Source organism: Bacillus manliponensis (assembly GCF_000712595.1).
GTDB lineage: Bacteria > Bacillota > Bacilli > Bacillales > Bacillaceae_G > Bacillus_A > Bacillus_A manliponensis.
Map to the genome: position 1 here is coordinate 115,343 of NZ_JOTN01000010.1, position 46,258 is coordinate 161,600.

General features: G+C 36.4%; 44 protein-coding genes and 1 other annotated feature (1 of these 45 only partly in view). Of the genes, 35 read left to right on the forward strand and 9 right to left on the reverse strand.

The genetic code is table 11. From position 1 onward, the window contains the following. Window positions 1-485: the 5' portion of a ribonuclease HIII gene (gene rnhC / locus BAMA_RS13300; protein WP_034639814.1), read on the reverse strand. The gene continues 454 nt to the left of window position 1, outside the view; 485 of the gene's 939 nt are visible here — the first part of the coding sequence; it begins with the start codon at window positions 483-485; its stop codon lies off the left edge, out of view. Window positions 486-751: 266 nt separating this feature from the next. Here rnhC and zapA point away from each other — a divergent pair, with 266 nt between their 5' ends. From zapA to BAMA_RS13325, 5 genes are all read left to right on the forward strand, one after another. Further along, entirely contained in the window at window positions 752-1,021 is a 270-nt protein-coding gene (gene zapA / locus BAMA_RS13305) for a cell division protein ZapA (protein ID WP_034639816.1), read from the forward strand. 1 nt (window position 1,022) lies between these two features. After that, window positions 1,023-1,562, forward strand: coding sequence for a CvpA family protein (locus tag BAMA_RS13310; protein ID WP_034639818.1), 540 nt, complete (start codon window positions 1,023-1,025; stop codon window positions 1,560-1,562). A gap of 55 nt (window positions 1,563-1,617) precedes the next feature. Continuing rightward, window positions 1,618-3,333: a DNA polymerase/3'-5' exonuclease PolX gene (polX, locus tag BAMA_RS13315; RefSeq protein WP_034639820.1), complete on the forward strand. Its 1,716-nt coding sequence runs from the start codon at window positions 1,618-1,620 to the stop codon at window positions 3,331-3,333. A 155-nt stretch (window positions 3,334-3,488) separates the two neighbouring features. Further along, on the forward strand, window positions 3,489-5,849 hold the full coding sequence (locus BAMA_RS13320) for an endonuclease MutS2 (RefSeq protein WP_034639822.1): 2,361 nt from the start codon (window positions 3,489-3,491) through the stop codon (window positions 5,847-5,849). Between the two features lie 260 nt (window positions 5,850-6,109). Further along, the gene (locus BAMA_RS13325; RefSeq protein ID WP_034639824.1) at window positions 6,110-6,805 is read left to right on the forward strand and encodes a 23S rRNA pseudouridine(2604) synthase RluF; all 696 of its coding nucleotides are present in this window, start codon (window positions 6,110-6,112) and stop codon (window positions 6,803-6,805) included. Between the two features lie 15 nt (window positions 6,806-6,820). Here the strand turns inward: BAMA_RS13325 and BAMA_RS13330 are convergent, their stop codons facing one another. Further along, entirely contained in the window at window positions 6,821-7,405 is a 585-nt protein-coding gene (locus BAMA_RS13330) for a histidine phosphatase family protein (RefSeq protein WP_034639826.1), read from the reverse strand. A gap of 166 nt (window positions 7,406-7,571) precedes the next feature. Next, window positions 7,572-7,820 (forward strand) — a binding site (T-box leader). A 111-nt stretch (window positions 7,821-7,931) separates the two neighbouring features. Between BAMA_RS13330 and brnQ6 the strand changes: the two genes are divergently transcribed. From brnQ6 to srtB, 8 genes are all read left to right on the forward strand, one after another. Continuing rightward, window positions 7,932-9,257, forward strand: coding sequence for a branched-chain amino acid transport system II carrier protein BrnQ6 (gene brnQ6 / locus BAMA_RS13335; RefSeq protein WP_034639828.1), 1,326 nt, complete (start codon window positions 7,932-7,934; stop codon window positions 9,255-9,257). Between the two features lie 540 nt (window positions 9,258-9,797). Further along, window positions 9,798-10,472 (forward strand): heme uptake protein IsdC, encoded by a 675-nt coding sequence (gene isdC / locus BAMA_RS13340; RefSeq protein ID WP_034639829.1) that lies wholly within the window; start codon window positions 9,798-9,800, stop codon window positions 10,470-10,472. 27 nt (window positions 10,473-10,499) lie between these two features. Continuing rightward, window positions 10,500-10,967: an NEAT domain-containing protein gene (locus BAMA_RS13345; protein ID WP_034639832.1), complete on the forward strand. Its 468-nt coding sequence runs from the start codon at window positions 10,500-10,502 to the stop codon at window positions 10,965-10,967. 56 nt (window positions 10,968-11,023) lie between these two features. Further along, window positions 11,024-15,328, forward strand: coding sequence for an NEAT domain-containing protein (locus BAMA_RS25170; RefSeq protein WP_476727061.1), 4,305 nt, complete (start codon window positions 11,024-11,026; stop codon window positions 15,326-15,328). A 76-nt stretch (window positions 15,329-15,404) separates the two neighbouring features. Further along, complete coding sequence (isdE, locus tag BAMA_RS13355) at window positions 15,405-16,286, forward strand: heme ABC transporter substrate-binding protein IsdE (protein WP_084157996.1); 882 nt, start codon at window positions 15,405-15,407, stop codon at window positions 16,284-16,286. A 51-nt stretch (window positions 16,287-16,337) separates the two neighbouring features. Further along, the gene (locus BAMA_RS13360) at window positions 16,338-17,321 is read left to right on the forward strand and encodes a FecCD family ABC transporter permease (protein WP_034639834.1); all 984 of its coding nucleotides are present in this window, start codon (window positions 16,338-16,340) and stop codon (window positions 17,319-17,321) included. Continuing rightward, window positions 17,311-18,081: an ABC transporter ATP-binding protein gene (locus tag BAMA_RS13365; protein WP_034639836.1), complete on the forward strand. Its 771-nt coding sequence runs from the start codon at window positions 17,311-17,313 to the stop codon at window positions 18,079-18,081. The genes BAMA_RS13360 and BAMA_RS13365 overlap by 11 nt, the downstream gene beginning before the upstream one ends. A gap of 31 nt (window positions 18,082-18,112) precedes the next feature. Continuing rightward, a complete protein-coding gene (gene srtB, locus BAMA_RS13370) occupies window positions 18,113-18,874 on the forward strand; it encodes a class B sortase (RefSeq protein ID WP_051758949.1) in 762 nt (253 codons plus the stop codon). A gap of 77 nt (window positions 18,875-18,951) precedes the next feature. Here the strand turns inward: srtB and isdG are convergent, their stop codons facing one another. Continuing rightward, on the reverse strand, window positions 18,952-19,275 hold the full coding sequence (gene isdG / locus BAMA_RS13375) for a heme oxygenase (protein WP_034639840.1): 324 nt from the start codon (window positions 19,273-19,275) through the stop codon (window positions 18,952-18,954). A gap of 713 nt (window positions 19,276-19,988) precedes the next feature. Here isdG and BAMA_RS13380 point away from each other — a divergent pair. After that, a complete protein-coding gene (locus BAMA_RS13380) occupies window positions 19,989-20,570 on the forward strand; it encodes an SMI1/KNR4 family protein (protein WP_034639842.1) in 582 nt (193 codons plus the stop codon). Window positions 20,571-20,842: 272 nt separating this feature from the next. On the opposite strand, the gene BAMA_RS13385 is transcribed toward BAMA_RS13380, so the two are convergent. Next, the gene (locus BAMA_RS13385; RefSeq protein WP_034639844.1) at window positions 20,843-21,055 is read right to left on the reverse strand and encodes a YwbE family protein; all 213 of its coding nucleotides are present in this window, start codon (window positions 21,053-21,055) and stop codon (window positions 20,843-20,845) included. Continuing rightward, complete coding sequence (locus BAMA_RS24950; RefSeq protein ID WP_200874687.1) at window positions 21,056-21,229, reverse strand: hypothetical protein; 174 nt, start codon at window positions 21,227-21,229, stop codon at window positions 21,056-21,058. A 166-nt stretch (window positions 21,230-21,395) separates the two neighbouring features. Between BAMA_RS24950 and BAMA_RS13390 the strand changes: the two genes are divergently transcribed. The 6 genes from BAMA_RS13390 to BAMA_RS13415 all read left to right on the forward strand — a co-directional run bounded on the left by BAMA_RS13390 (window position 21,396) and on the right by BAMA_RS13415 (window position 26,470). Continuing rightward, window positions 21,396-22,088 carry a response regulator transcription factor gene (locus tag BAMA_RS13390; protein WP_034639846.1) on the forward strand — a complete coding sequence of 231 codons (693 nt, stop codon included), beginning with the start codon at window positions 21,396-21,398 and terminating at the stop codon, window positions 22,086-22,088. A 1-nt stretch (window position 22,089) separates the two neighbouring features. After that, window positions 22,090-23,025, forward strand: a complete 936-nt coding sequence (locus tag BAMA_RS13395; RefSeq protein ID WP_034639848.1) for a sensor histidine kinase — start codon at window positions 22,090-22,092, stop codon at window positions 23,023-23,025. A 125-nt stretch (window positions 23,026-23,150) separates the two neighbouring features. Continuing rightward, window positions 23,151-24,074 carry an ABC transporter ATP-binding protein gene (locus BAMA_RS13400; protein WP_034639850.1) on the forward strand — a complete coding sequence of 308 codons (924 nt, stop codon included), beginning with the start codon at window positions 23,151-23,153 and terminating at the stop codon, window positions 24,072-24,074. After that, the gene (locus BAMA_RS13405) at window positions 24,067-24,771 is read left to right on the forward strand and encodes an ABC transporter permease (RefSeq protein WP_034639851.1); all 705 of its coding nucleotides are present in this window, start codon (window positions 24,067-24,069) and stop codon (window positions 24,769-24,771) included. The genes BAMA_RS13400 and BAMA_RS13405 overlap by 8 nt, the downstream gene beginning before the upstream one ends. 26 nt (window positions 24,772-24,797) lie before the next feature. Then, complete coding sequence (locus BAMA_RS13410; protein ID WP_034639853.1) at window positions 24,798-25,667, forward strand: DUF4097 family beta strand repeat-containing protein; 870 nt, start codon at window positions 24,798-24,800, stop codon at window positions 25,665-25,667. A gap of 110 nt (window positions 25,668-25,777) precedes the next feature. Next, a complete protein-coding gene (locus tag BAMA_RS13415; protein WP_034639855.1) occupies window positions 25,778-26,470 on the forward strand; it encodes an ABC transporter permease in 693 nt (230 codons plus the stop codon). A 124-nt stretch (window positions 26,471-26,594) separates the two neighbouring features. Here the strand turns inward: BAMA_RS13415 and BAMA_RS13420 are convergent, their stop codons facing one another. Further along, window positions 26,595-27,089: a DinB family protein gene (locus BAMA_RS13420; protein ID WP_034639857.1), complete on the reverse strand. Its 495-nt coding sequence runs from the start codon at window positions 27,087-27,089 to the stop codon at window positions 26,595-26,597. A gap of 188 nt (window positions 27,090-27,277) precedes the next feature. Between BAMA_RS13420 and BAMA_RS13425 the strand changes: the two genes are divergently transcribed. Then, complete coding sequence (locus BAMA_RS13425) at window positions 27,278-27,463, forward strand: hypothetical protein (protein WP_034639859.1); 186 nt, start codon at window positions 27,278-27,280, stop codon at window positions 27,461-27,463. Between the two features lie 55 nt (window positions 27,464-27,518). On the opposite strand, the gene BAMA_RS13430 is transcribed toward BAMA_RS13425, so the two are convergent. After that, a complete protein-coding gene (locus tag BAMA_RS13430) occupies window positions 27,519-29,549 on the reverse strand; it encodes an iron ABC transporter permease (RefSeq protein ID WP_034639861.1) in 2,031 nt (676 codons plus the stop codon). A gap of 7 nt (window positions 29,550-29,556) precedes the next feature. Next, window positions 29,557-30,531: an ABC transporter substrate-binding protein gene (locus BAMA_RS13435; protein ID WP_034639863.1), complete on the reverse strand. Its 975-nt coding sequence runs from the start codon at window positions 30,529-30,531 to the stop codon at window positions 29,557-29,559. A 414-nt stretch (window positions 30,532-30,945) separates the two neighbouring features. Here BAMA_RS13435 and BAMA_RS13440 point away from each other — a divergent pair, with 414 nt between their 5' ends. From BAMA_RS13440 to uvrC, 8 genes are all read left to right on the forward strand, one after another. Further along, the gene (locus BAMA_RS13440; RefSeq protein ID WP_034639865.1) at window positions 30,946-31,665 is read left to right on the forward strand and encodes a BclA C-terminal domain-containing protein; all 720 of its coding nucleotides are present in this window, start codon (window positions 30,946-30,948) and stop codon (window positions 31,663-31,665) included. Between the two features lie 225 nt (window positions 31,666-31,890). Then, entirely contained in the window at window positions 31,891-33,576 is a 1,686-nt protein-coding gene (locus tag BAMA_RS13445) for a long-chain-fatty-acid--CoA ligase (RefSeq protein ID WP_034639867.1), read from the forward strand. A 106-nt stretch (window positions 33,577-33,682) separates the two neighbouring features. Beyond that, window positions 33,683-34,270, forward strand: coding sequence for a TetR/AcrR family transcriptional regulator (locus BAMA_RS13450; protein WP_034639869.1), 588 nt, complete (start codon window positions 33,683-33,685; stop codon window positions 34,268-34,270). An 11-nt stretch (window positions 34,271-34,281) separates the two neighbouring features. Further along, window positions 34,282-35,058 carry an enoyl-CoA hydratase gene (locus BAMA_RS13455; RefSeq protein WP_034639871.1) on the forward strand — a complete coding sequence of 259 codons (777 nt, stop codon included), beginning with the start codon at window positions 34,282-34,284 and terminating at the stop codon, window positions 35,056-35,058. Window positions 35,059-35,136: 78 nt separating this feature from the next. Then, window positions 35,137-35,910, forward strand: a complete 774-nt coding sequence (gene etfB, locus BAMA_RS13460; RefSeq protein ID WP_034639873.1) for an electron transfer flavoprotein subunit beta — start codon at window positions 35,137-35,139, stop codon at window positions 35,908-35,910. Window positions 35,911-35,941: 31 nt separating this feature from the next. Further along, complete coding sequence (locus BAMA_RS13465) at window positions 35,942-36,919, forward strand: electron transfer flavoprotein subunit alpha/FixB family protein (protein ID WP_034639875.1); 978 nt, start codon at window positions 35,942-35,944, stop codon at window positions 36,917-36,919. A gap of 361 nt (window positions 36,920-37,280) precedes the next feature. Further along, window positions 37,281-37,595 carry a thioredoxin gene (gene trxA, locus BAMA_RS13470; protein ID WP_034639876.1) on the forward strand — a complete coding sequence of 105 codons (315 nt, stop codon included), beginning with the start codon at window positions 37,281-37,283 and terminating at the stop codon, window positions 37,593-37,595. Between the two features lie 123 nt (window positions 37,596-37,718). Beyond that, entirely contained in the window at window positions 37,719-39,497 is a 1,779-nt protein-coding gene (gene uvrC, locus BAMA_RS13475) for an excinuclease ABC subunit UvrC (protein WP_034639900.1), read from the forward strand. Window positions 39,498-39,651: 154 nt separating this feature from the next. Here the strand turns inward: uvrC and BAMA_RS13480 are convergent, their stop codons facing one another. Continuing rightward, on the reverse strand, window positions 39,652-40,101 hold the full coding sequence (locus BAMA_RS13480) for a YslB family protein (RefSeq protein WP_034639878.1): 450 nt from the start codon (window positions 40,099-40,101) through the stop codon (window positions 39,652-39,654). A gap of 453 nt (window positions 40,102-40,554) precedes the next feature. On the opposite strand from BAMA_RS13480, the gene BAMA_RS13485 reads away from it, so the two are divergent. The 6 genes from BAMA_RS13485 (at window position 40,555) to motB (ending at window position 46,204) form a co-directional block, all read left to right on the forward strand. After that, complete coding sequence (locus tag BAMA_RS13485) at window positions 40,555-41,181, forward strand: succinate dehydrogenase cytochrome b558 subunit (protein ID WP_034639880.1); 627 nt, start codon at window positions 40,555-40,557, stop codon at window positions 41,179-41,181. A 13-nt stretch (window positions 41,182-41,194) separates the two neighbouring features. Beyond that, complete coding sequence (gene sdhA, locus BAMA_RS13490; RefSeq protein WP_034639882.1) at window positions 41,195-42,988, forward strand: succinate dehydrogenase flavoprotein subunit; 1,794 nt, start codon at window positions 41,195-41,197, stop codon at window positions 42,986-42,988. Beyond that, window positions 42,981-43,742 carry a succinate dehydrogenase iron-sulfur subunit gene (gene sdhB, locus BAMA_RS13495; RefSeq protein ID WP_034639884.1) on the forward strand — a complete coding sequence of 254 codons (762 nt, stop codon included), beginning with the start codon at window positions 42,981-42,983 and terminating at the stop codon, window positions 43,740-43,742. The genes sdhA and sdhB overlap by 8 nt, the downstream gene beginning before the upstream one ends. Window positions 43,743-43,953: 211 nt before the next feature. Next, window positions 43,954-44,400, forward strand: a complete 447-nt coding sequence (locus BAMA_RS13500; RefSeq protein WP_034639886.1) for an acyl-CoA thioesterase — start codon at window positions 43,954-43,956, stop codon at window positions 44,398-44,400. Window positions 44,401-44,643: 243 nt separating this feature from the next. Continuing rightward, complete coding sequence (motA, locus tag BAMA_RS13505; RefSeq protein WP_034639888.1) at window positions 44,644-45,438, forward strand: flagellar motor stator protein MotA; 795 nt, start codon at window positions 44,644-44,646, stop codon at window positions 45,436-45,438. Next, the gene (gene motB, locus BAMA_RS13510; RefSeq protein ID WP_034639890.1) at window positions 45,428-46,204 is read left to right on the forward strand and encodes a flagellar motor protein MotB; all 777 of its coding nucleotides are present in this window, start codon (window positions 45,428-45,430) and stop codon (window positions 46,202-46,204) included. The genes motA and motB overlap by 11 nt, the downstream gene beginning before the upstream one ends. The last annotated feature ends 54 nt before the right edge of the window (window positions 46,205-46,258 follow it).

The window sequence follows — 46,258 nt, forward strand, 5'->3', positions numbered from 1 at the left end:
TGTAACACAAGTGAGCTGTAAGGAATAACGGTAAGAATTTGCTTTGCGATTTCTGTAATTTGCGCGTCGTTTAAGTTTTTGGAGTCTTTCACGCCAAGTTCTTTTAATAATGGAATTTGCTCGGCAGATACGTACGCAGCAACAACTGTCATCGGTCCGAAGTAATCGCCTGTTCCAACCTCATCTGAGCCGACAATCGACATCGCTGCAATAGAAGCTGGCGGTGCAAAGCCGTGTGCGTTCACTGTTTTTTTACGAGGCGCAGCAGTTACTTCAGCGCTATTTTGCCAGCGTGCTGCTTCTTCTGAGGCACGTCCCCCTTGAAACATTACTTTTCCTGATTTATAAGCGGTAACTGTGCATGAAGGTACTTTCGCCATAAAAATACCACCTTGTGGAACTTTAGGTGCAATGGAATGTTTATAAGCTTCTTTCATTTTTTCAATTGCAGAAGGATTTGTTTGAATTACGATAGAATTTGACAAAACAGTCGCTCCTTTTTTATATAATCCTGCTCTAACAGAGGCTGTAAACCTCTCATATTACATTTCGGAGATTTGGGTGGGAGGTTTACAGTCCGTAAGAGTCAGGTTCGTTCGACTAACAATCATAGGGAGATAGAAGAACTCTCCCTGTAACTGAAGTTTCCCTATATATTTTATCATATCGAATTGTCGTTTCTGTTTCCATATTATGATGGTTCATGGTATGATAAACTTTAGGATTCTGTACGTGATTGGAGGCCAGTAAGTTGTCACAACAAAATGGAAATCGAAGTCGAATTAATGTAGAAATATACGGCCAACAATATTCGGTTGTTGGCGATGAAAGTACAAGTCATATCCGCATGGTCGCAGCGATTGTGGATGATAAAATGCGTGAACTCAATGCTAAGAATCCTTCGCTTGATACAAGTAGACTAGCGGTATTGACAGCAGTGAATGTCATACACGATTACATAAAATTAAAAGATGAACATGAAAAGTTGAAAGAAAGTATGAAACAAGAAGGAATGGAATAGTATGATTGATATTCTTATCATTTTGTTGCTTATTATGGGCTTTTTTCTCGGATTGAGAAGAGGCTTTATATTGCAACTCGTAAAGTTAACGGGCTTTATTATTGCATACCTTGTCGCATACTGGTACTGTAAAGATTTTGCGCCAGTACTTCAAAAAATTGTCCCATATCCGTTTGAACAAAATGCGTCTGTTCCAGAGTGGATTGATGCAAGTGATATGGAAACGGTTTTCTATCAAGCGATTGCGTTTATTGCACTATTCATCATAGCAAAAATTGCACTCACATTACTTGGACATTTGCTAAATATGTTTACAGAAATTCCAGTATTAAAGCAAGTAAATGCACTTGCAGGTGCGCTATTAGGATTCGTAGAAGTATATGTTATTTTGTTTGTACTAATTATTGTCGGATCATTACTTCCGGTAGAACCGGTACAAACATCGCTTGAACAATCAGCAATTAGTAAAATAATAGTAGACGATACACCGATTCTTTCTGAAAAGGTTAAGGAATTATGGCAGACAGGTAGCAAAGTATAACTTCTCTTTTTTAGAAAGAGAAGTTTTTTTTCTAGAGCGGAAAGGCGGGAGAAGAATGAAAGTAAATAAAAAACAAGTAATTAAACTACTTGAAACAATTGGTTTGTTTATGGAGCTAAAAGGAGAAAATCCTTTTAAAATATCAGCATTTCGTAAAGCGGCGGCTGCGCTTGAAAGTGATGATCGCAGTCTTTCAGAAATTGAAGATTTCACAAAAATTCCAGGTATCGGGAAAGGAACTGCAGCTGTTATTACAGAATATATCGAGCTTGGCACTTCGGAAGTGTTAGCAGAGCTCGAAAAAGAAGTGCCGAGCAGTTTGTTACCATTATTAAAGCTTCCAGGGCTTGGAGGTAAAAAGGTCGCAAAATTATATAAAGAGCTTGGCGTTACAGATATGGAAACGTTAAAAACAGCTTGTGAAGAAAATAAGGTACAGGCACTTGCTGGATTTGGGAAGAAAACAGAAGAAAAAATATTAGAGGCAATTGCACAAGTTGGTTCTCGCCCAGAGCGTTTACCAATCGCGATGGTCCTTCCTATTGCCAGGGAAATAGAAGAGAAATTGTCACAAGTACAAGAAATTAGTCGTTTCTCTAGAGCGGGTAGTTTACGACGCGTTCGTGAAACAGTAAAAGATTTAGATTTCATTATTGCGACGACAGAGTCAGAAAAAGTACGCGAACATTTATTACAGTTTGATAATATGATTGAAGTTATTGCAAGTGGCGATACAAAAGTATCTATTCGTCTTCAGTATGAATATGATATTTCGATTGATTTCCGCCTTGTGCAGCCAGAAGAGTTTGTCACAACACTTCACCACTTTACTGGCTCAAAGGATCATAATGTAAGAATGCGTCAAATTGCGAAAGATAAAGGGGAAAAAATTAGTGAGTATGGCGTGGGAAACTTAGAAACGGGTGAAGTGAAAACGTTTGAAACAGAAGAAGAGTTTTTCGCTCATTTCGGTTTACCATTTATCCCGCCAGAAGTACGTGAAGATGGAAAAGAAATTGAGATGATTACAGAATATCCAAGCTTCATTCAGTTTTCCGATATTCAAGGTGATTTGCATATGCATACAACGTGGAGTGACGGTGCCTTTTCGATTGAAGAGATGGTACAAGCTTGTCGTGCGCGTGGGTATAAATATATGGCAATTACGGACCACTCACAATATTTAAAAGTCGCGAACGGGTTAACGAAAGAACGTCTTCATGAACAGGGAAAAGAAATTGTTCGTATGAATGAAAAGTATCCAGACATTACAATTTTACGTGGAATTGAAATGGACATTTTACCAGATGCAACGCTTGATTTTGATGATGAAGTGTTAGCAGAACTAGATTATGTAATTGGAGCGATTCACTCTAGTTTCTCACAAGATCGTGAAACAATTATGAAACGTCTTCGCGCGGCGATTGAAAATAAACATGTAACAATGATTGCGCATCCGACAGGGCGTTTATTAGGACGTCGCGAAGGATACGATGTGGATCCAGAATTGCTGATTGAACTTGCGAAAGAAACAAATACTGTACTTGAATTAAACGCAAATCCAAATCGTTTAGATTTAAGTGCCAAATTATTAAAGCAAGCGCAAGATGCTGGTGTGAAAGTAGCAATTAATACAGATGCTCATACACTTGAAATGTTAGAAGATATGGAAACAGGTGTTGCTGCAGCACGCAAAGGTTGGATTCAAAAAGATACAGTGATTAACACTTGGGATATAGAACGTTTATTAGACTTTATTAAAAAGAAATAAAAAATTTTCTTTTTTTGGTTGGAAGGAAGCATCCATCCATGTTTGGTAACGATGAGGGCTTTGTGCTCCATGTTATGGAAAAAGAAAGTAGATATATAGTGTAATGAGTTCAATTGAGATTTTATGAAATAAGTAATAAGGGGGAACTGCAACTTATGTTAGAACGAACGTTGCGAGTATTAGAATACAATAAAGTAAAAGAACAGTTATTAGAACACGTTGCCTCTTCGCTTGGACGCGATAAAGTAAAAGGGCTTATGCCAAGCACAAATTATGAAGAGATTGTAACGATGCAAGACACGACGGATGAAGGAGCGAAAGTAATCCGTTTAAAAGGACATGCGCCACTTGGTGGGATTACCGATATTCGTCCGAATGTAAAGCGTGCGAAAATTGGAAGTATGTTAAGCCCGAATGAATTGCTTGATGTAGCGAATACGATGTATGGAAGCCGCCAAATGAAACGATTTATTGAAGATATGGTTGATAATGGCGTGGAGCTTCCAATTCTTGAATCGTATGTAGCTCGTATTGTATCTTTATATGATTTAGAAAAGAAGATTACGAATGCAATTAGTGATGGCGGTGAAGTTGTCGATAGCGCGAGTGAAAAGCTACGTGGTATTCGCCAGCAAATTCGCGGTGCAGAAGGGCGTATTCGTGAGAAACTTGAACATATGACGCGCTCTTCTAACGCGCAAAAAATGTTGTCAGATGCGATTGTAACAATTCGTAACGACCGTTATGTAATTCCGGTGAAACAAGAGTACCGAGGTGTATATGGTGGTATCGTTCATGACCAATCAGCATCTGGACAAACGTTATTTATTGAACCACAAGTTATTGTTGAACTAAATAATACATTGCAAGAAGCACGTGTGAAAGAGAAACAAGAAATTGAACGCATTTTATTTATGTTAACAGAAGAAGTTGCGTTAGAAGCAGACATCGTGTTAGAAAACGTTGAAGTTGTTGCTGAGCTTGATTTCATCTTTGCTAAAGCATTATATGCGAAACGATTAAAAGCCACAAAGCCGCTTATGAACAATGAGCGCTATATGAATTTAAAGAAAGCGCGCCATCCGTTAATTGATCCAAAAGTTGTTGTTCCAAATGATATTATACTTGGGAAAGAGTTTACGACAATCGTTATTACAGGACCGAATACAGGTGGTAAAACCGTAACGTTAAAAACAGTAGGTCTTTGTGTATTAATGGCGCAGTCTGGGTTACACATTCCAGTAATGGATGAATCAGAAATGTGCGTGTTTAAAAATATTTTTGCTGATATTGGTGACGAGCAATCAATTGAACAAAGTTTAAGTACGTTCTCATCTCATATGGTTAATATCGTTGAGATTTTAGAGAAAGCAGACTTTGAAAGTTTAGTACTATTTGATGAATTAGGTGCAGGAACAGATCCGCAAGAAGGGGCTGCGTTAGCGATCTCTATCTTAGATGAAGTGTATAATCGCGGTGCACGAGTTGTAGCGACGACGCACTACCCGGAATTAAAAGCATATGGCTACAATCGTGAACAAGTTATTAATGCAAGCGTAGAATTTGATGTGAATACGTTAAGCCCAACTTATAAATTATTAATTGGTGTGCCAGGGCGAAGTAACGCCTTTGAAATCTCAAGACGACTTGGTCTATCAGAGCGTGTAATTGACCGTGCTCGTAATCATATTAGTACAGATACAAATAAAATTGAAAACATGATTGCAAAGCTAGAAGAAAGTCAAAAGAATGCAGAGCGTGATTGGAAAGAGGCTGAAGAACTTCGTAAGCAATCAGAGAAGCTTCATCGTGAATTACAAAAGCAAATCGTTGAGTTTAATGAAGATCGTGATGAGCGTCTACTACAAGCGCAAAAAGAGGGCGAAGAAAAAGTAGAAGCTGCGAAAAAAGAAGCAGAAGAAATCATTCGTGACCTTCGTCAACTACGTAAAGCTCAGCTTGCAAATGTTAAAGATCACGAGCTAATTGAAGCGAAGAGCCGTTTAGAAGGTGCAGCGCCAGAGCTTGTGAAAAAACAGAAAGTAAAAGTGAAGAATACTGCGCCAAAACAAACGCTTAAACCAGGTGATGAAGTCAAAGTATTAACATTTGGTCAAAAAGGTCAATTGCTGAAAAAAGTAAGTGATACAGAGTGGAATGTTCAAATTGGAATTTTAAAAATGAAAGTAAAAGAATCCGATATGGAATATATTAATAGCCCAGCTCCGGTTGAAAAGAAAGCAGTTGCGGCTGTAAAAGGAAGAGACTATCACGTTTCATTAGAGCTTGACTTGCGCGGCGAACGTTATGAAGATGCGATGATGCGCGTTGAGAAATATTTAGATGATGCCCAGCTTGCAAGCTATCCACGCGTCTCGATTATTCATGGAAAAGGAACAGGTGCACTTCGCCAAGGTGTACAAGATTATTTGAAAAAGCATCGCGGTGTGAAGAACTTCCGTTATGGTGATATGGGAGAAGGCGGATTAGGCGTAACCGTTGTTGAACTGAAGTAAGAGAATAAAGTGAAACTTCAATCAGTGGGGGGCTTCATCCCCCACTGAATGTTAGTTGAACGAATCGGGCTTTTACGGGCTGAACAAAGGGGTAAAAACATATGTTTATGGACAAACTTGCAAAAGTATTGTTAGCTTGCTGCGGCGCATTTTTCGTTATTGGGGTTATTTATTTAATTGTGAAGTAAAGGGAGACGTCAATTCTCGGTATTGTCATTATACTTGGGAATTGGCGCTTTTTATATGAAAGGAAATATAAAATGAGAATCAATCAATTTATAAGCGAAGCACTTTCTTGTTCAAGACGGCAAACAGATCGGCTGATCAAAGCGGGAAGTGTGACGTTAAATGGACAAGTCTGTAATCATGGCGATGAAGTTCGTGATCATGACATTGTCTGTGTTGACGGAAAGATTATGGAGAAAAGCAAAGAAGAGAAGGTGTACATTGCGTTTCATAAACCAGTTGGGATTACGTGTACAGCTGCAGAGCATATTGAAGATAATATTATCGACTATATTAACTATCCAAAGCGTATTTTTCCAGTTGGTCGTTTAGATAAAGCGTCAGAAGGACTTATTTTACTTACGAATGACGGAAATATTGCGAATCAAATCTTGCACGGTGATCATGAACATGAAAAGGAATATGTTGTAACAGTTGATAAGCCTTTTACGAATTGGTTTATTGAAAGTATGGCAAACGTTGTGAAAATTCGTGATGGTATGACGAAGCCTTGTAAAGTGACGAAAATTGATGATTGCTCATTTCGTATTATATTAACACAAGGAATGAATAGACAAATTCGCCGCATGAGTCGTGCATTTGGTTATACGGTAACAAAATTAAAACGTGTCCGTATTATGAATATCGAATTAGCTGACTTAGAGGTTGGTGCGTGGCGGTATGTAACAAAGGACGAATTAAAGATGCTACAAAACCTTCTTCATGAGTAGAAGAAGGTTTTGTTGTTAGCGTAAATGATCGGCGTTATTAATGAAATGTACAACGCGCCCGTTTTCGTTTATTTCCAGTAGGTTGATTGCTGTATCCTCCATTTTGAAATAAGGATCCATTGTTATTGGCATTTGAAAAAAGGCACGAAGAAGACAGTTAATAACACCTCCGTGTGCAACAATAGCGATACGATCATGCGGACAAGAGGAAACCATTTTTGAAAACATTGTTTCAATTCGCATGCGAAATTCGATATAAGATTCCCCTTCTTCAAAACAATCATGTAAATAGGTAGGCTGCGGTAATGTTTCTGCTTCTTCAAACGATAGACCTGCTTGCACACCGTTATTATGTTCCATTAAATCCTCTTCAAATTGCAGAGGGCAACCAATTTTATTTGCAAGTGTCTCTGCTGTTTCACGCGCTCGTTTTAGTGGACTTGCAAAAATAAAATCTGGTGGAAATTCATCAGTGACTCGCTCTACCATTTGTGCTACTTGTTTTCTGCCAAAATCTGTTAGAGGGAAGTCTGCTCTTCCTTCGTGAACATGTAATATATCTGCTTCAGATTGACCGTGACGAATTAGTAAAATTTGCATAGCACACTCTCCCGTTGTAGTAGTTTTATATCCAGAAGAAAATTTTACCATATATGAGAGGGAGTGTCCTTTTAAAAAAATATTTTTTCAGAAAAAATAAAACTATTGATTTTTTAAAAAGTAGCCCATATAATATAATTCAAGACAAGATTCGACAGAATATTTTATAAAAGTAATGATGAGGACATGAGTTATTTTTTACGATTCCCAGAGAGGGAGGCCTTGGCTGTGAGCTTCCTAATACGAGAAAGTATACTTACCACCTCTGAACTTCAAGAGTGAACAGCATGATGCACAGTAATTCTTGGCGGATAAAACCGTTATCAATTTACACGAGCTATAAAATGGGTGTATTTGTTATGCTTCATTTTATTAGAATAAGGGTGGAACCACGATTTCAACACTCGTCCCTTTGTTAGGGACGGGTGTTTTTTATTTTTTACTGGAAAAAATTAACGAAAAGAAGCCTTGTAACGGGTTTTATTTCTGAATATTTTGTCTTTTTACAATTAGGAGGGATAGCAAAATGAAATCATCTTTAAAACTATCTGAGATGTTGGCCATTAGTTTAATGTTATTTGCACTATTCTTTGGCGCAGGAAATATGATTTTTCCACCAGCTTTAGGACAAGGTGCAGGAACGGATGTATGGATTGCACTAACTGGTTTTGTCCTGACAGGAGTAGGTCTTCCGCTTCTTGGTGTAGTGGTTATCGCATTAAAAGGAGATATAAATGAATTAGCAGGACGTGTTCACCCAGTATTTTCAATTGTATTTACATCATTAATTTATTTATCGCTAGGTGTATTTGTAAGTGTTCCACGTACAGGAACTGTTGCTTATGAGATGGGAATTGCGCCATTCTTACCAAGTGCCGTAGCATCTTCGCAATACCCGCTTGTATTATTTACAGTTGTATTCTTTGCAATTACATTCTATTTAGCACTAAACCCATCAAAGTTAGTTGGCCGTATTGGAAAAGTATTAACTCCAATTTTACTAATCTTACTTGCTATCATTGTTGCAAAAGCGCTTATGACACCAATTGGTGAATTTAGTGCCCCAACAGAAGCATATGCTGCTCCATTATTTAAAGGATTTATTGATGGTTATTTAACACTGGATGGACTTGCAGCGCTTGTGTTTGGTAATGTTGTAATTCATACGTTACGAGCAAAAGGAATTACAAACAAAAATAGCATTGCAAAAGTAACGATCTTTGCTGGCTTTATCGCATCACTTGCACTACTTCTTATTTATGTAGCATTAGCATACCTTGGGGCTTCTAGTGTATCACTAGGTATGGCACCAAACGGCGGTGTAATTTTAACAAATGTTGTAAAGCACTTATTTGGAAGTTACGGAATAGTATTACTTGGAGTTGCGATTGGAGCGGCATGTTTAACAACAGCAGTTGGTATTGTAGCAGCTTGCGGAGAGTATTTCTCAAAATTAATTCCAAAGCTTTCTTATGAAAAAGTTGTTCTGATCTTCTGTGTACTTGCATTTATGGTGGCAAACTTAGGATTAACACAATTAAATGCGTTAGCATTACCAATTTTAATTGCAATCTATCCAATTGGTATTGTACTAATGGTATTATCATTAATTGAAAATTACATTCGCCTTCCATTGGCAATGTACGTAGGTGGTATCGTAGGAGCATTCATCATTAGTTTCTTTGATGGACTAAACAATGCAAATATTCAGTTTACTGTACTAGAACCACTATTACACAGCATTCCATTATACACTGTTGGAATCGGTTGGCTTGTACCAAGTGTCATTGGGATTGTTCTTGGATATATCATTTCAGTGTTTCAAAAGAAAGAAGTTGTTGTAGGAGAGTAATAAAAAACGTAGAGGAAATTACCTTTTCTCTACGTTTTTTTATTTTTAGAGTGTTTAAGCTCATATAATGGAGTTTATCCCGCTATTTGCGGGCTGTAAGACTCCCACCGCAAAACTTGAGAGAAAGCGAAGAAGTTTAGGTGAGAGATTAACAGTCCGTAAAAGCCCGATTGGTCGGGCTGACACTCAGTAGGGGATGAAGACCCCCCACTGAGTGAAGCTTCACTTTATTTGAAAATTATTCTCAATTGTATTGACAAATTTTTCATTGCTACGATAAGATTAGAGTGGTTGTACAAATGAGAAAGGAAGTGGTTGACAGGGAAGGTTTTGTACAATCAGTGTCAAGATAGAGGTATGAAGGGGGAATTAGAAGAGAGATTATTTTTTTTAGATTGAATTGAGAATGATAATCATTTATATTTTAGGGATCTTTTTTTAGCAATGGCTGGAAGAAAGGTTATTTTTTTATGTCTATATGATAATAATTATCATTTTCATAAAGAGGATTTACATAATTAAAAGGGGGATTTTATTTAAATGAAAAAATTAATTAATTTACCAGCTGTTATTATGGCATTTTTATGTCTTTTTGCTTTTCTTATTATGCCAACAGAGCAAGCATCAGCTACATTGGCTGACGGAACTTACAATATGAATTACGTTATTCAAAAGGCTGATAATGATTCTGTTTCAATGGCGAATGATTATTTTGAAAAGCCAGCGAAATTAATCGTTAAAAATGGAAAAATGAATGTGCAAGTACAAATGAATCATAGTGCATGGATTAAAGAGTTTAAAGCGCCAGTAAATGGGAACTATATTGATTCAAAAGTAGTAAGTGAAGATACAGCCGCAGATAAGAGAACAGTAGAATTTGCAGTAGATGATTTATCTAAACCATTCCCAGTGAAGATTCACGTTGTTGTACCAGATGTAGATTATGATCATCACTACACGATTCGTTTTGCGTTTGATGCAAATGTAACAGCGGTAGATGGAGGACAACCAGCAGCTGCAGCTACGAAAACAGATGATAAGAAAGTCCCAACTGCTAGTGCTAAAGAAGAGACGACAAAACAACCAAATACACAAAGTGGAGAAAAAACATCCAATCCACAAACAGGAGACGAAGCGAACATTGCTTTGTTCGGGGGGGTATTACTAGCTTCAACGTTGTTTCTTGTTCGTAAAGTGAAATTTAGTAGAAACTAATATATCGATATAAAGGATGATGAGTCTATGAAAAAACAATGGAAAGCGGTAATGGTTGTATTTACACTATTGTTTACTTTTTTTGTTACAACTGGAGTAAATAAGGCACATGCATCAACAAATTTAGCTGATGGAACGTACCAAATTTCTTATAAGGTTTGGAAAGGCGATAAGGATGAACCATCTAAAATGGGTGATTATTTTGAGAGCCCTGCCGCATTAACTGTGAAAAATGGCAAACAATATATTTCTTTTCAAGTGAAAAGTAGTTCACTAATTAAAGAGTTTCAGGTAGAGAAAGATGGACAGTTTGTTCATACAACAGTATTAAGTGAGGACAAACAAAAGAATACAAGACTTGTTCAATTTGAAGTACAGGATTTAGCAAAGCCACTAAATAGTAAAGTGAAAATTCAAATCCCAATTATTAATTACAATTCAACATATGATGTACGTATTTTATTTGATGAAAATAGTGTTGTTCCAAGTAATTAAGCAGAATGTGAAGGAGTGTTATGACATTGATAAGATACTTAAAAGTCATGATTGCAATGTTTTTAGCTGTCTTTACCTTCGTAACTTCGTTGCAACCACTTACAGTGCAAGCAGCTACACAATTAGCTGATGGTGAGTATGCAATTGATTTTCAGGTTTTAAAAGATAGCTCAGATGAAGTATCCAAGATGAATGAGTACACAGTCAGTCCTGGTATATTAAAAGTAAAAGATGGTAAACAAAGAGTTTCCTTTACTTTAAAAAATAGTTCGTGGATTACACAGTTTCAAACAGAGAAAGCTGGCAATTTTGCTGATGTAGATATCGTAAGCGAGGACACAGCAGCAGATACGAGAGTAGTAGAATTTGATGTTGAAGATGTAGCGGAAAAGTTAAATGCAAAAGTAAAAGTAGATATTCCATCTATGGGGTATCATCATCTTTACGACGTGCGTATTGCATTTGATACAAATAGTATTAAGCCAGTTGTAGCAGTAACAGCAGCTGATAAAGAAGAGACAGTAAAACAAGAAGTACAAGAAGAAGTAAAGCAAGAAACGAAACAAGAGGAAACAGCAGAAATAAAGCAAGAAGTAACTGAAAAAGAGAAGCAAGAAATAAAAACAGACCAAAACAAAAAAGAGGACCTAGCTACAAAGCCAGATCCAATTGAAAAAGAGAACCAAGGTCAAAAGCCCGACCAAAAGCAAGACCTTGGTCAACAATCTTATTCTACCACAATTCAAGATGGTGAATATACGTTAGACTATACAGTTTTAAAAGACAAAACAGACCAAGCATCAATGATGGATGGATATACAGAAGGCCCAGCAACGTTAAAAGTAAAAGATGGGCAGAAAAAAGTATCGATCACATTAAAAAACAGTTCATGGATGCCATGGTTTAAAACAGAAGTTAACGGAACGCTAACAGATGTAAAAGTAGTAAGTGAAGATACAGTAGCAGATAAGAGAGTAGTAGAGTTTGATGTAGAAGATTTAGAGAAAAAACTAAATGCACAAATTCGAGTGGATATTGATCATATCAATTATCACAATACGTATGCTGTGCAAATTAAATTTGATACAGCAACAATGAAAAAAGTTGATGTGCCAGTAACACCAGAGAAGCCAAGTGGTGAAGAGATTGCAGATGGTGAATATACATTAGACTATACGATTTTAAAAAATGGAACAGATACACCATCGATGATGGACACATACACAGAAGGTTTAGCGACATTAAAAGTAAAAGATGGTAAGAAAAAAGTATCGATTACATTAAAAAACAGTTCATGGATGCCATGGTTTAAAACAGAAGTTAATGGAACGCTAACAGATGTAGAAGTAGTAAGTGTAGATACGGTAGCTGATAAGAGAATAGTTGCATTTGACGTAGCGAATTTAGAGGAAAAGCTAAATGCACAAATTCGAGTAGATATTGATCATATCAATTATCACAATACGTATGCTGTACAAATTAAATTTGATAAATCAACAATGACGAAAGTAGAAACAGGTGGAGAGCCAGAACAACCAGAACAACCAAGCGTTGATCCAGTTGCAGATGGTGAGTATACGTTAGATTATACAATCTTAAAAAATGGAACAGATGAGCCATCAATGATGGATGGGTATACAGAAGGTCCAGCAACATTAAAAGTGAAAGATGGAAAGAAAAAGGTATCAATTACATTCACGAATAGTTCATGGATTACATGGTTTAAAACAGAGAAAAATAGCAGCTTTGTAGATGCTGTGGTAGTAAGTGAAGATGTAGCAGCAAACAAACGAGTAGTAGAGTTTGATGTAGATGACTTAACGAAAAAGTTAAATGCGAAAGTAAGAGTAGATATTGATATGATGAACTATCATAACGAATATGATGTCCAAATCGCATTTGATAAAACAACGATGAAACCAGTGGAACCAGGTGATGGAGATGGCGGAACAAAACCAGAAGAACCAGGTGGTGGAGATGGCGGAACAAAACCAGAAGAACCAGGTGGTGGAGATGGCGGAACGAATCCAGAAGAACCAAGTGGTGAAGTCATCGCAGATGGCGAATACACGCTAGATTATACGATTTTAAAAAATGGAACAGATACACCATCAATGATGGATGGATACACAGAAGGTCCGGCAACATTAAAAGTACAAAACGGTGAGAAAAAAGTATCGATTACACTTATAAATAGCTCTTGGATTACATGGTTTAAGACAGAGAGCGGAGGAAGTTTCATTGATACAACAACAGTGAGTACAGATACAGCAGCGGACAAGCGAGTAGTAGAGTTTGACGTAGAAGATTTAGAGAAGAAGTTAAATGCAAAAGTAAAAGTGGATATTCCATCTATGAACTACCACAATGAATATGATGTGCAAGTTCAGTTTGATAAGGGTACGATGACACCAGGTGGACAACCGGAGAAACCAGAAAAACCAGAGAAACCAAGTGGTGAAGTCATCGCAGATGGCGAATACACGCTAGATTATACGATTTTAAAAAATGGAACAGATACACCATCAATGATGGATGGATACACAGAAGGTCCGGCAACATTAAAAGTACAAAACGGTGAGAAAAAAGTATCGATTACACTTATAAATAGCTCTTGGATTACATGGTTTAAGACAGAGAGCGGAGGAAGTTTCATTGATACAACAACAGTGAGTACAGATACAGCAGCGGACAAGCGAGTAGTAGAGTTTGACGTAGAAGATTTAGAGAAGAAGTTAAATGCAAAAGTAAAAGTAGATATCCCATCTATGAACTACCACAATGAATATGATGTGCAAGTTCAGTTTGATAAGGGTACGATGACACCAGGTGGGCAACCAGAGAAACCAGAGAAACCAAATGATAAAGAATTTGAAGATGGAAAATATAATATAGAATTCAAAGTTTCTGGTGACGGTGCTGAATCTATAAAGGGTTATACAGAAAGTAAGGCAGAAATGGAAGTAAAAGATGGCAAGAAAAAAATGTCCATCACTTTAAAAAATAGCTCACATATTACGTGGTTTAAAGTTGAAAAAAACGGTAGTTTTGTAGATGCAACGGTAGTGAGCGAAGATAAGGTAGCAGATAAGCGTATAGTTGAATTTGAGGTAGATGATGTAACAAAGGCCTTAAATGCAAAAATAAGAGTAGACATTCCTATAATGAACGCTTATAAGGTGTACTCTCTTAGTGAATATATTTCTAGTGTAAATACTTACAAAGAGTATGATGTGAAATTTACCTTTGACAAAGATACAGTCAAACCTGTTGAAAAACCAGAGAAACCAAATAATGGAGAAATCGCAGATGGTGAATATGCGTTAGATTATACGATTTTAAAAAATGGAACGGACACACCATCAATGATGGACACATACACAGAAGGTCCAGCAACATTAAAGGTGAAAAATGGTGAGAAAAAAGTAGCAATCACGCTTACAAATAGCTCGTGGATCACTTGGTTTAAAACAGATAATGGCAGCAACTTTGTTGATGCAGTAGTAGTAAGTGAAGACAAAGCGGCAAATAAGCGAGTAGTAGAATTTGATGTAAAAGATTTAGAGAAGAAGTTAAATGCGAAAGTAAAGGTCGATATTCCGGATATTAATTATCATAACGAATATGATGTCCAAGTTGCGTTTGATAAAAATAGTATGAAGCCAATTGAAGATGGAAGCAACAACGGCGGAAACAACAACGGCGGAAGCAACAACGGCGGAAACAACAATGGTCAGCCAAATGAGCCAATTGATCCGAAGAATTTAAAAGATGGCGAATATGATATTGCATTTAGAGTGTTAAAAGATCAAACAGATTCTACTTCTATGATGAACCAGTATGTTGTAAGCCCAGCGAGATTAACTGTAAAAGATGGTAAAAAATCAATTGCGATGAAGCTGAAAAATAGTTCATGGATTACAAAGTTCCAAACTGAGCAAAACGGGACATTCCCTGATGCGCAAGTAGTGAGCGAAGATAAGGCAAAAGATACACGTGTTGTTTCATTTGACGTAGAAGATTTAGAGAAGAAGTTAAATGCAAAAGTAAAAGTCGATATTCCGCATATGAATTATCACAATTTCTATGATGTGCAAATTCAATTTGATCCAAAAAGTATCGGTGCGGTAGGTACAGTAAAACCAAATGAAACACCAAAAGGTAATGGTAATAACAAAACAGAAAACCCAAACTTTGATCGAAATGCAGACGGTAATAAAGAAACACCAAAAGGAAGTAACGATACAAAGAAAGAACCAAACGTAAAAACAGCTGATATGTCTCAGCTTAGTCTATATGTAATGTTACTACTTGGTTCACTTGTGATTTTAGTACGTAAGTATAGAACTGGTAGATTGTAAGTTTTGTAAGTCTTGATACATATGCTTGTATCAAGACTTACTTTCATATGCTGGTTAGAAAGGGGAAAGGGAAATAGTGAAAAAGATTGTAAGTACGCTTATGGCTGGTTTGCTTTTATTAACTGCAGGAGGTTGTTCATCAAATGAGAAAACGAATGCTTCTGTAAAAACTGAAAAGAAAGAGGAGCAGCGTATTATTTCAACAACAGTTGCAGTTACAGAAATTATGGATGCGCTTGAAGTAGATTTAATTGGTGTTCCAACTAGTTATAAGAAGTTACCGGAGCGCTATAAAGGACTTCCGGATTTAGGAAACCCAATGAGTCCTGATATGGAAAAAATAAAATCATTAAAGCCAACAGAAGTGTTATCTGTTACGACGCTTGAATATGATTTGAAGCCTGTGTTTGAAAAATCTGGTGTGAACACAACGTATTTAGACTTAACAAGTCTTGAAAAGATGCAAAATGCAATTACCGATCTAGGTGAGAAATATGATCGTGAGAAGCAAGCTGAAAAATTAGTAACAGAGTTTGATAAAAAGATAGCAAGTATTCAAAAAGAAGTAGAGGGAAAAGAACAACCGACTGTGCTTATTTTACTAGGTGTACCAGGAAGCTACTTAGTAGCAACAGAGCATTCATACATAGGTGATCTTGTAAAACAACTTGGTGGTAAAAATATTGTACAAGGTGAAAGTGTCGAATATTTAGCTTCTAATACGGAGTACTTAAAGAAGGCAGATCCAGACATTATTTTACGTGCCGCACACGGCATGCCTGAAGAAGTTGTTGAGATGTTTAATGAAGAGTTTCAAACGAACGATATTTGGAAACATTTTAAAGCAGTAAAAAATGATCGCGTATATGATTTAGAGGAGCGACTTTTCCCGACAACTGCAAACTTAGCAGCAATGGAAGCGTTAGATGAATTAAAGAAAATGATGTATCCAGAATAAAGAACAAAGTTAAGATAGGTGAACAAAGCTTATAAATAAAGGAAGAGTGGAATGAATAAAAAATTTTGGAGCTTTTTTATCGTTATATTTTTGCTTCTTTTTATGACTGTTTTTTCTGCAGTGAAAGGAAGCTTAGAAATAGGGGTAGTAGAATTTGTGCGCGGTTTATTTACGGGAACGAATGAAGATGTAGAAGTGATCAAAGATTTACGATTACCACGTATTGTCATCGCAATTTTTACAGGGGCAGCACTTGCTGTTTCGGGTGTGTTATTTCAGGCAGTTATGAAAAATCCACTCGCAGATGCTGGGGTAATTGGTATATCAGCGGGGGCTAGTTTTATGACGCTTGTCATTATTACATTAGTACCTCAGCTCTTTTTTTGGACGCCGTTATTTGCCTTTTTAGGCGGAGCATTTGCTTGTTATCTCGTCTATTCCCTTTCTTGGAAATCAGGTCTGAGCCCACTTCGTATTATTTTAGTCGGGATTGCAATCAATGCGATGTTCACAGGCTTAAATGAATCATTTGTAACAATTTGTGGCTATTTTATTAAAAGTTTAAAACAAACAACAACATCAAATATTTCCATGAAAACATGGGGTGATGTGGATATCATCGTTACATATGGTTCAATTGGCCTTGTTTTAGCACTATTTTTAGGTTCATGGTGTAACCTTTTAGCCCTGCAAGATAAAACAGCAAAAAATTTAGGTTTGAATGTAACGAGAGTGCGCCTTATTATTTCCGCCATTGCTGTATTGTTAGCAGCAGTTTCAACTGCAATTGCTGGGGTCATTGCCTTTGTTGGGTTATTGGTTCCACATATTGCAAGGCAACTAGTTGGTTCGGATCATAAAATACTCATTCCGTTTTCAGCATTAGCCGGAGCGTTATTAATTTTAACCGCAGATACAATTGGGCGTTTACTTGTACCACCTAATGAAATTCCAGCATCAACAATTATGGCGATTATTGGTGGGCCATTCTTAATATTCTTGCTTAGAAAGAGTGATAGAGTTCATGGAAATTAATAATGTGACGTTTTCATATGACAGTATTACAAATCGTTTAAAGTCAGTTAGTAGTCATATTGAGTATGGGAAAATTACAACAATTATTGGGCCAAATGGTTGCGGGAAATCTACCCTTTTAGGGGTAATGTCCCGCAACTATATCCCTAAAAACGGAGAAGTTATATTAGATGGAAAAACAATTAGTCAGTATAAACCGAAAGAATTTGCACGAAAATTAGCGGTTGTTCATCAACAAAATGAAGCGCCTGCTGATATTACGGTTGAGAAATTAACAAGCTTTGGACGTATGCCACATAAAAGTTTTTTATCCTCACAAACTGAAGAGGATGCAGAAGCGATTGAGAAGGCATTACGATGTACAAATTTACATGAAAAAAGAAATGTACCTATTTCAGAGTTGTCTGGTGGTGAAAGACAAAGAGTTTGGATTGCGATGACATTAGCGCAAAGTACACCGATGCTCTTTTTAGATGAACCGACAACATATCTTGATATTTATTATCAGCTTGAAATACTTGAACTTATTAAAGAACTAAATGAAGTACATGGGCTAACCATTGTGATGGTCTTGCATGATATTAATCAAGCAATCCGTTATAGTGATCATATTATTGTTATGAAAGACGGGGAAATTACAATGAAAGGTAAGCCCAATGATATTGTAACTGAAGAAATGATTAAAGCTACTTATGGTGTAGATGTTGTTGTGAAGCACGATGAAGATACTGGTTTATACATGGTGCCAATGGGGATTTAACGGAAAAAAAGTGTAGTGTTGAGGTGATGATATGGACCGAGAAAAGAAGAAAAAAAGATCTATCTTTCAGAGGATACTCACCATTTCCTTTCTAGGAGTATTTTTTTATTCGGTTTATGAATTAAGTAGTATCTTTATGGATTACTATGAAAATCAGCAAGTAATGGCTGAAGTGCAAGAAATATATGAAAGTAGTGAAGTAGAAGAAGTAGCTTCTAATGGAGAAGTACGAACTCAGTTCCAATCGTTGCAAAAAATCAATCCAGAAATTGTTGGCTGGATTACGATGGATAATACGCAAATTCATTATCCAATTGTGCAAGCTGAGGATAATGACTACTATTTATATCGCAATTATAAAGGGGAAGATATGAGAGCAGGCAGTATTTTTATGGATTACCGAAATGATGTTGCGGCTAATAATAAAAATACGATATTGTACGGTCATCGAATGAAAGATGGATCAATGTTTGGAGAGTTGAAAAATATGCTAAATGAAGAGTTTTTCAACACGCATCGGACACTCTATTACGATACGCTATATGAAGGATATGATGTAGAAATTTTCTCCGTATATAAAACAACGACAGACTTTTATTATATTGAAACAGATTTTGCGAGCGATGAAGAATATGTACAATTTTTACAAACATTACAAGAGAAATCGCTGTATAAAACGGATGATTCCCTTTCCGAAACAGATCAAATTATCACGCTTTCGACATGTGATTATGCTATGAATCCAACAGAAGGACGATTGGTTGTACATGGAAAGTTAGTAAAGAGAAATTGAGAGAAATAAAGAAGGTATAGAGGTGAAAAAAGTAATCATACTTCTTTTACCTCTATACCTTCAATAAAAATGAAAAGTTATGAAATAGTAGGGATTGGTTCACGTACAATTTTTACGTCATAGAAGGAAATCTTGTTGTCGATGATGTACTCAGGTAATCCACCACGGTGTGAATGAGCATCTTTAAATGCATCGCTTTTTGTCCATCCTTGGAAGTCTTCTTTGGAATTCCAACGAGTGCTAATTGTTACTTCATCATGATCAACTGTGTTTTCCTTTAATAATACTTCTAAACCTAAGAAGCCAGGCATCTGTTCAACTTTTCCAACTTTATTGAAACGCTCAATTAATTTATGTGCATCTCCCTTTGTAATCTTAGATGTGTTTGTTACAATTATCATTTTTGTATTCCCCCAATTTATTATTTACATCCACCATTTAATGATAATGATTTTCATTATCATTGTCAATAGGGATAAGGGAAATATATGTAATTTCATTATTGAAAAATATGTAACTACAAATATAGAAAAGAAAGAGCTTTTCTTTTTGATTTGGTATTGCTAGCCCTAATATGAACATAGTATGTGGTGTTGTCATTTTATCCCGCATTAACAGCCCGTAAAAGCCCGATTGGTTCAACTAACACTCAGTGGGGCCCCACTGAGTGAAGTTTCACTTTATTCGAAAATTGTAAGAAATGTAAAGTGATAATAAAGTTATTTAATTCTGATTTAAAAATATAAGAGCCTCGCTACAAATCATATTGTAGTAAGGCTCTTTAAAGTTGTTTAATTTACAATAAAATCCTTTGAAAAATAATAAAGTTCTTTAATTCTTATTGAACTAACCGTGCAGGTTAGCTCTATAAAAAAATTTCAATTTATTACAAATAGTAGAGTGGAAATGTTCTGATTTTGATATTTACGGACATATTTCAAGAGGGGAAATATGCTAAAATTATCCTATCAATAATTACAATGGGATTATTTGCTTATATTTGCTTGAACAAAAAGATGAAATGAGGCTTTCGATAAAAGTGAATAATCTTATGTATGTTAGGTATATAGCCTAATAAATAAATTTTATACTTTATTATTGGGAGGACGAAATAATGGATTTGGTAAATAAATTTTTAAACGGCTTGAGAGCAGCATTATCAACAGATGAGCTCGAGGCACTAAATAAAGCGTACGGTGCTACAAAAGAGGATATTGATACATTAAGGTCAGAATATCCAAATTGTCCAGAATCACTAATCTCTTTACTTGAAAATATTGATGGTACATATTGGCGGAAATATGGAGAAAACAAAATTGCGGTATGTATTTTAGGATCAGATGTTGAAGAGTATCCATATTATTTGCTTTCTACACAGCAGATACTCGAAAGTTCAAAAGAAGAAGAAGACGTCTCCTATCTTTTAGAGTACCAAGATGACGAGGATGCTGTTGATTCTAAGATAAATCCAAAAGGACTTCTCCCTGGCACGTATATTCATTTTTCAGACTGTATGAACAATGGTGGAACATCAAGACTCTATATTGATTTTAACCCTTCTGATGAAGGTGTATGTGGGCAAATAATTCGCTTTTTGCACGACCCTGATCAATATGAAGTGATTGCAAACAGCTTTGATGAGTATTTACAGGATCTTCTTGATGGTGATTTTAATTTTCTAGACGAAGAAGAATAATCTCAATAATTTGTTTAAATCTTGTTCAACTAACGGGTGCTTTAGTTGAACAAGATTTAAACAACTTTATTATTGATTTTTGTCTACAAACACATTTAAAAGGTTAGAAATTAAACAACTTTATTATCTCTTACCAAGAAAGGGACAAATGAACCACATCCAATGTCGCTTCATGAAGGGAGTATGGTGCATGAGGGGGAAAAGTGGATTGCAACGTTATGGTTTCGAGAAAAAAGACAATATTAGGGGAATGTAATAAAAAACGAGGCTGATTATTTGCCTCGTTTTTCATTTTGTACAATATACTGCACACGGCCAACTTGTCCATCTTGCAAACGAACTTTAATCCCATGCGGGTGAGAGGGTGAATTCGTTAAAATGTCTTTTACAATGCCGCGTGTTAGTTTTCCAGTACGCTGATCTTTCTTTAAGACGATATCTACTTCAAGACCAGGTGAAATGTTAATGCGCTGTTGACCATTCATTTACACACCTGTACGACGGCGCTGATTATTTGCCTTTTTCGTTTGTTGGTTTTGTAACTTTTTTGTTGCTTGGCTTTGATTTTTTAAATTTTGATCGTCTGTGCCACCTTGTTTTTTCTTCGCAAGTTGTTCACGCATTAAATCCGCTAAGCTTACTTTTTTATTTTCTGACATTGTAAGTCTCCTTTATATCAATCAATGATAAATCATTATAGTGAATTCCATCATATCACTGTTGCTGGAAGAAATGAAGTTGGATTGAATTTTCATATAATTCTTTTCACTCTTGTACCGTTCAGTTACAATTGAATTGTTAATGTTTGTAAAAAGGGGTGGAAACGTGTCACATCAAATTTTACTAGTAGAAGACGATATTGCGATTCAAGAAATGGTTGAAAAGTATTTAGTGAAAGAAGGTTTCCATATCACAATCGCATCTGATGGAGAAGAAGGGGCTAGGGCGTTTTTTAAAGACTCATTTGATTTTGTTATTTTAGATATTATGATGCCTAAAATTGATGGACTAGAAGTTGTAAAAATCATTAGGGAGAAAAGCGCTGTTCCCATTTTAATGATGTCTGCTAAAGATACAGATGTCGATAAGGCGATTAGTTTAGGGCTTGGGGCAGATGATTACATATGTAAGCCGTTTTCTATGATTGAATTAGTGGCTCGGGTAAAAGCAGGTATTCGAAGGTCTACTCAATACTCGGAGTCTAAACAGAAAGAAGAAATACTAGGAATTGATGGTTTACAAATAGATGTTGTGAACTTTACTGTGCAAAAAAGAGGAACGCATATTAAACTTACTTCAAAAGAGTTTGAGATTTTAAAACTGTTTGTGAAAAATAAAAATCGTGTGTTTACGAAAGCACAAATTTATAACCTAATTTGGCATGAGGAATACTACGGTGATGATAATGTCATAAATGTTCATATGCGTAGGTTACGAGAGAAAATTGAAGATGATCCGTCTAATCCGAGATACATTAAAACATTATGGGGAATCGGCTATAAGATGGAAGTGATATAAAATGGTATGGGTATTAATAAGCATTATTTTTCTATTGTTTTTTATTATTTATGTACAATATCGAATACAGAAAGAAAAAGTCGGGAATGTACGTTATACATATGAAAAGTTGCAAGAAATTGTGGAGAAGCAAAGTGGTGAAAAGTTGTTAGTTATAACAGATGATAAGGAATTAAGACAATTACTTGTTACCATTAACCGTTTATTAGATGCAAAACAAAAAACAAATGCAAATCATGTAAAAGTTGAGATTTCTATGAGAAAGATGCTTTCTAACATATCACACGACTTAAAAACACCACTGACTGTCATTCTTGGATATACAGAAATGTTAAATGAAGATAAAACGATTGATGAAGAAGAGCGGAATCTATTGTTAGAAAAAGTACATGGGAAAACACTTGAAGTCATGGAGCTCATCCATAAATTTTTTGACTTAGCAAAATTGGAGTCTGGAGATAAAGAAATTGAGATGACAAAGGTGAATATGAATGAGGTGTGCCGAGAAAAGATTTTATCGTTTTATGATTTATTAACGACAAAAGGGTTTGAGGTTCATATTGATATATCAGAGAAAGATGTATATGCACTTGGAAATACAGAAGTCATCGGTCGCGTATTAAATAATTTAATATCAAATGCGATTACATACGGATATGAAGGTAAGGCGCTTGGTATTACAGTAAGAAGTGATGAAATATGTGTCTATGTCGATGTGTGGGATCGAGGAAAAGGAATTGATGAATCTCATATTGATAAAGTATTTGAGAGGATGTATACGCTAGAGGATTCAAGAAATCGTTCTTATCAAGGGAGTGGCCTTGGATTAACGATTACGAAAAGGCTTGTAGAAGCGTTAGGGGGAGAAATTCATCTTTCTAGTATACCCTATGAGAAAACATTGTTTACAATCAGTTTGAAGAGACTAAATTTTTAGCTTGTAGAAAAAGAAGTTCTACAAGCTTTTTTGAACTTAAGAATTTTGTAAGAAATGAGTAAGAAAAAAGAGAATTTTATTTTTTACAATACAAATATAGCAGAGTAATGAAAGGGGGAAATGTTATGACTTACATTATAAAAACAAATCGATTAACGAAAGTGTTACAAGGAAAAGAAGTTGTTTCAGGAGTCAATATGCATGTTAAAAAGGGAGAAATATATGGCTTTTTAGGGCCAAATGGTGCAGGTAAAACTACTATTATGAAGATGCTTACAACATTAATGAAGCCGACGAGTGGAGATATTGAGGTTTTTGGTGAGAAGCTAACAAATACATCTTATGAAGTGCTAAAGCGGATGGGGACAATTATTGAATATCCAGTTTTTTATGAGAAGTTAACAGCGGAAGAAAATCTATATTTACATTGTGAATACATGGGATATTACGATAAGAAGGCGATAGATCAGGCGTTAGATCTTGTGAATTTACAGCATATTAATGATAAAAAAGTAAAAGACTTTTCATTAGGGATGAAGCAGAGGCTTGGAATTGCAAGGGCGATTATAACAAAACCAGAATTGTTAATTTTAGATGAACCGATTAACGGATTAGATCCGATGGGAATTCGGGAGTTGCGTGAGTTATTTAAAATGCTTTGTAAGGAATACGGCATTACGTTACTCATTTCTAGTCACATTTTAGGTGAAATTGAACAAATGGCAGATACCATTGGCGTTATTCAAAATGGAAAGCTCATAAAAGAAGTGTCCATGAAGAGTATTAATGGAAAACAAACAGAGTACATTGAAATTTCTGTTCCAGATGTGAAGCGAACAGCTTATATGTTAGAAAATAAATTACATATAACAAACTACAAAATTATGAGTGAAAATATGATTCGTGTGTATGAAATGAGCGTGACGCAACAAGAAATATCGAAAACGTTAATTATGAATGATGTGGAGATTGAGAGTATTAATAAGAAGCATAGCTCATTAGAAGAGTATTTTGTAAATGTAATGAATGGAGAGGGAATTCATGCTTAAACTGATGAAACTAGAATGGAAAAAGCATCATTTATCTCGTTATTTGAAAGGAGTAGCAATTTGTATTATTTCAATTTTCACCGTTGTTGGTTTGATGGCATGGGGATCTCAAGGAGAAAGTGAGCGTATGTTTCCAGATTATGATGGGTTTATGTCATTAACAAATATTTTTATTCGAATTACATTTATTATTTTCTCAGCTGTCATGTTATCACGCTTAGTTATTGATGAATACAAAAGTAAAACGATGCAATTACTATTTTCGTATCCATTATCAAGGAAAACAGTCATGCAGGCGAAATTATCTATTGTTTTTGTATTCTGTTTTCTCAGTATAGTAATCGCTACTTTTATTATCGGTCTATTAACATTTTTCCTAAATCCAATGATAGGATTTTTTGAAGCACCAGTACGTATTCATGATGTAATTGCGACCATTCCATCTACATTTATAAATGCATTTATGATTGCTGGCATAAGTTTAATTCCTCTATATTTTGGGATGAGAAAAAAATCAACGCCTACAACAATTACTTCAGCTGTTTTAATAGGTGTTTTCATTAATGCAACTGTATCTGACGGAGGGAGTACTGCTAGTTTATATGAGTTCATTGGCGTACCAATTGCATTTTGCTTATTTGGTCTTACAATTGCCTACCTTTCGTATCATAAAATCGACAAAATTGACGTGGCTTAAACTTAAAATGAAAAGAGGAATAAAATTTGAAAAAAGTCGTATTCGCTTTGATTGGATTCATTGTAGTTGGAGGCCTAGCTTTTAGTCTCAATGAAGTAGGAGCAAAGAGTTTTGAAAAAGAAAATTCCTTTAAGGCAAGTAGTATTGAAGAATTAGAAATCCATAACGGATCTTGGGATATTGAGTTTAAAAATACTGAATCCAACAAAATAAAAATTGTAGTCGAGGGAAAACAAAAAAATAAGAAAAAAGATCCTGTGATAATTGAAAATGATGGGAAGAAAGTTGTAGTGAATCAGCAAGAAGAAGGTGGCAGCTTTATTGATAGGTTCACTTTTGGAAAGAAAGGTACTATTTATATTTCTATACCAAAGAGTGGAGTGGATACTATTACATTAAATAATAGTTCTGGAGATATGAAGATGGATGATATAACAACAGAAAATATTGTAATATCAAACAATTTTGGCGCTGGAAAAATTGAAGGACTGTCAGCAAATAAAGGTAAGTTTACATCAAAAGATGGGGAACTAAGTTTGAAAGATAGTTCGTTTAAGGAATTAATTGTAGCTTCCACTATAGGTGATAACTATATTACAAATGTATCTAGCCCTAAGATGAAAATTATTTCAACTGACGGTGAAGTAGTAATTAAGGATATAAGAGAGGAAAAATCATTATTTGTAGAAACAAAGTCAGGGGATATCGCTGTATCTTATAAAAAGATTCCCACTTCACTAGCATTTACAGCTAACAGTGGTTCATCTGATATAACAGTTGATTTAGACGGTTTAAAGAACAAAACAAATACTGAAAATTCGAAAGAAGGAAAGATTGGAAACGGATCAAATGAATTGAAGATCTTAAGTGAAAAAGGGACTATAAATATAAATTAATTGTTATAGAAATGAGCTTCAAACTCCTACTTTCTCCTACGTGAATGGACCATAAAATCAAGATTGTTAATGTGGGAGAAAGTAGATGAATTCGGAGAGGGGGAAATGTTATGCTGCAACTTATAAAGTTAGAAATGAAAAAATATAACTTTGGTTGGTATGTAAAAGGAGCAATTATTGCTAATATGTTAATGCCTGCTATGATATGTTTCATGTTCTATATAGCGCAAATCGAAGGAGACTTATTCGTTACAAGTTATGAGCAGGCTTTTGAGTTAATTAGTGCAATGGTAAGAATGGTATTTATTATTTTTGCCGCAGTATTACTTGCTAAACTTGTCATTGAAGAATATAAAAATCGAACAATCTTAATTTTATTCTCGTATCCAATTAGCCGAAAAAAAATCATTGCTAGTAAGTTACTCATCATAGGGTTACTAACATTTGTTACGATTTTATTATCGAATATTTTTGTAGCAGGAGCAGTCTTTATTATTAATCATCAATTTGAGATTATTTCTATTTCTGTAACGACAAGTGAGTTTATAAAAGAAGTGATAAAAATGATTCCCCTTGCAATTGCAGCTGCAGGAGCGAGCTTAATTCCCTTATATTTTGGAATGCGAAAATATTCCATACCAGCAACAATTATTTCATCTTTTCTTGTTGTAACAATTGCTTGTAGTAATAATCCGGAATTTTCAACATCTGCTTTCCTTCCACTTCAGTTAGGGCTTGCTGTTGTGGGTGTTATGATTGCATATTATGGGATTCGAAATGTTGAGAAAGATGATGTGGCATAGATAAAGAAGAGCTGATTTGTATCAGCTCTTTTTTAGCCCGCTATTTGCGGGCTGTAACACTCCCACCTCAAAACTTTTAGGTGGGAGATGAAGAATACCCCCACTGAGTGAAGTTTCACTTTATCTATGCATTCGTTTTAGCAGCTTCCCAATCTTCCTTTGTCGGCCCATAAATACTAGGAACCTTTAGTCCAGCTTGGCGCATAAGCACTGACATTTGTCCACGATGGTGATTTTGATGATTAGCAACTGTTGCTAAGAAAACAGCGTTTGGCATTGGATGACCAAAGAAGTCATTGATTGTTTTTAAATCTTCATCTCGCCACTGCGTTTTTACAGCTTTTATAAAGGAATCATTCATCTTTCTGTAGTTATCTGCAATAAATTGTGCAGATGTTGGAGTAGAATCTGCTTTTGGCTGTTCTTCGATTTGTAAACCTGTGTTTTTCATAATAAGTGGAATTGTTATAACGATATGCCACGCAATTTCGCCTAATGTCCAGTGATCTTCTGTCACAGCTTGTGATAACGAATCATCCGTTAGTGCATCTAATACCTTTTGCGTTGTGTCCCCTTCGTATTTCCATGATTTTAGAAAGCCCTCAATTGATTGATACATTGTATCCCTCCTAATCATTCACTCACGTTGTAATTCGTGGAAGAGTACATTTTTCCTGCAACTATCTTTTTAGATTCAAAAATTAATAAGAAAATCTAGAGTTGCTTTAGGGGACAAGCTGAGACAACTCTATTTGGACATGCATATCGTGTAGTGCAAGGCAAACAAATGAAAGGGAGCTGAAAGAAATGGGAAATAAGAAAAATTATAAGTACGATAAGAAAGAAAAACACGAAAAAGATTATGGGTGTAAAAAGGATAAGGAAAAATACTACGAATATGATTACAAAGAGTACTATGTGAAAAAATGTCATTGTCGTTGTAGCTATGAGCCGTATTATCCGAAGCATAAAAAAGGTTATAAGGATAAATAGGTGAAATGATTAATAAAAAACGAAGGCTTCAAATCTGAAGCCTTCGTTTTTTATGTTATACGTTCTTCTCACTTTTTCTCATTAACCATAGGAAATACGGAGCACCAAGTACAGCTACGACTAACCCAGAAGGGATTTCTTTCGGATATGTGATAGTACGTCCGATAAAGTCAGCGATGCAAAGTAAGGTTGCTCCAAAAAGAATGGAGCAGAAAAATAGCTTACGATGATTTGAACCGACAAATAGACGTGCTAAGTGTGGTGCGACAAGTCCTAAGAAGGCGATTGTACCAACAGCTGCAATATTTACCGCTGCAAGTAGCGTTGCCAAGATGATAAGAATAAGACGTATTTTATTAACGTGTTGTCCAAGCCCGGTTGCGAGTTCATCGCCAAGGACGAGAACATCAAGTTGTTTCATATAATAGAAGATAATTGGTATTAAAATGAGTGATGGGTATAGAATGATATTTTCTAAATGCCCCCATCCTTTTGCATATGTGCTTCCTGATAACCAAGTTAATGCAGCGGCAACATTTAAATTTGCTCTGACGATAAATACTTGAATAATGGCAGAACCAAGCGCTGAAACGCCAATACCAATCAAAATGAGTGCGGTTGGATTAAAGCTTGTTCTCCATGAGAAGAAGAGGACGATTCCAACTGCAACAAGTCCGCCAATAAATGCACCAAGTGGTAAGAAGAAGCTTGGCAATGCAGGGAATACGTACATAATCGTTAATGCTCCAACACCTGCTCCTGATGAAATACCGATAACGGCTGGATCTGCGAGCGGGTTCCGTAATACCCCTTGAAAGACGAGTCCACTTACAGCTAAGCAAGCTCCGGCAATCGCGGCAACAAGCATACGGGGCATACGTAAGTTCATCATCATATTTTTATCAAATTCTGTTAGCTGACCTGATAGTACGTTTTTGATACTGTAAATATAATCATTGCTACCAATAATAACGCCTAGTACAATTGTTAGCACGCACAGTAGCGAAGAAACAATAAGTACTTTTTTATAAGAGAAATAGCGAGAACGTACACCTGAATTTGTACTACCGTTATTCATATATTTCTTCGATTTCATCATGCGAAATACTAAATAAATTAGCCACGGTGAACCAATCATTGCGGTAACAGCTCCGACAGGCAGTTCAGCTCCGGTCGGATCAATGACTCTGCCGATAACATCTGCACCTAATAATAAAACTCCGCCCCATAAGAAAGAAGAAAGAAGGAGTGGGAAATGTTTATTATAGCCAATCATACGCATTAAATGCGGTGCGACTAGGCCAACGAAGCCAATTGGTCCAACAATTGTAACAGTAACAGCTGTTAAAAAAATCGCTGCAACAAAGGCGATGAAACGTGTTAATTCTAGCTTTTCACCAAGTCCAACAGCAACTTCATCTCCAAGGAGAAGCACGTTTAATTTTCTAGACATAAGTAGTAATACAACAAATGCAACAGCAACAAATGGAAGTGTAAATTGAACACCATCCCAGTTATTTTGAATAAGAGATCCAGCCCCCCATAAGAATAAACCTGCCGTTTCATTTTCATAAAAGAGTTGCATTGTTCCTGTAAAAGCCGATAACATTAGCGTCACAACCATACCAGCTAATGCCATACGAAGCGGCGTACTTTTTCGTCCACCTGCGATGTGATAGACGAATAAAGCAGTGATTAAGCCTCCAATGAATGTAAACAGTAGTGCGTGCTCTGTTAATCCTTTCGGTAAAAAAATTGCGGCGGCGACAAGAAAGAAGTAAGAACCAGAATGAATTCCCATCGTACTTGCTTCAGCAAGTGGGTTCTTCGTTAATGTTTGTAGAATAACACCAGATACAGCAAGTGCTCCTCCTGCCAAGATAGCCATTACTGCTCGTGGTAAACGAAGCATGACTAATGTTTGATGCTCTAGAGAGCTATCTGCATGAAAGAGAGCGTCAATTACTGTACTGTATGTAATGTTAGCTGGTCCTTGCCCAATATGTATAAAGAAAAGGAGCAACATCAAGGCTGCTCCTCCTCCAAATACAAACATTGCTCGAAGTGAATGTTGTATTTTATTCATCGTGTAATCACTTCTTTGCAGTCATTACATCTGCGATTTGATTAGCTAAAGATTGTGCAGAAAGTGGACCACCGAACATCCAAGTGTCGCCTTTTAACTTGTAAACTCGATCCTCTTTCTTAAAGTTTAAGTTCTCCCAAGCTGCGTTACCTTTTAATGAGTTGTCAAAAATATTATCATCATCAGCTACAACTGGAATGAAGTTAGCATCTTGTACTGTTTGAAGTACTTCAACAGTAGATTGTTCGAAACCATCTGGTGCGTTTGTACCAGGTTTGAAAGCATTTGTTAAACCTAACTCTTTCGCAATTTGAATTGCCATAGAGTTATCTGTTAGCATACGGAACGTTGGTACATCTTTTAATGTAAACGCTTGTGACATTGCGATATTTTTATCTTTTAATTCAGCTTTTTCGATTTTTGCTTTTGCATCAGCAAATGTTTTGTCCATCTCTTTTAACACTTTTTCAGCTTCAGCTTCTTTGCCTACAGCTTTAGCGATTTGATTGAATGTTTCAGTCATTTCAGCTAAGTGGTTGTCGTTATTTGTTGATGGATCAAATAATATAGTTGGTGCAATTTGTTCTAACTCATCTTTAATTTCTTTTGCACGGAATGAAGCTGTAATAATTAAATCTGGTTTTAACTTGCTGATTTCTTCTAAGTTTGGTTGTTGACGAGTACCTACATCAACTACGTCTTTACCAGGTTTGACTTCTGTGTTTACCCATTTATTGTAGTTCTCAATGTCAGCCATACCGACAGGTTGAACACCAAGAGCTAATAAGTCTTCAGAATATACCCATTCTAAAACAACAACTTTTTTCGCAGGCTTGTCTAGTTTCGTTTCACCTTCAGCATGCTTAATTGTAATTGCTTCAGATTTGTTGTTTGCTTTCGTTTCTTCTTTCTTTTCTGTCGGCTGACTGCAACCAACAGCGAATAGAAGAACGACCATAAGAATACTAATGATCTTTTTCATTGTCTTCCCCCAAAATATAATATTTTCTTATTTTTGCGATTACTCGCACGACTGGAAACCTTTTAATTGAAAGGGATTCTCAATCTCAACAAATAGATAATATAATGCTTTGGATTATAATGTCAATACTTTTCTTTCAATTCAGAATGAAAAAATATCAATTTATGTATTTTGGTGTGAAAATATGTTGAATCTTGAAGGTTTTGTTTCTTATATATTATGAGGTTCAGAGAGCTAAAAATATGGGGGGGGTTAAAGGTATAAGTACAAGCCAGTGTAGGGAGATTTGCATGTAATATGTAGTAACATAGATAACATTTATGTATCAACATGTGGGATAAAGTGAAACTTTCAGTTAGTTGGCTTCATCTTCTACTAAATTGGGCAAAACTATAAGAGAAAGAAGGTGTTACTATGTTTCTATGGCGGAACAATGCATATAATTATGGAACGGTATGCTACAGTTGTGACCATAGTGTAAATGCGGGTAAATGTTGCTTTAGTTGCGATGGAACAACACCAAAAGTAGGTCCAACTGGAGCAACAGGTCCAACTGGAGCAACAGGTCCAACTGGAGCAACAGGTCCAACTGGAGCAACGGGTCCAACTGGAGCAACGGGTCCAACTGGAGCAACAGGTCCAACTGGGGCAACAGGTCCAACTGGGGCAACGGGTCCAACTGGAGCAACGGGTCCAACCGGTCCAACCGGAGCAACAGGTTTCAGTGTAACTGAAACATATGCGTTTGCAAACAATACATCGGGAACAGCTGTAGCTGTGCTTCTCGGCGGGACGAATGTGCCTCTTCCTAATAATCAAGATATTGGAACTGGTATAACGATAAATGGTGCAAACACAGTATTCACCATTGCAAATGCGGGACATTACTATATTTCATATACAATTAACTTAACATTGGGCTTACTAGTGAGTTCAAGAATTACAGTGAATGGCGCTCCTTTAGCTGGAACAATTAATTCACCTGCAGTTGCTGCAACTTCATTTAGTGCCATGATCATTACAAATATTCCAGCAGGAGCAACAATTAGTTTGCAGTTATTTGGATTAGTAGCAGTGGCAACATTATCGACGGCTACACCAGGTGCCGCTGTGACGATTATACGAGTGAGTTAAAAAGTGACTATAAAAATATAAGTCACTTTTTCTGTTTTATATAAATTGATAAGTATGTTCTTTTTTAATATATATTTAAATTCTTATTTCTAGTGTGAATAAGAAAATGTAATGTTTAAGAATAGTTAGAATATTATGATTGTAACGGTGCAACTACTATACTATAATGGATGTACAAACGAAATGAATAGACATTCATTTTTTGTTGGAAGGAGGAGTTGTAAAATGGAAAGACCATGGCTCAAAAGTTATCCAAAAGAAATTCCACATGAAATTTCTTATGATATAAGGCCTCTTCACGTATATTTGAAGGAAACATCTTCAAAATACCCAAATAAGAAAGCGCTTCATTTTTTAGGGAAAGATATTACTTTTTCAGAGTTAGACCGTAAAGTAAGACAGTTTGCAAATTATCTTCGTAAACTTGGTATTGGAAAAGGGGACCGAGTTGCGATTATGTTACCAAATTGCCCGCAAGCTGTTATTGGTTATTACGGTACGTTATTGGCAGGTGGTATCGTTGTTCAAACAAACCCTCTTTATACAGAAAGGGAGCTTGAATATCAGTTGCATGATTCAGGTGCAAAAGTTATTCTTTGTTTAGATCTTGTGTTTCCGAAAGTCACCAATGTTCAGTCCTCCACTCAAATCGAGCATATCATCGTTACACGCATCGCAGACTTTTTACCATTTCCAAAAAATTTAATTTATCCATTTATACAAAAAAAGCAAACGAATTTATCTGTTGCTGTAACAGAAAGTGAGCGTATTCATGTATGGAAGTCAGTTGAAAGAGCTGATGATCAAGCGATAGAAATTTCTTGTGATCCTGAAGAAGATTTGGCATTATTGCAGTACACAGGAGGAACGACAGGGTTTCCCAAAGGAGTTATGTTAACGCATAAAAATCTTGTTGCAAATACAGTAATGGGTATTCATTGGATGTATAACTGTAAAGAAGGAGAAGAAGTAATTCTTGGTATTCTTCCATTTTTCCATGTGTATGGCATGACAGCCGTTATGAATTTATCGATTATGCAAGGATATAAAATGGTACTTGTTCCGAAATTTGATATAAAAATGGTATTAGAAGCAATAAAGAAGCATCGGGTTACGCTGTTCCCAGGTGCTCCAACTATTTATATTGCGTTATTAAATTATCCTGAGCTAGATAAGTATGATATTTCATCTATTGAGGCTTGTATTAGTGGCTCTGCCCCGCTTCCAGTTGAAGTGCAGGAGAAGTTTGAAAGTATAACAGGCGGAAAGCTTGTTGAAGGATACGGCTTAACAGAATCTTCGCCTGTTATACATAGTAATTTCTTATGGGAAAGACGTGTTCCTGGTAGTATTGGTGTGCCATGGCCAGATACAGATTCGCGTGTTGTATCAATTGAAACTGGTGAACCGCTACCACCTGGCGAGCTTGGTGAAATTATAGCAAAAGGCCCACAAATTATGAAAGGGTATTGGAACAAACCAGAGGAAACGGCAGCAGTACTTCGAGATGGATGGCTTCATACTGGGGATGTTGGGTATATGGATGAAGATGGATTCTTTTATGTGAAAGATAGGAAGAAAGATATGATTGTAGCGAGTGGATTTAATGTATATCCACGTGAAGTAGAAGAAGTATTATATGAAAATGAAAAAGTACAAGAGGTTGTTGTTATCGGTGTGCCAGATCCATATCGAGGCGAAACTGTAAAAGCCTTTGTTGTTATAAAAGAAGGGGTGGAATGTACAGAAGAAGAGTTAAATACGTTTGCTCGTAAGTATTTAGCTGCTTATAAAGCACCAAAAATTTATGAATTTCGTAAAGAATTGCCAAAAACAACAGTCGGAAAGATTTTACGACGCGTTCTTGTTGATGAAGAGTTACAAAAGAAGGACGATGAGAAAATGGGCTAAAGAAGCCCTTTCTTTTTTTATGTTATTTTATTGACAACATTTTAAATAATCAGTATTATTGGAATATGAATGAATAGTCATTCATATTCTTTAAGGGGACAGTAATGTGAAAAAGAACAGACCAAAATATAACCAAATTATTGATGCAGCGGTGATTGTTATCGCTGAAAATGGCTATCATCAAGCACAAGTTTCAAAAATAGCAAAGCAAGCTGGTGTTGCCGATGGTACAATTTATTTATACTTCAAAAATAAAGAAGATATATTAATATCCTTATTCCAAGAGAAGATGGGAGAATTTATCGAAACAATTCGGCAAAAAACAGCAGGAATTGAAAGCGCTGTAGAGAAGTTATTTATGTTGGTAGAAACGCACTTCTCTTTACTTTCACAAAATGATTCCTTAGCCATTGTTACACAATTAGAACTTCGTCAGTCTAACCAAGATTTACGCCTCAAAATTAATGAAGTATTGAAAGGATACTTGCAAGTCATTGATCAAATTTTACAAGTCGGTGTGGAGCAAGGAGAGTTTCGTGCAGATTTAAATGTTCGAGTAGCAAGGCAAATGATTTTTGGAACAGTAGATGAGGTTGTGACCAACTGGGTAATGAGCGATCATAAATACAACTTGGTCGCACTTTCAAATACGGTGCATGAGCTATTAGTTTCAGCTTGTGGCTATCGTCAATAATGGGAGGGATTATGTTGGATTTCTTATCTGTAACAGTGGAAGATTATGTAGCGGTAGTTAAACTTAATCATCCGCCAGCAAATGCAATGTCTTCACAAGTAATTAGTGAAGTTGGTGAATTGTTGGATGAAGTAGAAAAAGATGAGAACGTACGCGTTGTACTTCTTCATGGAGAAGGTCGCTTTTTCTCAGCAGGAGCGGACATTAAAGAGTTTACTTCTGTAGTAGAAGCGAAAGAAGCGATGAAGCTTGCTCAACATGGACAAATAGTATTTGAACGTGTAGAAAAGTTTTCCAAACCAATTATTGCGGCAATTCATGGGGCAGCGCTAGGCGGTGGCCTAGAGCTTGCTATGTCTTGTCATATGCGTTTTGTAACTGAAAATGCAAAACTTGGCTTACCGGAGTTAATGCTAGGTTTAATTCCAGGGTTCGCAGGAACGCAACGTTTACCGCGTTACGTTGGAAAGGCAAAAGCTTGTGAGATGATGTTAACAAGTTCTCCAATTTCTGGTTTAGAAGCAGTGGAATGCGGTCTTGCAAACAAAGCGTTTGAAGAAGATAATTTAATAGAAGAGACGCTGAAAATTTCAAAGGCAATTGCACTGAAAAGTCCAGCGACAACTCGCGCTGTATTAGATTTATTACAAACGACAAAATCTCCTGATTATTATGAGGGAGTGCAGCGTGAAGCGCAGCTCTTTGGCGATGTATTTATTAGTGAGGATGGAAAAGAAGGCGTTGCAGCTTTTCTAGAAAAGCGCAAACCATCTTTTAGTGGGAAATAGTAAATATTTTTTTGTTATAAAATAACTGAAAATTTCAATTAACTAAAATTTTTTATAAAAAACAAGGGGGTAAATAGAATGAACATCTACGTACTCATGAAACGAACATTTGATACAGAAGAAAAAATCGTAATTAAAAATGGTGCAATTTACGATGGCGAAGCGGAATTCATCATCAACCCTTACGATGAATATGCGATTGAAGAAGCAATTCTAGTAAGAGATGCGCATGGCGGTGAAATTACTGTTGTTACAGTTGGCGGCGAAGATAGTGAAAAAGAACTGCGCACGGCATTGGCAATGGGCTGTGATAAAGCAGTATTAATCAATATTGAAGATGATGTTGAAAATGGAGATCAATTCACAACAGCAAAAGTGCTTGCTGAGTACTTAAAAGATAAAGATGCGGATTTAATCCTAGGTGGTAACGTAGCGATCGATGGTGCATCTGGACAAGTTGGACCTCGCGTTGCGGAAGCGTTAAACATGCCATACGTAACAACAATTACAAAGCTTGAAATTGATGGTAAAAACGTGAAAATTGAGCGCGATGTTGAAGGAGATACAGAAGTAATTGAAACGACGCTTCCTGTATTAGTGACAGCACAGCAAGGTTTAAATGAGCCACGATACCCATCACTTCCAGGTATTATGAAAGCGAAGAAAAAGCCGCTTGAAGAGTTAGAATTAGACGATTTAGATTTAGAGGAAGATGATGTAGAAGCAAAAACAAAAACAATTGAAATCTATTTACCTCCTCAGAAAGATGCAGGAAAAGTGTTGCAAGGCGAGCTGCAAGATCAAGTAAAAGAACTTGTATCATTGCTCCATACAGAAGCGAAAGTCGTTTAAAAAATACTAGTATATCCAGGAGGGAAAACATATGGCTCGTAAAGTATTAGTAATGGGAGAAATTCGTGACGGATCTTTACGTAATGTATCATTTGAAGCAGTAGCAGCAGCAAAAACAGTAGCAGAAGGCGGAGAAGTGGTTGGTCTTTTAATTGGAGATAAAGTCGCTTCTTTAGCAAATGAACTTATTTATTACGGTGCAGATCGCGTTGTTACAGTTGAAAGCGATAAATTAAATTCATATACATCTGATGGTTATGCACAAGCATTCCTTGCGGTATATGAAGAGGAAAAGCCAGAAGGTATTATTTTCGGACATACTGCGTTAGGAAAAGATTTATCTCCAAAATTAGCAGCGAAATTACAGGCTGGTCTTGTTTCTGATGTTACAGCATTAGAAGTAGCGGGTGGAAACATTGTATTCACACGTCCAATTTACTCTGGTAAAGCGTTTGAAAAGAAAATTGTAACAGATGGTGTACTATTTGCGACAATTCGTCCAAATAATATCGAATCTCTTACAAAAGATGAAGCGCGCGCAGGTGACGTATCATCAATGACAGTTGATGTAAAAGACTTACGTACAGTCATTCAAGATGTTGTTCGTAAAACTGCAGAAGGTGTAGACCTTTCTGAAGCAAAAGTAATCATTGCTGGTGGTCGTGGTGTAAAGAGTGAAGAAGGCTTTAAACCACTGAAAGAATTAGCAGATGTACTTGGTGGAGCAGTTGGTGCTTCTCGTGGTGCTTGTGACGCTGAGTACTGCGATTACTCACTGCAAATTGGGCAAACTGGTAAAGTCGTTACACCAGACTTATATATTGCGTGCGGTATCTCTGGTGCGATTCAGCATTTAGCTGGTATGTCGAACTCAAAGATTATTGTTGCAATTAACAAAGATCCAGAAGCAAATATCTTCAAAGTAGCTGACTATGGTATTGTCGGTGACTTATTTGAAGTATTACCGCTATTAACAGAAGAATTTAAAAAGTTAAAAGTACATTCGTAAAAAAATGTTTCTGTTTCGTTGGGAGAGAATCTGGTCATGCACAGTGATAGTTAGTGTTCTTGACTGGCGTATATGAGATAAGGCAAGCAGAAGTTTTGCATTGTCTCCATTAGTAGTGAAGTTAGTGTCTTGAGCGTTCAAATATGTTTGAATGATTATCATGAGTTCCTATGGTAATACCCCTATAAAATATATAAAAAGCGAGAAGTCCCCTGCTTCTCGCTTTTTTCCGTAATGAACGGTGTTTTTTGTAGTATAAAGGAGCATTTTTTTGTTACAATACATAACGATACATAATATTCGCCACGTATATAACTTAGTGATATACTTGAGGTAGAAACAGTATGAAGGAGGAAATCAGATGGCTATTGTAAACGCAACTGATCAAAATTTCGCAGCTGAAACAAGCGAAGGGCTTGTATTAGTAGATTTTTGGGCACCATGGTGTGGTCCTTGTAAAATGATCGCTCCTGTATTAGAAGAAATTGATGCAGAGTTAGGCGATAAAGTAAAGGTAGTAAAAGTAGACGTTGATGAAAACCAAGAAACAGCTCGTAACTTCGAAGTAATGAGCATTCCAGCTCTTTTCGTATTAAAAGACGGTAAAGTGGTTGAGCAAGCACTAGGCTACAAACCAAAAGAAGCGTTAGAAGAACTATTATCTAACCATATATAATATAAAAAGGTTGCCATTTGGCAGCCTTTTTTATATGTCATCTATTTTCTTTTTCTTGTCATTTGTTTTACAATAAAAGAACGTATGTTGCGGTGTAATAGTAGTGGGAAGAGGTGAATGGCAGTGCATAATCAGTTGAAAGAGAAACTAGAAATTTTACCAGATCAGCCAGGTTGTTATTTAATGAAAGATAAACAAGGCACAGTAATTTATGTTGGAAAAGCGAAAGTATTAAAAAATCGTGTGCGTTCTTATTTTACAGGTTCACATGATGGGAAAACGCTTCGTCTTGTTAATGAAATTGTAGATTTAGAGTATATTGTCACCTCTTCAAACTTAGAAGCACTTATTTTAGAGCTAAACTTAATTAAAAAATATGATCCGAAATATAATATCGCCTTAAAAGATGATAAAACATATCCATTTATTAAAATTACAGCGGAAGATCAGCCGCGTTTACTAATTACAAGAAGTGTAAAGAAAGATAAAGGAAAATACTTTGGACCTTATCCAAATGCGCAGTCTGCGTATGAAACGAAAAAGCTACTTGATAGAATGTATCCGCTTCGTAAGTGTACAAATATGCCAGATAAAGTTTGTTTGTACTATCATATCGGACAATGTTTGGCCCCTTGTGTCAAAGAAGTATTAGAAGAAGAGAATAATGAAATTGTAGATAGCATTAGTAAGTTTTTAAGTGGTGGCCATAAAGAAGTGCGAACAGAATTAGAAGAGAAAATGTATGAGGCCTCTGAAAAATTAGATTTTGAACGAGCAAAAGAGCTCCGTGATCAAATTTCGCATATGGATGCAATTATGGAAAAGCAAAAGATGATTATGAGCGACTTAGTTGATCGTGATATTTTTGGTTATGCAGTTGATAAAGGTTGGATGTGTGTGCAAGTCTTTTTTGTTCGAAAAGGGAAGCTCATTGAAAGAGATGTTTCGATGTTTCCAATTTATGATGAGCCAGAAGAAGGTTTTTTAACGTTTATCGGGCAGTTTTATGATCAAAACCAAAATTTCAAACCAAAAGAAATTGTTGTACCAAGTACGATTGATAATGAAATGGTGGAAACATTTTTAGCTGTAAAGGCTGTACAGCCAAAACGTGGTAAGAAAAAAGAATTAGTAGATTTAGCGAGTAAAAATGCAAAGATTGCGCTTGGTGAAAAATTTTATTTAATTGAGCGTGATGAAGAACGCACCATTAAAGCAGTAGAAAATTTAGGGGAACATTTAGAAATTGAAACACCGCATCGTATTGAAGCCTTTGATAACTCCAATATACAAGGAACAAATCCGGTTTCTGCGATGGTTGTATTTATCGATGGAAAAGCTGCGAAAAAAGAGTACCGGAAATATAAAATTAAAACAGTTCAAGGACCGGATGATTATGAGTCGATGCGAGAAGTCGTGCGGCGCCGATATGCACGTGTATTAAAAGAAGGTTTACCGTTGCCAGATTTAATTGTTATTGATGGTGGAAAAGGTCACTTAGCTGCTGTAACAGATGTGTTAGAGAATGAGCTTGGATTACTCATTCCAACTGCCGGCCTTGTAAAAGATGATAAACATAAAACGTCTCATTTAATTATTGGTGATCCGCCAGAGCCGGTTATATTAGAACGAAACAGTCAGGAATTTTATTTATTGCAACGTATTCAAGATGAAGTACACCGATTTGCCATTACATTCCATCGACAAATGCACGGAAAATCTTTAATTCAGTCGGCTTTAGATGGAATACCAGGTGTTGGGGAAAAACGTAAAAAGATATTGTTGAAGCATTTTGGCTCTGTGAAAAAGATGAAAGAAGCGACCACTGAACAGTTTATTGAAGCGGGAATGCCGCAAACTGTAGCGGAAACGATTCAATCTTATTTTGCCAAAGATAAGTAAAGTCATTGTTATTTCAATGGCTTTTTTTGTTATATTTTTTTGAAAGTCAAAATATATAGGTACAAAATGGAGGGTTTTCTTATTAGATAGGAGGAACTACTAGTATGTAAAAAGTCAACCAAACATGTGTGTTTAGTTGACTAATAGGAAGGTATTATACTTCTACAGGATCTTTTACATCCCATTTTACAAGGAAGTGAATTGCATCAGAACGCTTTTTTTGCTCTTCGTAAGATTCAGCGACTACACCGCGTTGCGTTTGGATTTGCTCTGCAACAAATCCTGCTTCTAGTTGATAAGAAGAGTGCCTTTTTTCGTTATAACGTTCGGTAATAAGTGGGCTTGTTAACTGAAATTGCATATCACGGCGTTTATGATCTGTAATTACTAAAGTCCCCCAGCCTGCTTTTTCAAAGAAATGAATGATTTCCTCTGTCGTTTCAAGTGGATACTTTCGTGCTAAGTTTCTACCAGCCCAGTATAAAATAGCGTCAAGCTCTTTACCAAGCAAATCAGGTAGTAGCTCTTCACGTAATAATTCGTAAGCAAATGCATTTAATGAAATATTTTGTAAAGCGTCTATGTCGAATTTTTTTTCGTTCACAATGTTCCCCTCTTTCTATACAGCCCATATTATATAACATTTCGTACATGGAAACACAGGTATTTCTCGGGAAAAATATGACGGAAGAAAAATAAAGTTATCGTTGTAAAAAATCAATATATTTGTTGTAGGTTGCAGATGAGTTAGTTGGAAAAAAATGTATTTTTTTAAAAGGATTTTAATGTATATTAGTCGTTTTTTGGAAAGGTTCCTATGAGGTCAGACCTCATTTAAAAAGTTTTATCGCATATAGGAAAATTATGTACAAATTATGTATACGTTTTCTTGACGCTCCGACAAAAATAGGAGTAAAATGGATTTGTTATCAAATTATGCTGAAATATTTAGAATAATTTTTTCAGTTTTTCTTATAGCAATAGTGAAAAAACGTTATTGCTATAAAACAATACTGGAAACAGCAGCAGGTAAACATTCAAGGGGGGTAATGGGGACATGAAAGGCCGCGAGTATACGTTTCGCAAGTGGCACTCATTGATGGGAGTCATCCCGGTTGGTGTCTTTTTGATTCAACACTTAATGATTAACAACTTTGCAACAAGAGGAGCAGAAGCTTTTAACAAAGCTGCGCACTTTATGGAAATGCTTCCATTCCGCTATGCGCTGGAGATTTTCATTATCTTTATTCCATTGTTGTACCATGCAATATATGGTCTATATATTGCGTTTACGGCGAAAAATAATGCAATATCATACAGCTACTTCCGTAACTGGATGTTCGTTCTTCAACGCATTTCAGGGGTTGTTACGCTAATCTTCTTAGCATGGCATGTATGGCAAACGCGTATTCAAGCAGCGTTAGGACAAAAAGTAGATTATGATATGATGGCAGACATTTTAAACAATCCAGCTATGTTCGCTTTCTACTTAGTTGGTGTCATTTCAACAATTTTCCACTTCGCTAATGGATTATGGACGTTCTTCATTAGCTGGGGAATTACAGTGTCGCCTCGTTCACAACGTATTTCTACTTTTGTAACAATCGGTATTTTCTTAGCATTATCTTACGTAGGTGTGAGCTCATTATTGGCGTTCATTGATCCACAGTTAGCAAATCAGTAAGGAGTGGGAGAGCATGAAGGGGAAATTAATTGTAGTCGGCGGTGGACTAGCTGGCTTAATGGCAACGATTAAAGCAGCAGAAGCAGGGGTAAACGTAGAACTGTTCTCTTTAGTACCGGTAAAACGTTCTCACTCTGTATGTGCACAAGGCGGTATTAATGGTGCTGTAAATACAAAGGGAGAAGGAGATTCTCCGTTAATTCACTTTGATGATACAATTTACGGCGGTGATTTCTTAGCAAATCAGCCACCAGTAAAAGCGATGTGTGAAGCTGCACCGGGAATTATTCATTTAATGGACCGTATGGGTGTTATGTTTAACCGTACAGAAGAAGGATTGTTAGACTTCCGTCGATTCGGTGGAACGCAACATCACCGTACAGCATTTGCAGGTGCAACAACTGGTCAGCAATTATTATATGCATTAGACGAGCAAGTGCGTCGCCATGAAGTGGCGGGCCTTGTAACGAAATATGAAGGTTGGGATTTCTTACGTGCTGTTGTAGACGACGAGGGTGTATGCCGCGGAATCGTAGCACAAGACTTACAATCTATGGAGATTAAGAGTTTCCCAGCTGATGCCGTTATTTTGGCAACAGGGGGCCCTGGTATCATCTTTGGAAAATCAACAAACTCCATTATTAATACAGGTACAGCGGCATCTGCTGTATATCAGCAGGGCGCTTATTATGCAAACGGTGAGTTTATTCAAATTCATCCAACGGCAATTCCAGGAGACGATAAATTACGTCTTATGAGTGAATCTGCTCGTGGTGAAGGTGGTCGCGTTTGGACATATAAAGATGGTAAACCATGGTACTTCTTAGAGGAGAAGTATCCAGCATACGGAAACCTTGTTCCACGTGATATTGCAACGCGTGAAATCTTTGATGTATGTGTAGAGCAAAAGCTTGGTATTAATGGGGAAAACATGGTATACCTAGATCTTTCTCATAAAGATCCAAAAGAGCTTGATATTAAACTTGGTGGAATTATTGAAATCTATGAGAAATTCATGGGTGATGATCCACGTAAATTGCCGATGAAGATTTTCCCAGCTGTTCATTATTCAATGGGTGGATTATGGGTTGATTACAATCAAATGACAAACATTCCAGGTTTATTTGCATCTGGTGAGTGTGATTACTCTATGCACGGTGCAAACCGTCTTGGTGCAAACTCATTATTATCAGCAATTTACGGTGGTATGGTAGCTGGACCTCGTGCAATTGAGTATATGAAAGGTCTGTCTAAATCTTCTGATGCAGTTTCTTCTACTGTATATGAACAAAATGAATTAATTGAAACAGAAAAGTTCAATGATATTTTATCTTTAGATGGTAATGAAAATGCTTATGTTATCCATAAAGAGCTTGGTGAGTGGATGACAGCGAACGTAACGGTAGTTCGTGAGAATAAGAAGTTACTAGAAACAGATAATAAAATTGTAGAATTAATGGAACGCTACAAAAAAATCAACATTAACGATACAGCAAAATGGAGTAATCAAGGTGCGTCATTTACGCGTCAGCTTGATAACATGCTACATTTAGCACGTGTAATGACAATCGGTGCTTATAACCGTAACGAAAGTCGTGGTGCGCATTACAAACCAGAATTCCCAGAGCGTAATGACGAAGAGTTCTTAAAGACAACAATGGCGAAGTTCGTTGGTGCAAATGAAGCGCCTGCATTCCATTATGAAGATGTTGATATTTCATTAATTAAACCACGTAAGCGTGATTACACGAAGAAGAGCAAAGTAGCTGCTACAGAAGAGAAGAAGGGGGATAAGCAACATGTCTGAGAAAACAATCCGCCTCATTATAACAAGACAAGATGGACCGAACGGACAATCATATGATCAAGAGTTTACAATTCCATATCGTCCAAATATGAACATTATTTCGGCGCTGATGGAAATTCGTCGTAACCCAGTTGATACAAAGGGAACGAAAACAACACCAATCGCATGGGACATGAACTGTTTAGAGGAAGTTTGCGGTGCATGTTCTATGGTGATAAATGGTAAACCACAGCAATCTTGTACAGCCCTAGTTGATAAATTAGAGCAGCCGATTCGCTTGCAGCCGATGAAGACATTCCCGGTTGTACGTGACTTACAAGTTGATCGAAGCCGTATGTTTAGCGCGTTAAAGCGTGTAAAAGCCTGGGTACCTATTGATGGTACGTATGACTTAGGTCCAGGACCAAGAATGCCAGAGAAAAAGCGTCAGTGGGCGTATGAACTGTCAAAATGTATGACTTGCGGTGTATGTTTAGAGTCTTGTCCAAACGTAAACAGCAAATCAGACTTTATTGGACCAGCTCCACTTTCGCAAGCACGTCTGTTTAATGCGCATCCAACAGGTGAAATGCATAAAGCAGAACGTTTACGTGCCATGATGGGAGACGGTGGTCTTGCAAACTGTGGTAACTCACAAAACTGCGTGCAATCATGTCCAAAGGGTATTCCATTAACGACATCAATTGCAGCTTTAAACCGTGATACGACGATTCAATCATTTAAAGACTTCTTTGGTAGCGACAATAACTATTAATTCAAATTGCCTCTTCGGTTCGAAGGGGCAATTTTTATCCTGCTATTTGCGGGCTGTAAAATCCCACCTTAAAACTTGAGAAAAAACGTGGGAAGCTTAAAAAAGCTTCAGGTGGAAGTGAATAACCCGTAAAAGCCTAATTGTTTCAACTAACAATTAGTAGGCAAGTCTACGCGCATTAAAGCTTCACTTTATAAGGGGGAGAGAAATTATGAAGAAGATTAGTTATATCGAAGATTTTGAGAAATGGTCAGAAGGTTTTTCGTTTTATACGCCAATTACTGTTCGATTTTCAGAAACTGATATGTTTGGTCACATGAACAACGGTGTAGCGTTTACGTATTTTGAACAAGCTCGTATCAACTTTTTTAAAGAGCTTGGATTCATGCAAGAATGGACACATGCGTCATCTGAAACAATGGTTGTTGTTGCTGATTTACAGTGTAATTTCTTAAAACAAATTTACTTTGATGAACAGCTAAAAGTATATGTGAAAGCTGGACATATCGGTACATCTTCAGTTGATCTTCATTATATGGTGAAAAATGAAAAAGGCGACATTTGTCTTGTTGGCCGCGGTGCGATGGTGCAAGCTTCGAAGAAAACAGGTAGAGGGGAAGCTTGGCCAGAAGAATGGAAAAGGAAATTAATAGGTTGATAAACAGGGGGCGTGTTGTCCTCTTTTTTGTTTTATAAAAAAATAAAAGAAAAATAAAAAATGTAAATATGATGTAAATAATATGAAAATTTTTCGTAAAAATGTGCTTTTTTTACATTATTTTTTTAATGAATTTAATTCTAATCTTCCATATAAAACGGTTTTTATGTAATATGTATATAAAAGGATGTAATGATTTTTAAAGAATTGCTTCTTGTGTGTGGAGATTAGGAGGGAACAACAATGGATTTTGCAACTATCATCGGAATTATTCTTGGAATTATTGCGATTGTACTTGGGATGTTCTTAAAAGGAGCAGCATTAGAGGCCTTAATAAATCCAGCTGCCTTTATAATTATTTTCGTTGGAACAATTGCAGCAATTTGTATCGCTTTTCCGATGAGTCAATTAAAACGGATTCCAAAACTATTTAAAGTTATTTTTGTGGCAAATAAAAAAAATCTGACATATGCGCAGTTGTTACATTTATTTGTACATTGGACATCGGAGAGTAGAAAGTATGGTATTTTGTCTCTTGAAAAACAGTTAGATGAAGTAGAAGATGAATTTTTACTTCGTGGTATGAAGTTTGTGATTGACGGTGTATCAGCAGAAGATTTGGAACAAATTTTAGAAGCGGAACTAGAAGCGATAGAAGAACGTCATGCAAAAGGAGCAGCCATTTTTTCGCAAGCGGGTACATACGCTCCTACACTTGGTGTACTAGGTGCTGTAATTGGGCTTGTTGCCGCTCTAGGAAACTTAACGGATATGGATAAGTTGGGTAGTGCAATTTCTGCAGCATTTATTGCAACGATTTTCGGTATTTTCTCCGGTTACGTATTATGGCATCCATTTGCTAATAAGTTAAAACAAAAATCAGCAGAAGAGTTAGAAAAAAAACGTCTTATGATTGATTGTTTACTTATGTTACAAGAAGGTACGTATCCATTTGTAATGAAAAATCGTATTTTAGGAGCGATGCCTGCTGCTGAGCGTAGAAAGCTAGAAGAAGGAGCAGACCAAGATGCGGAGTAAAAAACGAAAGAAGAAAAAGCGCGAAGAACATATTGATGAAACATGGCTTCTTCCGTATTCGGACATGCTCACTTTATTGTTTGCTCTTTTTATCGTTTTATTTGCGATGAGCTCAATTGATGCACAGAAATTTAAACAGATGGCAATTGCGATGAATGAGAGTTTTTCTGGTGGTACTGGGACAAAAGAGTTTTTAAGTGATGAAAAGCCAGTTGATGAGAAAGATTTATCTGGAGAAACGCCAGCACCTGAAAAGTCTAAAGAACAGCTAGAAGCAGAAGTCAAGCAGCGAGAGATGAATGAATTAAAAGAAGTGCAACAAAGCATTGATCAATATATTGTTGATAAACAGTTATCCTCTTCGTTTCAAACAGAACTAACAGAGAGAGGATTAATGGTGACAATTTTAGATAATGCACTATTTGATACAGGACAAGCAGAAGTGAAGTCAGAGTCACTTTCAATGGCAAATGAGATGGCTCAGTTATTAGTTGCCGCAGCACCACGTGAAATTACAGTTTCTGGTCACACTGATACAGTTCCGATTTCTAATTCAAGATTTACTTCGAACTGGGAGTTAAGTTCGCAGCGTGCATTGAATTTTATGCAAGTATTATTACAAAACGGAGAATTAGACCCTAATAAATTTAGTGCAATTGCTTACGGCGAGCATCGTCCGGTAGCTTCAAATGATACACCGGAAGGAAAAGCGAAAAATAGGCGAGTAGAAGTATTTATTTTGCCGCTTCCGAGCAATGTAGAGTAAAGGATGCCATGAGGCATCCTTTACATACTGTTGAAAAACAATCTAGTCAATAGA

What these genes read in the sequence shown, in the direction of transcription:
- BAMA_RS13310 (WP_034639818.1), top strand. Translation starts at nt 1,023, where the DNA reads ATGATTGATATTCTTATCATTTTGTTGCTTATTATGGGCTTTTTTCTC.
- polX (WP_034639820.1), top strand. Translation starts at nt 1,618, where the DNA reads ATGAAAGTAAATAAAAAACAAGTAATTAAACTACTTGAAACAATTGGT.
- BAMA_RS13320 (WP_034639822.1), top strand. Translation starts at nt 3,489, where the DNA reads ATGTTAGAACGAACGTTGCGAGTATTAGAATACAATAAAGTAAAAGAA.
- BAMA_RS13325 (WP_034639824.1), top strand. Translation starts at nt 6,110, where the DNA reads ATGAGAATCAATCAATTTATAAGCGAAGCACTTTCTTGTTCAAGACGG.
- BAMA_RS13330 (WP_034639826.1), bottom strand. Translation starts at nt 7,405, where the DNA reads ATGCAAATTTTACTAATTCGTCACGGTCAATCTGAAGCAGATATATTA.
- brnQ6 (WP_034639828.1), top strand. Translation starts at nt 7,932, where the DNA reads ATGAAATCATCTTTAAAACTATCTGAGATGTTGGCCATTAGTTTAATG.
- isdC (WP_034639829.1), top strand. Translation starts at nt 9,798, where the DNA reads ATGAAAAAATTAATTAATTTACCAGCTGTTATTATGGCATTTTTATGT.
- BAMA_RS13345 (WP_034639832.1), top strand. Translation starts at nt 10,500, where the DNA reads ATGAAAAAACAATGGAAAGCGGTAATGGTTGTATTTACACTATTGTTT.
- BAMA_RS25170 (WP_476727061.1), top strand. Translation starts at nt 11,024, where the DNA reads ATGTTTTTAGCTGTCTTTACCTTCGTAACTTCGTTGCAACCACTTACA.
- BAMA_RS13360 (WP_034639834.1), top strand. Translation starts at nt 16,338, where the DNA reads ATGAATAAAAAATTTTGGAGCTTTTTTATCGTTATATTTTTGCTTCTT.
- BAMA_RS13365 (WP_034639836.1), top strand. Translation starts at nt 17,311, where the DNA reads ATGGAAATTAATAATGTGACGTTTTCATATGACAGTATTACAAATCGT.
- srtB (WP_051758949.1), top strand. Translation starts at nt 18,113, where the DNA reads ATGGACCGAGAAAAGAAGAAAAAAAGATCTATCTTTCAGAGGATACTC.
- isdG (WP_034639840.1), bottom strand. Translation starts at nt 19,275, where the DNA reads ATGATAATTGTAACAAACACATCTAAGATTACAAAGGGAGATGCACAT.
- BAMA_RS13380 (WP_034639842.1), top strand. Translation starts at nt 19,989, where the DNA reads ATGGATTTGGTAAATAAATTTTTAAACGGCTTGAGAGCAGCATTATCA.
- BAMA_RS13385 (WP_034639844.1), bottom strand. Translation starts at nt 21,055, where the DNA reads ATGAATGGTCAACAGCGCATTAACATTTCACCTGGTCTTGAAGTAGAT.
- BAMA_RS24950 (WP_200874687.1), bottom strand. Translation starts at nt 21,229, where the DNA reads ATGTCAGAAAATAAAAAAGTAAGCTTAGCGGATTTAATGCGTGAACAA.
- BAMA_RS13395 (WP_034639848.1), top strand. Translation starts at nt 22,090, where the DNA reads ATGGTATGGGTATTAATAAGCATTATTTTTCTATTGTTTTTTATTATT.
- BAMA_RS13400 (WP_034639850.1), top strand. Translation starts at nt 23,151, where the DNA reads ATGACTTACATTATAAAAACAAATCGATTAACGAAAGTGTTACAAGGA.
- BAMA_RS13405 (WP_034639851.1), top strand. Translation starts at nt 24,067, where the DNA reads ATGCTTAAACTGATGAAACTAGAATGGAAAAAGCATCATTTATCTCGT.
- BAMA_RS13415 (WP_034639855.1), top strand. Translation starts at nt 25,778, where the DNA reads ATGCTGCAACTTATAAAGTTAGAAATGAAAAAATATAACTTTGGTTGG.
- BAMA_RS13420 (WP_034639857.1), bottom strand. Translation starts at nt 27,089, where the DNA reads ATGTATCAATCAATTGAGGGCTTTCTAAAATCATGGAAATACGAAGGG.
- BAMA_RS13425 (WP_034639859.1), top strand. Translation starts at nt 27,278, where the DNA reads ATGGGAAATAAGAAAAATTATAAGTACGATAAGAAAGAAAAACACGAA.
- BAMA_RS13430 (WP_034639861.1), bottom strand. Translation starts at nt 29,549, where the DNA reads ATGAATAAAATACAACATTCACTTCGAGCAATGTTTGTATTTGGAGGA.
- BAMA_RS13435 (WP_034639863.1), bottom strand. Translation starts at nt 30,531, where the DNA reads ATGAAAAAGATCATTAGTATTCTTATGGTCGTTCTTCTATTCGCTGTT.
- BAMA_RS13440 (WP_034639865.1), top strand. Translation starts at nt 30,946, where the DNA reads ATGTTTCTATGGCGGAACAATGCATATAATTATGGAACGGTATGCTAC.
- BAMA_RS13445 (WP_034639867.1), top strand. Translation starts at nt 31,891, where the DNA reads ATGGAAAGACCATGGCTCAAAAGTTATCCAAAAGAAATTCCACATGAA.
- BAMA_RS13455 (WP_034639871.1), top strand. Translation starts at nt 34,282, where the DNA reads ATGTTGGATTTCTTATCTGTAACAGTGGAAGATTATGTAGCGGTAGTT.
- etfB (WP_034639873.1), top strand. Translation starts at nt 35,137, where the DNA reads ATGAACATCTACGTACTCATGAAACGAACATTTGATACAGAAGAAAAA.
- BAMA_RS13465 (WP_034639875.1), top strand. Translation starts at nt 35,942, where the DNA reads ATGGCTCGTAAAGTATTAGTAATGGGAGAAATTCGTGACGGATCTTTA.
- trxA (WP_034639876.1), top strand. Translation starts at nt 37,281, where the DNA reads ATGGCTATTGTAAACGCAACTGATCAAAATTTCGCAGCTGAAACAAGC.
- BAMA_RS13485 (WP_034639880.1), top strand. Translation starts at nt 40,555, where the DNA reads ATGAAAGGCCGCGAGTATACGTTTCGCAAGTGGCACTCATTGATGGGA.
- sdhA (WP_034639882.1), top strand. Translation starts at nt 41,195, where the DNA reads ATGAAGGGGAAATTAATTGTAGTCGGCGGTGGACTAGCTGGCTTAATG.
- sdhB (WP_034639884.1), top strand. Translation starts at nt 42,981, where the DNA reads ATGTCTGAGAAAACAATCCGCCTCATTATAACAAGACAAGATGGACCG.
- BAMA_RS13500 (WP_034639886.1), top strand. Translation starts at nt 43,954, where the DNA reads ATGAAGAAGATTAGTTATATCGAAGATTTTGAGAAATGGTCAGAAGGT.
- motA (WP_034639888.1), top strand. Translation starts at nt 44,644, where the DNA reads ATGGATTTTGCAACTATCATCGGAATTATTCTTGGAATTATTGCGATT.
- motB (WP_034639890.1), top strand. Translation starts at nt 45,428, where the DNA reads ATGCGGAGTAAAAAACGAAAGAAGAAAAAGCGCGAAGAACATATTGAT.